50 protein-coding genes and 1 tRNA gene (1 of these 51 running past the window's edge) are annotated in these 57422 nt (G+C 74.7%); 24 read left to right on the top strand and 27 right to left on the bottom strand.

Going from position 1 to position 57422, the window contains the following annotated elements; translation table 11 throughout:
* Positions 1-89: 89 nt before the first annotated feature.
* Complete coding sequence (locus ACFQTY_RS11000) at positions 90-1523, top strand: cation:dicarboxylate symporter family transporter (RefSeq protein WP_378100303.1); 1434 nt, start codon at positions 90-92, stop codon at positions 1521-1523.
* 101 nt (positions 1524-1624) lie between these two features.
* Here ACFQTY_RS11000 and ACFQTY_RS10995 read toward each other — a convergent pair whose 3' ends face one another.
* The 9 genes from ACFQTY_RS10995 to ACFQTY_RS10955 form a co-directional block, all read right to left on the bottom strand.
* Positions 1625-2563 (bottom strand): 4-(cytidine 5'-diphospho)-2-C-methyl-D-erythritol kinase, encoded by a 939-nt coding sequence (locus ACFQTY_RS10995; protein WP_378100301.1) that lies wholly within the window; start codon positions 2561-2563, stop codon positions 1625-1627.
* Positions 2560-3525, bottom strand: coding sequence for a ribosomal RNA small subunit methyltransferase A (locus ACFQTY_RS10990; protein WP_378100299.1), 966 nt, complete (start codon positions 3523-3525; stop codon positions 2560-2562). The genes ACFQTY_RS10995 and ACFQTY_RS10990 overlap by 4 nt, the downstream gene beginning before the upstream one ends.
* Before the next feature lie 268 nt (positions 3526-3793).
* Complete coding sequence (locus tag ACFQTY_RS10985) at positions 3794-5038, bottom strand: transglycosylase family protein (protein ID WP_378100298.1); 1245 nt, start codon at positions 5036-5038, stop codon at positions 3794-3796.
* A gap of 336 nt (positions 5039-5374) precedes the next feature.
* On the bottom strand, positions 5375-6568 hold the full coding sequence (locus ACFQTY_RS10980; protein ID WP_378100296.1) for a ubiquitin-like domain-containing protein: 1194 nt from the start codon (positions 6566-6568) through the stop codon (positions 5375-5377).
* Between the two features lie 172 nt (positions 6569-6740).
* Positions 6741-7727 carry a TatD family hydrolase gene (locus ACFQTY_RS10975; RefSeq protein ID WP_378100294.1) on the bottom strand — a complete coding sequence of 329 codons (987 nt, stop codon included), beginning with the start codon at positions 7725-7727 and terminating at the stop codon, positions 6741-6743.
* Positions 7727-9523 carry a methionine--tRNA ligase gene (gene metG / locus ACFQTY_RS10970; protein ID WP_291763479.1) on the bottom strand — a complete coding sequence of 599 codons (1797 nt, stop codon included), beginning with the start codon at positions 9521-9523 and terminating at the stop codon, positions 7727-7729. Before metG ends, ACFQTY_RS10975 begins: the two co-directional genes overlap by 1 nt.
* Positions 9524-9637: 114 nt before the next feature.
* The gene (locus ACFQTY_RS10965; protein WP_378100291.1) at positions 9638-10324 is read right to left on the bottom strand and encodes an NINE protein; all 687 of its coding nucleotides are present in this window, start codon (positions 10322-10324) and stop codon (positions 9638-9640) included.
* 108 nt (positions 10325-10432) lie between these two features.
* Positions 10433-11611: an MFS transporter gene (locus tag ACFQTY_RS10960; protein WP_378100289.1), complete on the bottom strand. Its 1179-nt coding sequence runs from the start codon at positions 11609-11611 to the stop codon at positions 10433-10435.
* 30 nt (positions 11612-11641) lie between these two features.
* Positions 11642-13615: an alpha-amylase family protein gene (locus ACFQTY_RS10955; RefSeq protein WP_378100286.1), complete on the bottom strand. Its 1974-nt coding sequence runs from the start codon at positions 13613-13615 to the stop codon at positions 11642-11644.
* Positions 13616-13748: 133 nt separating this feature from the next.
* Here ACFQTY_RS10955 and ACFQTY_RS10950 point away from each other — a divergent pair, with 133 nt between their 5' ends.
* Positions 13749-14348 (top strand): isochorismatase family protein, encoded by a 600-nt coding sequence (locus ACFQTY_RS10950; RefSeq protein WP_378100284.1) that lies wholly within the window; start codon positions 13749-13751, stop codon positions 14346-14348.
* Positions 14349-14379: 31 nt separating this feature from the next.
* Here the strand turns inward: ACFQTY_RS10950 and rsmI are convergent, their stop codons facing one another.
* A complete protein-coding gene (gene rsmI / locus ACFQTY_RS10945; RefSeq protein ID WP_378100282.1) occupies positions 14380-15252 on the bottom strand; it encodes a 16S rRNA (cytidine(1402)-2'-O)-methyltransferase in 873 nt (290 codons plus the stop codon).
* Positions 15253-15296: 44 nt separating this feature from the next.
* Here rsmI and ACFQTY_RS10940 point away from each other — a divergent pair, with 44 nt between their 5' ends.
* Positions 15297-17087 carry a dolichyl-phosphate-mannose--protein mannosyltransferase gene (locus ACFQTY_RS10940; protein WP_378100280.1) on the top strand — a complete coding sequence of 597 codons (1791 nt, stop codon included), beginning with the start codon at positions 15297-15299 and terminating at the stop codon, positions 17085-17087.
* A 48-nt stretch (positions 17088-17135) separates the two neighbouring features.
* Here the strand turns inward: ACFQTY_RS10940 and ACFQTY_RS10935 are convergent, their stop codons facing one another.
* Positions 17136-18665 (bottom strand): family 20 glycosylhydrolase, encoded by a 1530-nt coding sequence (locus ACFQTY_RS10935; protein ID WP_378100278.1) that lies wholly within the window; start codon positions 18663-18665, stop codon positions 17136-17138.
* A gap of 58 nt (positions 18666-18723) precedes the next feature.
* Positions 18724-19479 carry a TetR/AcrR family transcriptional regulator gene (locus tag ACFQTY_RS10930; protein ID WP_378100276.1) on the bottom strand — a complete coding sequence of 252 codons (756 nt, stop codon included), beginning with the start codon at positions 19477-19479 and terminating at the stop codon, positions 18724-18726.
* Between the two features lie 118 nt (positions 19480-19597).
* Between ACFQTY_RS10930 and ACFQTY_RS10925 the strand changes: the two genes are divergently transcribed.
* The 3 genes from ACFQTY_RS10925 (at position 19598) to ACFQTY_RS10915 (ending at position 21837) form a co-directional block, all read left to right on the top strand.
* The gene (locus ACFQTY_RS10925; RefSeq protein ID WP_378100274.1) at positions 19598-19984 is read left to right on the top strand and encodes a DUF1304 domain-containing protein; all 387 of its coding nucleotides are present in this window, start codon (positions 19598-19600) and stop codon (positions 19982-19984) included.
* Between the two features lie 48 nt (positions 19985-20032).
* Positions 20033-21049 carry an NADP-dependent oxidoreductase gene (locus ACFQTY_RS10920; protein ID WP_378100272.1) on the top strand — a complete coding sequence of 339 codons (1017 nt, stop codon included), beginning with the start codon at positions 20033-20035 and terminating at the stop codon, positions 21047-21049.
* 131 nt (positions 21050-21180) lie between these two features.
* Positions 21181-21837 (top strand): DsbA family protein, encoded by a 657-nt coding sequence (locus ACFQTY_RS10915; protein ID WP_378100270.1) that lies wholly within the window; start codon positions 21181-21183, stop codon positions 21835-21837.
* A gap of 446 nt (positions 21838-22283) precedes the next feature.
* Here ACFQTY_RS10915 and ACFQTY_RS10910 read toward each other — a convergent pair whose 3' ends face one another.
* Complete coding sequence (locus tag ACFQTY_RS10910; protein ID WP_378100268.1) at positions 22284-23852, bottom strand: DUF222 domain-containing protein; 1569 nt, start codon at positions 23850-23852, stop codon at positions 22284-22286.
* A 408-nt stretch (positions 23853-24260) separates the two neighbouring features.
* Here ACFQTY_RS10910 and ACFQTY_RS10905 point away from each other — a divergent pair, with 408 nt between their 5' ends.
* The 3 genes from ACFQTY_RS10905 (at position 24261) to ACFQTY_RS10895 (ending at position 25581) form a co-directional block, all read left to right on the top strand.
* Complete coding sequence (locus tag ACFQTY_RS10905) at positions 24261-24530, top strand: GlsB/YeaQ/YmgE family stress response membrane protein (protein ID WP_263731830.1); 270 nt, start codon at positions 24261-24263, stop codon at positions 24528-24530.
* A 225-nt stretch (positions 24531-24755) separates the two neighbouring features.
* Positions 24756-24950 carry a hypothetical protein gene (locus ACFQTY_RS10900; RefSeq protein WP_291763503.1) on the top strand — a complete coding sequence of 65 codons (195 nt, stop codon included), beginning with the start codon at positions 24756-24758 and terminating at the stop codon, positions 24948-24950.
* Between the two features lie 136 nt (positions 24951-25086).
* Positions 25087-25581 carry a hypothetical protein gene (locus ACFQTY_RS10895; protein ID WP_378100265.1) on the top strand — a complete coding sequence of 165 codons (495 nt, stop codon included), beginning with the start codon at positions 25087-25089 and terminating at the stop codon, positions 25579-25581.
* 184 nt (positions 25582-25765) lie between these two features.
* On the opposite strand, the gene ACFQTY_RS10890 is transcribed toward ACFQTY_RS10895, so the two are convergent.
* The gene (locus ACFQTY_RS10890; protein WP_378100263.1) at positions 25766-25972 is read right to left on the bottom strand and encodes a PLDc N-terminal domain-containing protein; all 207 of its coding nucleotides are present in this window, start codon (positions 25970-25972) and stop codon (positions 25766-25768) included.
* A gap of 139 nt (positions 25973-26111) precedes the next feature.
* Between ACFQTY_RS10890 and ACFQTY_RS10885 the strand changes: the two genes are divergently transcribed.
* Positions 26112-26993: an oxidoreductase gene (locus ACFQTY_RS10885; RefSeq protein WP_378100260.1), complete on the top strand. Its 882-nt coding sequence runs from the start codon at positions 26112-26114 to the stop codon at positions 26991-26993.
* A 46-nt stretch (positions 26994-27039) separates the two neighbouring features.
* Positions 27040-27414 (top strand): cupin domain-containing protein, encoded by a 375-nt coding sequence (locus tag ACFQTY_RS10880; protein WP_378100258.1) that lies wholly within the window; start codon positions 27040-27042, stop codon positions 27412-27414.
* A gap of 29 nt (positions 27415-27443) precedes the next feature.
* Here the strand turns inward: ACFQTY_RS10880 and ACFQTY_RS10875 are convergent, their stop codons facing one another.
* Positions 27444-28112, bottom strand: coding sequence for a trimeric intracellular cation channel family protein (locus ACFQTY_RS10875; protein ID WP_378100256.1), 669 nt, complete (start codon positions 28110-28112; stop codon positions 27444-27446).
* A gap of 43 nt (positions 28113-28155) precedes the next feature.
* Between ACFQTY_RS10875 and ACFQTY_RS10870 the strand changes: the two genes are divergently transcribed.
* The 3 genes from ACFQTY_RS10870 (at position 28156) to ACFQTY_RS10860 (ending at position 30083) form a co-directional block, all read left to right on the top strand.
* Positions 28156-28389 (top strand): hypothetical protein, encoded by a 234-nt coding sequence (locus tag ACFQTY_RS10870; protein WP_378100254.1) that lies wholly within the window; start codon positions 28156-28158, stop codon positions 28387-28389.
* Positions 28390-28487: 98 nt separating this feature from the next.
* Positions 28488-29426, top strand: a complete 939-nt coding sequence (locus tag ACFQTY_RS10865; RefSeq protein ID WP_378100252.1) for a MerR family transcriptional regulator — start codon at positions 28488-28490, stop codon at positions 29424-29426.
* Positions 29427-29519: 93 nt separating this feature from the next.
* A complete protein-coding gene (locus ACFQTY_RS10860) occupies positions 29520-30083 on the top strand; it encodes a GNAT family N-acetyltransferase (protein WP_378100250.1) in 564 nt (187 codons plus the stop codon).
* A 61-nt stretch (positions 30084-30144) separates the two neighbouring features.
* On the opposite strand, the gene ACFQTY_RS10855 is transcribed toward ACFQTY_RS10860, so the two are convergent.
* The 4 genes from ACFQTY_RS10855 to glp all read right to left on the bottom strand — a co-directional run bounded on the left by ACFQTY_RS10855 (position 30145) and on the right by glp (position 33430).
* Positions 30145-30217: transfer RNA gene (locus ACFQTY_RS10855), tRNA-Ala, on the bottom strand.
* A 91-nt stretch (positions 30218-30308) separates the two neighbouring features.
* The gene (locus ACFQTY_RS10850) at positions 30309-31499 is read right to left on the bottom strand and encodes a hypothetical protein (RefSeq protein ID WP_378100248.1); all 1191 of its coding nucleotides are present in this window, start codon (positions 31497-31499) and stop codon (positions 30309-30311) included.
* An 84-nt stretch (positions 31500-31583) separates the two neighbouring features.
* The gene (locus ACFQTY_RS10845; RefSeq protein WP_378100246.1) at positions 31584-32192 is read right to left on the bottom strand and encodes a GNAT family N-acetyltransferase; all 609 of its coding nucleotides are present in this window, start codon (positions 32190-32192) and stop codon (positions 31584-31586) included.
* Positions 32192-33430 (bottom strand): gephyrin-like molybdotransferase Glp, encoded by a 1239-nt coding sequence (gene glp / locus ACFQTY_RS10840; RefSeq protein WP_378100244.1) that lies wholly within the window; start codon positions 33428-33430, stop codon positions 32192-32194. Before glp ends, ACFQTY_RS10845 begins: the two co-directional genes overlap by 1 nt.
* Before the next feature lie 122 nt (positions 33431-33552).
* Between glp and ACFQTY_RS10835 the strand changes: the two genes are divergently transcribed.
* Positions 33553-34209 (top strand): 5-formyltetrahydrofolate cyclo-ligase, encoded by a 657-nt coding sequence (locus ACFQTY_RS10835; RefSeq protein WP_291763533.1) that lies wholly within the window; start codon positions 33553-33555, stop codon positions 34207-34209.
* On the opposite strand, the gene ACFQTY_RS10830 is transcribed toward ACFQTY_RS10835, so the two are convergent.
* Positions 34187-36754: a penicillin acylase family protein gene (locus ACFQTY_RS10830; RefSeq protein WP_378100241.1), complete on the bottom strand. Its 2568-nt coding sequence runs from the start codon at positions 36752-36754 to the stop codon at positions 34187-34189. The two genes, ACFQTY_RS10835 and ACFQTY_RS10830, sit on opposite strands and share 23 nt — an antisense overlap.
* 150 nt (positions 36755-36904) lie before the next feature.
* Here ACFQTY_RS10830 and ACFQTY_RS10825 point away from each other — a divergent pair, with 150 nt between their 5' ends.
* Together ACFQTY_RS10825 and ACFQTY_RS10820 are read left to right on the top strand one after the other, a co-directional pair.
* Entirely contained in the window at positions 36905-37303 is a 399-nt protein-coding gene (locus ACFQTY_RS10825; RefSeq protein WP_378100239.1) for an FmdB family zinc ribbon protein, read from the top strand.
* 158 nt (positions 37304-37461) lie between these two features.
* Entirely contained in the window at positions 37462-38145 is a 684-nt protein-coding gene (locus ACFQTY_RS10820; RefSeq protein WP_378100237.1) for an SAF domain-containing protein, read from the top strand.
* Between the two features lie 62 nt (positions 38146-38207).
* Here ACFQTY_RS10820 and ACFQTY_RS10815 read toward each other — a convergent pair whose 3' ends face one another.
* Both ACFQTY_RS10815 and ACFQTY_RS10810 read right to left on the bottom strand, forming a co-directional pair.
* On the bottom strand, positions 38208-38501 hold the full coding sequence (locus tag ACFQTY_RS10815) for a hypothetical protein (protein WP_378100235.1): 294 nt from the start codon (positions 38499-38501) through the stop codon (positions 38208-38210).
* Positions 38502-38541: 40 nt separating this feature from the next.
* Positions 38542-43125 carry a hypothetical protein gene (locus ACFQTY_RS10810; RefSeq protein WP_378100233.1) on the bottom strand — a complete coding sequence of 1528 codons (4584 nt, stop codon included), beginning with the start codon at positions 43123-43125 and terminating at the stop codon, positions 38542-38544.
* Between the two features lie 340 nt (positions 43126-43465).
* Here ACFQTY_RS10810 and ACFQTY_RS10805 point away from each other — a divergent pair, with 340 nt between their 5' ends.
* Positions 43466-44797: a nitrate/nitrite transporter gene (locus ACFQTY_RS10805; protein ID WP_378100231.1), complete on the top strand. Its 1332-nt coding sequence runs from the start codon at positions 43466-43468 to the stop codon at positions 44795-44797.
* A gap of 91 nt (positions 44798-44888) precedes the next feature.
* On the opposite strand, the gene ACFQTY_RS10800 is transcribed toward ACFQTY_RS10805, so the two are convergent.
* Positions 44889-47276 carry a hypothetical protein gene (locus ACFQTY_RS10800; RefSeq protein ID WP_378100228.1) on the bottom strand — a complete coding sequence of 796 codons (2388 nt, stop codon included), beginning with the start codon at positions 47274-47276 and terminating at the stop codon, positions 44889-44891.
* Position 47277: 1 nt separating this feature from the next.
* The gene (locus tag ACFQTY_RS10795; protein WP_378100226.1) at positions 47278-50223 is read right to left on the bottom strand and encodes an MMPL family transporter; all 2946 of its coding nucleotides are present in this window, start codon (positions 50221-50223) and stop codon (positions 47278-47280) included.
* Between the two features lie 101 nt (positions 50224-50324).
* Here ACFQTY_RS10795 and ACFQTY_RS10790 point away from each other — a divergent pair, with 101 nt between their 5' ends.
* Together ACFQTY_RS10790 and ACFQTY_RS10785 are read left to right on the top strand one after the other, a co-directional pair.
* Positions 50325-51065, top strand: a complete 741-nt coding sequence (locus tag ACFQTY_RS10790; RefSeq protein WP_378100224.1) for a TetR/AcrR family transcriptional regulator — start codon at positions 50325-50327, stop codon at positions 51063-51065.
* Positions 51059-51814, top strand: coding sequence for a rhomboid-like protein (locus ACFQTY_RS10785; protein WP_378100221.1), 756 nt, complete (start codon positions 51059-51061; stop codon positions 51812-51814). The genes ACFQTY_RS10790 and ACFQTY_RS10785 overlap by 7 nt, the downstream gene beginning before the upstream one ends.
* Positions 51815-51822: 8 nt before the next feature.
* Here ACFQTY_RS10785 and ACFQTY_RS10780 read toward each other — a convergent pair whose 3' ends face one another.
* Positions 51823-52665, bottom strand: coding sequence for an NAD-dependent epimerase/dehydratase family protein (locus ACFQTY_RS10780; protein WP_378100219.1), 843 nt, complete (start codon positions 52663-52665; stop codon positions 51823-51825).
* 240 nt (positions 52666-52905) lie between these two features.
* Between ACFQTY_RS10780 and ACFQTY_RS10775 the strand changes: the two genes are divergently transcribed.
* The 3 genes from ACFQTY_RS10775 (at position 52906) to ACFQTY_RS10765 (ending at position 55947) form a co-directional block, all read left to right on the top strand.
* Positions 52906-54054: a 12-oxophytodienoate reductase gene (locus ACFQTY_RS10775; RefSeq protein WP_378100217.1), complete on the top strand. Its 1149-nt coding sequence runs from the start codon at positions 52906-52908 to the stop codon at positions 54052-54054.
* A gap of 112 nt (positions 54055-54166) precedes the next feature.
* Positions 54167-54856 (top strand): response regulator, encoded by a 690-nt coding sequence (locus tag ACFQTY_RS10770; RefSeq protein ID WP_378100215.1) that lies wholly within the window; start codon positions 54167-54169, stop codon positions 54854-54856.
* Positions 54853-55947, top strand: a complete 1095-nt coding sequence (locus ACFQTY_RS10765; protein ID WP_378100213.1) for a sensor histidine kinase — start codon at positions 54853-54855, stop codon at positions 55945-55947. Before ACFQTY_RS10770 ends, ACFQTY_RS10765 begins: the two co-directional genes overlap by 4 nt.
* Before the next feature lie 25 nt (positions 55948-55972).
* On the opposite strand, the gene ACFQTY_RS10760 is transcribed toward ACFQTY_RS10765, so the two are convergent.
* Together ACFQTY_RS10760 and ACFQTY_RS10755 are read right to left on the bottom strand one after the other, a co-directional pair.
* Positions 55973-56572, bottom strand: a complete 600-nt coding sequence (locus tag ACFQTY_RS10760) for a hypothetical protein (protein ID WP_378100211.1) — start codon at positions 56570-56572, stop codon at positions 55973-55975.
* Entirely contained in the window at positions 56569-56877 is a 309-nt protein-coding gene (locus ACFQTY_RS10755; protein WP_378100209.1) for a hypothetical protein, read from the bottom strand. Before ACFQTY_RS10755 ends, ACFQTY_RS10760 begins: the two co-directional genes overlap by 4 nt.
* 184 nt (positions 56878-57061) lie before the next feature.
* On the opposite strand from ACFQTY_RS10755, the gene ACFQTY_RS10750 reads away from it, so the two are divergent.
* Positions 57062-57422, top strand: partial view of a universal stress protein gene (locus ACFQTY_RS10750; protein WP_291763580.1) — the 5' portion only. Its footprint extends 182 nt past the window's final position; 361 of the gene's 543 nt are visible here — the first part of the coding sequence; it begins with the start codon at positions 57062-57064; its stop codon lies off the right edge, out of view.

The raw sequence follows: 57422 nt of genomic DNA, 5'->3' as shown, positions 1-57422 counted from the left end.
GCGGCCGTAGACGCAATGAACGCAATCGTGACGCACATCACCATCCGTACGAACCTCGGGGCACCAGACCCCAGCCCCGGAGGTTCATGATGACCAGCTCAGTCGCAGCGTCGCGACCGACCCCAGACCCGACCAGCTCCGGCACCCGCCGGCCCCGCGACAAGACGCACGTCCTCTACCTCGCCGTGATCGTCGCGGTGGCGCTCGGCATCGCGGTCGGCTTCGCGTTCCCGGGGAAGGACGGGTTCGCGGTCAAGCTCCAGCCGCTCGGCACCGGCTTCGTCAGCCTGATCAAGATGATGATCACCCCGATCATCTTCGTCACGATCGTCACGGGGATCGGCTCGGTCCGGAAGGCCGCGAGCGTCGGCAAGGTCGGCGGCCTCGCGCTCGGCTACTTCCTGGTGATGTCGACGTTCGCCCTGGCGATCGGGCTCGTGGTGGGCAACCTGGTCAAGCCCGGTGCCGGACTGAACCTGACCCCGGCGGTGGCCAAGGCAGGGCAGGCCCAGGCGGGAGCCGGGGGTGAGAGCACCACCCAGTTCCTGCTCGGCCTGATCCCCAAGACGCTGATCTCGGCGCTGACCGAGGGCCAGGTGCTGCAGACGCTCGTCGTGGCGCTGCTGGTCGGCTTCGCCGTGCAGTCGATGGGCGTGCGGGGCGTGCCGGTGCTGCACGCCTTCAGCAGCATCCAGAAGGTCGTCTTCAAGGTCTTGGCGATGATCATGTGGGTCGCCCCGGTCGGCGCGTTCGGCGCGATCGCCGCCGTCGTCGGCGCCACCGGCGTCAACGCCCTGCTCAGCCTCGGCAAGGTCATGCTGGGCTTCTACGTGACCTGCGCGCTGTTCGTGCTCGTCGTGCTCGGCACGATCCTGCGCGTCGTCGCCGGCGTCTCGATCCTGCGGCTGCTGAAGTACCTCGGCCGGGAGTTCCTCATCATCGTCTCCACGTCCTCCTCCGAGAGCGCGCTGCCGCGGCTGATCGGCAAGATGGAGCACCTCGGCGTCTCCCGCCCCGTGGTCGGCGTCGTGGTGCCGACCGGCTACTCCTTCAACCTGGACGGCACGGCGATCTACCTGACGATGGCGTCGCTGTTCGTCGCCGAGGCGCTGCACAAGCCGTTCGCCCTCGGCGAGCAGATCTCGCTCCTGGTGTTCATGATCATCGCGTCCAAGGGGGCCGCGGGCGTCTCCGGTGCCGGTCTGGCCACGCTCGCCGGCGGCCTGCAGTCCTACCGGCCCGACCTGGTCGACGGCGTCGGCATGATCGTCGGCATCGACCGGTTCATGAGCGAGGCCCGTGCGGTGACCAACTTCGCCGGCAACGCCGTCGCGACGGTCGTGGTCGGCAGCTGGACGGGTGAGTTCGACAAGGTGCAGGCCGAGCGGGTGCTCAGCGGTCGCGACCCGTTCGACGAGGCCGCGTTCGCCACCGGCAGCGAGCTCGAGGGTGGCGCCTGGGCCGAGCCGGCGGCCGAGGCCCACGCCCCTGGGGCCCAGCCGGTGGCGGCCGCGAGCGTCTGACCGAGCGCATGGCATCGAAGGACCGGCGTCGACCCCCGGCGCCGGTCCTTCGAGTCCGCTCGGCGACCGGTCCCAGCGCGTCCCCGCCCGCTCGGAGCCGCCTACTCGGAGCCGACCACCCGGGCGCCCGGCACGGGCCCGAGCGCCGTCAGCACCCGGTCGGCCACCCCGGCGGCCGTGAACGCCGCCGCGATCACCAGCGCGTGCTGCCGGCTGCGGGCCAGGGCCGCCACCGTCGGGCCGGAGCCGGACACCACGACACCCAGCGCGCCGGCGTCCTGCGCCACCGCGAGCGGCTCCGCCAGGTCGGGCGCGAGCTCCAGCGCCGCCGGCTCGAGGTCGTTGTGCAGCGCGGCGCCCAGCGCCGCCGGGTCGCCGGCCCGCAGCGCCTGCATCAGGGGCACGTCAGCCGCGGCGTCGGCGGCGTGCGGCACGCCGCGGTTCAGCTCGTCGAACGCCGCGAACACCTCCGGCGTCGACAGCCCGCGGTCCCGGACGGCGAACGCCCAGTGGAACTCGCCGCGGCTCATCGCCGGGGTGAGCAGGTGGCCGCGACCGGAGCCCACGGCGGTGTGGCCGGTCAGCACGAACGGCACGTCCGACCCGAGCTGGGCCGCGAGGTCCAGCAGCTCGTCGCGGCCGAGGCCGGTGCCCCACAGGGCGTCGCACGCCATCAGCGCGGCGGCCGCATCCGCCGAGCCGCCCGCCATGCCCCCGGCCACCGGCACGCCCTTGACCAGGTGCAGGTGCACCCCGTCGGTCACGCCGACCCGCTCGGCCAGCAGCCGTGCCGCCTTCGCCGCGAGGTTCGAGGCGTCCGTCGGAACCGCCTCGGCCTGCAGCCCCGACGCGGTGATCACGATGCCGTCCGCCGGGACCGCGACGACCTCCTCGTACACGGAGACCGCCTGGAACACCGTGACGAGCGGGTGGTAGCCGGTCTGGTCCCGTGGTCCGACGCGGAGCGAGAGGTTGACCTTCCCCGGCGCCCGGACCCGGACCTCGCGCGAGGGCAGCGGGTCCACGGGGGTCAAGGTCACGTGCCCACTGTGCCAGGTCCGCCGGGTGCTGCCTCGACGAGCCGGGCGGCGATCCGGGAGAAGCCGGCGATGTCGACGTCCTCACCGCGGGCGGTCGGCGCCACGCCGGCGGCGGTCAGCACCACCTCGGCGGCGGACGACGAGCCCGCGAGGCCGGCCAGGGCGGACCGCAGCATCTTGCGTCGCTGGGCGAAGGCGGCATCGACCACGGTGAAGACGGCGGAGCGGTCGACGGCGGCCGGCGGGGCGCTGCGGCGGTCGAGGCGGACCAGCGCCGAGTCGACGTTCGGCACCGGCCAGAACACGGCGCGGCCGACCGTCGCGGTGCGCCGGGCGGTCGCGTACCAGGCGACCTTGGCCGACGGGACGCCGTACGTGCGACTCCCCGGCGGTGCCGCCAGCCGGTCGGCCACCTCGGCCTGCACCATCACCAGCGCCCGCTGCAGGCTGTCGAACCGCTCGAGGAACGTCAGCAGCACGGGCACCGAGACGTTGTACGGCAGGTTGGCGACCAGGGCGGTCGGTGCCGGGCCCGGCAGCTGCTCCACCCGCAGGGCGTCCGCAGTGACGACCGTGAGCCGGTCGCGGCCGGCGGCGTCGCGCAGGACGGTGACGGGCGCGCCCCGGTCCGCGGCCGGCTCCGTAGCCGGCTCCGGCTCCGCGAGGCTCAGGCCGGGCACGTGCCGCGCGACGGTGCTCGGCAGCAGCCGCGCCAGGACGGGGTCGATCTCGACGGCGATCACGTCGGCACCCGCCTCGAGCAGCCCGAGCGTCAGCGAGCCGAGGCCGGGGCCCACCTCGACCACCCGCTGACCGGCGACCACGTCGGCCTGGCGGACGATCTTGCGGACGGTGCCACCGTCGAGGACGAAGTTCTGCCCCAGCGTCTTGGTGGGCCGCACACCGGCCTGGTCCGCCAGCTCACGGATCTCCGCTGGTCCGAGCAGGGGGCCGGTGTGCACGGCTGCGAGCCTAACGGCGCGCCCGCCGACAGCCTGTCGGGAGCCCGTTCCCGCCCGTCGCAGCCCGTCGCCGCCGGTCGCCGGCCGTCGGCGGCGGCCCGCACGCGTCGCAAGCGGGCCACCGCCCGTCGCGCCCCGAGCACGCCACCGGCCACCGTCCGCGCTCGGGGCGCAGGACGGTGGCCGGTAGGTGATGCGCGGTGCCGGGTGGCTCCGGACGGTCAGCGACCGCTCGGCGCACCGGCCCCTGACGGGCTCGGCCGAAAGGTCAGCTGAACAGGTTCTTGCCGCACACGGGCCACTGACCGGCACCGGACCGGTCGTACAGCGCCTGGGCGCGCGCCGTCTGCTCGGCCGCGGACGCCTGCGACGGGAGGCCGGAGCCGCCCATCGCCCGCCACGTCGACACCGAGAACTGGTAGAGGCCGTAGTACATGCCGTTCGACGACACGGCGTCGACGCGACCGCCGGACTCGCACTGCGCGAGCGCGGCCCAGTTCAGCGAGCCGGACGTGGCGCTCGCCGCGGCCGGTGCCGACGCCGGGGCGGCGGGCTTCGGGGCGGCGACGGGCTTGGCCTTGGTGCCGACCGCCACGACCTCGTTCACCGGGGCCTGGGTGACGTCGTTCGACACGTGCTCACGGGCCGTCTCCACGCCGTCCACGGTGGTCACGCGGTCGACGATCGTCCGCACGCCGACCACGCCGGCCGTGGTGACGGTCCGCTTGCCGGTGTACTGGGTCGGGTCGTTCACCGTGCTCGAGGTGAACGGCTCCTCGCTCGTCGTGGTCACGTCCTGCACCACCACCCGGTGCACCACCACCTGCACGCGACCGGCGTCGCTCCGCTTGACCTCCACCGTGTCGAGGGGGTTCAGCGTGACGCCGAGCTGCGTGAGGGCGTCACCGACGGAGATCGTCGCGTCCTGCACCGGCTTGGTCGCACCGTCCACGACCACGTCGGCGGGGCCGTGCAGCGTCAGGTCCAGCGGCAGCTCGGGACGGCCGCCCTCCTGCGAGCGCGACGCGACCAGGCTGATCACGGCACCGCGCGCGCTGAGGTCCGCCAGCGCCTCGTCGGCCGTCAGCGCGGTGGTCCACACCGTCTTCTGCGTGCCGTTCTCCGAGACGGTGACCTGGTGGGCGTGCCGGACGACCACCTGCTGGCCGTCGCCGAGCGCACCGGTCGCGGACACGAGGTCCCGGGCACCGACCGCGACATGACGCGCGGCGAGGAGACCCTGCACCGACCCCGCGAACGTGGACACCTTCTGGACGTTGCCGTCGACGTCGAGGGTCACGGACTTGTGCGCCGAGGCGTAGGCCGTGCCACCTCCGCCGAGGACCACCAGACCGATCGTCGCGGCGACCACCGGGACGGTGCGCGCACGACGCCACCACCTCCGGTCCTTCGGGTCTGCGGCGTGGGATGCAGCCAGCGGGGAGTCCGTGGACGGACCGGGGGTGAGGGTCGAGAACTGCACGTCGCTCCAGACGTCGAGGTGCCCGGGCACGGGTGCGGGGTGCGCCCGTGTGGGCGCCCGACGACGTGCAGGCAGGCTCGCCTCGCGGCGGGGCACTGCTGCGGGCCCCGCGGGGCCCTGTGTCGGTCCCGGACTCCGATCCGGCCGTCACGGCGGCCCCGGTCAGGAGCCTCCGATCGCGCCGCGAGACCCAGCACATCGGGTTCTGTCTCGCAAGCGCGACACGCGACCGTAACCGAAGCGTGACGGATCTGCCAAGCCCTGTGGGGTCGGATGTGCCTCAGGTCACGTTCTTGGACGCGCGCCCAAGAGGCTCGTCGCGGGCCGTCGGGACCGTCCGGTCGAGGTCCGCCCCGGTGCCGGGACTCAGTACCAGCCGGTCGACAGGCTGTGCGAGTAGGCCGCGCACGGCGTGCCGTACCGCCCCGCGATGTAGCCCAGGCCCCAGGTGATCTGGGTTGCCGGGTTGGTCTGCCAGTCGGCGCCTGCGCTCGCCATCTTGGAGCCGGGCAGGGCCTGCGGGATGCCGTAGGCGCCCGAGCCGCTGTTCTGCGCGGACACGTTCCAGTGGCTCTCGCGGTTCCAGAGCGGCAGCAGGCAGGCGAACTGGTCCGCGCCCCAGCCGCGGGCGGCCGCGAGCTGCTGGCCGATGGCCTGCGCGCTGCCCGGGTCGACGGCGACCGCCGAGCCGCTCGGCAGCTGCATGGTGCCGACCCGGACCACCTGGGTCACCGGCGCCCTCGTGACGACGGAGGCGAGCGGCGTGCGGGACACGACGACGCCGCCCACGACGTCCACCTGGTACGTCGTGGTGCGCACCCCGGCACGTCCGGCGGTCTGCACCTTGCGGGTGCCGGTCACCAGCGTCGGGTCGTCGACATCCTGCTCGTCGAACGGCACCGCCTCGACGACCGTCTGGCCGGCGCTCGCGGCGCGGTTCACCATCACCACGAGCCCGTCCACGGCGGCCGCGTCCAGCGGGACCGACAGCTGGTCGCCCTCGTTGAGCACCAGGCCGATGTCCTTGAGCGCGTCGCGGACGGTGCCAGCGGTGGTGACGCCGTCGATCACCTGACCGTCGACCGCCAGGTGGATGGTCTTCTGGGTGGACACCCGCAGCGGCTCGCGGCCGAGGGTCGACGACCGGGACGCGGACAGCCGCACGCCCTCGTGCAGGCCCATCGCGTCGACCGCCTCGCCGACCGTGAGCGCCGTGGTCCACACCTCCTGCTGCTGCCCGTCGATCTCGAGGTCGAGCGGGTGCCCGTGCCGCACCACGATCTGCGCACCCTGCGCCACCGGCTCGTCCAGCGCCGGGGCCACCAGGTCCTTGTCGCCGACGGTCACGTGCTGCGCACCGAGGATGTCGCCCACCGTGCGGCCGAACGCCTGCACCTGGGTCGAGGTCCCGTCCACGTCGACCGTCACCTGCTTGTGCAGCACGGCGAAGGCGGACGTCGCACCGGCGACGAGCGCGAGGACAAGGCCCTGCGCCGCGAGCCGTGGCAGCCGTCCGGCGGCCCCGCGCGTCGTCGCGCGGTCCTCGCCGGGGTGACTCACACGGTGTCCTTACGTCGGGCGGACCGGACGAGCGCGGTGCCGAAGCACCGCACCCTGGCTCGGTTTCGTCTGGATGTCATCGGCACCCGCGACGCCCACCTGGAGCGCCGACCGAGCCGGACACGCGTCCGACCGTAACCGATCCGTGACGTGATTCGAAACCCCGCGTGCGTCACCAGGGGCCGTAGACGGCCTCCGCCGTGGCGGTCAGTCCCGCGCACAACGGACCGAGGTCCCTGCCCGTGGCTGTGGCCAGCGCACGGACGGTGCCCGGCAGCAGGTACGGCGCGTTCGGGCGCCCGCGGTGCGGCTGCACCGTCAGGTACGGCGCATCCGTCTCGACCAGCATCAGGCTGGTCGGCACCTCGCGGGCCGCCGCCCGCAGCTCCTCGTTGGCGGGGAACGAGACCGGTCCGGCGAAGGAGCAGTACCAGCCGTGCTCGACGGCGAGCCGGGCCAGCGCGGCATCGCCCGAGAAGCAGTGGAAGACGGTGCGTTCCGGCGCGCCGTCCCGCAGCAGGACGTCCACCACCTCGTCGTGCGCGTCCCGGTCGTGGATCTGCAGGGCCAGACCGAGCTCCTTGGCCAGCGCGACGTGGGCGCGGAACGCCTGCAGCTGGACCTCCCGGCCGGCCGGTCCGGCGCGGAAGAAGTCGAGGCCCGTCTCGCCGATCGCCCGCACCCGGGGGTTGTCGCGGGCGACGCGCGCCACGGTCGCCAGGGCCTCGTCGAGCGGCACGTCGTGCCGCGCCTGCGGGTCCGGGTCGAGACCGTCCGGTGCGACCTCGCGGACGCCGGCGTGCAGCACGGCCTCGTTGGGGTGGATCGCGACCGCGCCGAGCAGCTGGGGATGCGTGCGCACCACCGCGTCGGTCCAGCCGACCGCGTCCAGGTCGCAGCCCACCTGCACGATGCGGGTCACCCCCACGCCGGCGGCCCGCGCCAGGTGGCCGGCGAGGTCGGGCACGACGGGTGCCGATCCGGCCGCCGGCGGGACGGACCGCCCGGAGCGGTCGTCGGCCGCCTCGCCGGGCCGGTCCCACCCGTCCGCCCGCACCTGCAGCACCGACTCCAGGTGGGTGTGGTTGTCCACCACCGGCACGGCCAGCGGCTCCGGGACCGGCGGCCAGCCGCGGTCCCGGCCCCGGTTGCGACCCATCAGGCGCCGCGCTGGGCGCGGGCGATCTCCTCCTCGACGATCGAGTCGTCGAGCTTGGTGAACACCGGGGTCGGCTTGCCGACGGGCGTGCCCGGCACCACCGGACGGGACGCCCAGGCGGCGAGCGTCTCCCCGAGCCGGTAGTCGCCCGTGATCACCGGGTACTGCCGCGACTCGTCGTCCAGGTCGGTCACCTCGTCGATCCGCGGCTGCGGCGCGACGGTGCCGGTCCCACCGAAGGTCTCGTGCACCGCCTGCGCCGAGAACGGCAGGAACGGCGACAGCAGCGTGTTCAGGTCGGTGACCGCCTGGGTGGTGGTGTGCAGCACGGTGGCCAGCCGCTCCGGGTCCGTCTTCAGCTTCCACGGCTCCGTCTCGGAGACGTACCGGTTGGCCTCCTGCACCACCCGCATCGTCTCGCCCAGCGCCGCGCGGTGCCGGTGCGTGGCGATCAGCTCGCCGATGCGGCCGAACGCCTCGCTCGTCTGCGCGAGCAGCGCCTGGTCGACCGGCTGCAGGGCTCCCGGCGTGGGGATCGCCCCGAAGCTCTTGTTCACCATGCTCGCCGTGCGGTTCACCAGGTTGCCCCAGCCCGCGACGAGCTCGTCGTTGGTGCGCCGCTTGAACTCGGCCCACGTGAAGTCGACGTCCTGCGTCTCCGGGCCGGCGATCGACAGGTAGTACCGCAGCGCGTCCGGCTGGTAGCGGGACAGCATGTCGCGCACGTAGATCACCACGCCGCGCGAGCTCGAGAACTGCTGGCCGTCGACGTTGAGGTACTCGCTGGACACCACCTCGGTGGGCAGGTCCAGGTCCCCGTACGGCCCGGGCGCTCCCCCGTGCGAGCCCTTCCCGGCGTAGCCGAGCAGCTCCGCCGGCCAGATCTGGGAGTGGAAGGTGATGTTGTCCTTGCCCATGAAGTAGGCCGACTGAGCGGCCGGGTCGGTCCACCAGCCGCGCCACGCCTCCGGGTCGCCGGTGCGGCGCGCCCACTCGATGGACGCCGACAGGTACCCGATCACCGCGTCGAACCACACGTACAGGCGCTTGTTCGGGTTGTCCTCCCACCCGGGCAGCGGAACCGGGATGCCCCAGTCGATGTCCCGCGTCATGGCGCGCGGGCGCACGTCGTCGAGCAGGTTGAGGGAGAACTTCAGCACGTTGGGCCGCCACTCGGTGCGGGTGCGCAGCCAGTCGCCCAGCGCGTCGACGAACGCCGGCAGGTCGAGGAAGAAGTGGCTGGACTCGACGAACTGCGGCTTCTCGCCGTTGATCCGGCTGTGCGGGTTGATCAGGTCGATCGCGTCGAGCTGGTTGCCGCAGTTGTCGCACTGGTCGCCGCGCGCACCGTCGTAGCCGCAGATGGGGCAGGTGCCCTCGATGTAGCGGTCCGGCAGCGTGCGGCCCGTGCTCGGGGAGACGGCGCCGAGCGTGGTGCGCTCCACCATGTAGCCGTTGCGGTGCACCGTGCGGAACATCTCCTGCACCACCGCGTAGTGGTTGCGGGTGGTGGTGCGGGTGAACAGGTCGTACGTCAGGCCGAGCGCGGTCAGGTCCTCGACGATCACCCGGTTGTAGCGGTCCGCGAGGGCCTGCGGCGTGACGCCCTCCTGCTCGGCCTGCACCAGGATCGGCGTCCCGTGCTCGTCCGTGCCGGAGACCATCAGCACGTCGTGGCCCGCCATGCGCATGTAGCGGCTGTAGACGTCCGAGGGGACGCCGAACCCGGCGACATGTCCGATGTGGCGGGGGCCGTTCGCGTAGGGCCACGCGACGGCCGAGAGGATGCGGGCCATGGCGACGATCCTAGGTGGCGACGTGCGACGCCCCGGCGTCCGACCGCAGGTGGGCCGGGCGCCGGGGCGTCGGTGACAGGTGCCGGACGAAGGTCCGCCCGGAGCCGTCGAGCGTCAGACGAGAGGCGTGCGGGCCTCGGTGACGACCACGACGGAGACCGGTGCGGCGTTGGGCGTGATGTCGTGCGGCGCGTTGCGCTGGAGCGCCGAGGACAGCGAGCCGAGCACGATGAGGACCGCCGTCACGATCCAGGCGACCTTCTTGTTCTGCTGGTAGCCGCGAAGCGGCAGGCCCTGCTTGTCCTTGGTGATGCCGGCCAGCACCAGGATCAGGTCGACGAGCCACCAGATGCCGATGCCGCCGAGCGTGATCAGCTTGAGGATGCCCGTGCCGACCTTGCCCAGGTAGAAGCGGTCGATGCCGAGCCAGCCGAGGAAGTACGCCAGCAGCCACGTGGCGACGAACGACTTGTTCGACTCCGCCGCGTACCCGTAGGGCTGCTGCGCGTAGGCGGGCTGTCCATAGGCGGGCTGGCCGTAGCCGGGCTGGCTGAACCGGGGGTCGCCGTAGGCCGGCGGCTGACCGTAGGCGGGCTGCTGACCGTAGGCCGGCTGCTCACCGTAGGCCGGGGGCTGGCCGTAGGCCGGCTGCTGGCCGTACGCGGGCTGCTGACCGTAGGCCGGCTGCTCGCCGTAGGCCGGGGGCTGGCCGTAGGCGGGCTGACCACCGGTCGGCGGCGTGTAGGGGGACGGGGACGCGGGAACCTGCTCGCCGTCGGGAGCGGTGTGGTCGTTGGACACGGCGCCACGCTAGTGGTGGGAAGGGCACCCTGATCAGGGTTTGCGCGGGCGATATCCGTCGTGTCCGCCGGCCGGGCGGCGCAGCTCGGCGCCGGTCGGTGCGGCGGGTCAGCCCCGGCGTCGCCCACCGGTGACGAGCGACTGCAGCGCCACGATCCCGGCGAGCGTGCTGAGCGCCACGGGCAGGCCCGCCGCCGTCGCCACCGCACCCACCAGCAGCGGTCCGCCGGCGTCCCCCAGCTCGCGCCCCACCTCCGCCGAGCCCAGCGTGCGGCCCAGCGACCCCTCGGGCGCGGACGCGGCAAGGCGGGCGAAGGCGAGCGGCGTCACCAGGCCGATGCCGATGCCGACCAGCGCCGCGGAGGTGAACAGCGCCACCGGGTGCCGCACCCAGGCCAGCAGCAGCACGCCGGCGGCGATCGTCAGCAGCCCGGTGACCGTGCCCGCCCGCTCCCCGAGCCGGCCGGCGTCGTGCCGCCGTCCGACCCACGGCTGGCTGACCGACGAGGCGACGGCGAGCACGGTGACCGCCACCATCGCGACGGCTGCCGACAGGCCGAGCTCCCGGCCCACCAGCGGGAGGAACCCGACCGCGACGCCGAGCGTGCCGGTGGTGACGGCGAGGGCCGCGGTGGGCTGGACGAAGCCCGGACGGGTCAGCTGGTGCACCAGGTCACGCAGAGTGGAACGCGGGCGCGGCGTCGGCGGCAGGGCCGGCAGCGCGACGGCCACCCACACCAGCACGGCCGCTGCCAGGGCGGTCAGCGCCAGGAAGAGAGCCGGCAGCCCGCCCACGGCGATCAGCCCGGCGCCGAGCACGGGTCCCAGCGCATAGCCGAGGCCCTTCCACGACCCGTAGGAGCCGAACGCGCGACCGAGCGACCGGGAGCCGCCGAGCCGCGCGACCCCGGCGGAGGACGCCGGGGAGAACGCCGACGCGGCCGCGCCCTGCAGCAGCCGCGCGACGGCGAGGCCGGTGGTGGTGTGCCAGACGAACCCGAGCGCCGAGGCGGCGGCGAACAGTGCCAGGCCGCCGACGATCACCGGCTTCACGCCGATCCGGTCGCTCCACGTGCCGAAGACGGGCTTGAGCACCACCTCGGCCACGTCGTACAGGGCCAGCAGCACGCCGAGGGAAACGAAGGAGAGGCCGAGGTGCTGCGCCTGTGCGCCGAAGCCGGCGGCGATGCCGTGGGCGCCGAACGCCGTCGTGAAACCGGCTGCCCACAGCGCCGGGACCGCCCCGCGGCGCACGCCGACCCCCGCAGCTGGTTCCTCGGCTGGCACGCGTCGGACGCTAGCAGCGCCGCACGTGCCTCACGGCCGCACCACCCAGCGCACCTGCAACGGCGCCAGCCACACGTTGTCGTCGCTCTGCGGGTGCACCACGTCGCCGGTCAGCGCGTCAGGAGCGCCGTCGAGCCCCAGCTCCTTGAGCCGCCGTCCGGGGAACGGGCGCCAGCTGGTCGTCACGTTCACCAGCTCCAGGAGCGGCCCGAGCGGGTGCTCGCGCAGCACCGCCAGGACCCCGGGGTCGTCCACCGAGAGCACCTGCGCCGGCACCGACGCGTGCAGGTGCGGCAGCGAGCCGCGGACGGAGGCGAGGTGCGCCAGCCCCTCGAACACACGCCGCTCCACGGCGCCCGCCTGGTGCCGCCGTGCCCGGGCGGCCGGGTCCAGACGAGGCCGCCCGGCCCACCGGTTGTCGTCGGCGTGCCCGGGTTCGAGGTCCCACGCGGGGTCGTTCGGCTGCCCCAGCTCGTCACCGGACCACAGCACCGGGATGCCGCCCCAGCCCATCACCACGGCGTGCGCGAGCAGCAGCCGCGCGACGGCCGCGTCGACGGCCTGCGCGTCCCCGCGCTCCACCGCGTCCTCCAGCCCGACCAGGCTCGCCGCCGTGCCGCTGATCCGGCGGTCGCCCGTGGCGAGGTTGGCCTGGAACACCAGCCCGCGGGCCGGCGACTGCCAGAACCGGCCCGAGTACCAGTCGGAGAGGAACGCGCGGTGGGCGAACCCGGAGAGCCCGACGGCGGCCGCGTCCGCGTCGTCGATCGCCCAGCCGATGTCGTCGTGGCAGCGCACGTAGGTGATCCACGCGGTGGTGGTCGGCACCGGCGGTAGGGCGCGCAGCGCGTGGGCGGCCAGGCGCACGTCCTGCGCCGCGAGCATGGACCAGACCTGCACCATCAGGCCGTTGTGGTACGCCAGGTCGCTCACCCGGCCGTGATGGGCGCCGCGGCCCAGGTAGTGCACCAGGTCGGCCGGACCGACGATCGCCTCGGCCTTGAACACCACCGCCGGGCAGGCGATGCGCGCCAGCGCGCGCAGCGCCTGGGTCAGGGCGTGCACCTCCGGCTGGTTCTGACAGGAGGTGCCCAGCCGCTTCCAGGTGAACGCGATGGCGTCGAGGCGCAGCACGTCGACACCCTCGTCCGCCAGCGACAGCACCAGGTCGGCGTACTCGGCGAACACCTCCGGGTTGGCCCAGTTCACGTCCCACTGGAACGTGTTGAACGTCGTCCACACCCACGCCGACAGCTCGTCGTCCCAGGTGAAGCTGCCGGGGGCGAAGTCGGGGAACACCTCGGGCAGCGTGCGCTCGTAGGCGTCCGGCATCGTCCGGTCCTCGAACAGGTAGAAGTAGTCGCGGTAGCGCTGCTCGCCGGCCCGGGCGCGCACCGCCCACTCGTGCTCGCGCGCGACGTGGTTGAGCACGAGGTCCAGCACCAGGCTGATGCCGCGCTCGTGGAGGGCCGCGGCGAGCTCCCGCAGGTCGGCCATGGTGCCCAGGTCGGGCCGCAGCGAGCGGTAGTCCGCAACCGCATACCCGCCGTCGTTGTCACCCTCCCTCGGGCGCAGCACGGGCATCAGGTGCAGGTAGGTCACGCCCAGCTCGGCGAGGTAGTCGATGTTCTCGCGCACGGCCGCCAGGTCGCCGGCGAAGCGGTCGGCGTAGCAGGCGTACCCGACCATGCCGGGGGCCTGGAACCAGTCGGGACGCAGCGTGCGCTCCTCGTCCATCCGGCGCAGGTCCGGGTCCCGGCGCGCGGCCGCCGTGGCGGCCATGCTGACCAGCCGGAGGAGCAGCTGCTCACCGGGCGTGCCCGAATACACCTCGGCGATCCCCGAGGCGAGGTCCGGCCACCACCGCTCCAGCCGCAGCTCGAACGTCTGCCGGAGGGCCGGGTCCGCGCCGGTCAGCGCCCGCCGGGCCGCGGCCCGGACCGCCTCGGGCACGGTCGGCCCGGTCGAGGCAGGGCGCCCCGTGACCTCGCTGCGGCTGTCCATCGCGACCTCCGACCCTGCGGCACGGCGGCCGGCGGCCGGGTGGCGGCGCCCGTGACGTGCCCGACGTGACGCATCCTGCCGCCCTTCCGCACCGGGTGTGTACTGGACCGGCCAGCATCCCGAGGAGGTCCCCATGTCGGAGCCTGCCGTCACCGGCACGCCACGCCGCGCGCTTCTCGTGGTGGACGTGCAGCCGACGTTCTGCGAGGGAGGCGCCCTGCCCGTCACGGGAGGGAACGCGACGGCTCAGGCCATCGCCGACTACGCCGCCAGCCACCGCGACCGGTACGCCCTGGTGGTCACCACGCAGGACTGGCACGCGAACCCCGGCCGCCACTTCTCGGAGACGCCCGACTTCGTCGACACCTGGCCGCCGCACGGCGTCGCGGGCACCGCCGAGGCGGAGCTGCACCCGGCGCTCGCCGGGCTGCACCCGGACGCCAGCGTGCGCAAGGGCGCCTACGCCGCCGCGTACTCGGGCTTCGAGGGGACCGACGAGGAGGGCCGGACGCTGGCGCGGATCCTGCGCGAGGGCCACATCACGGACGTGGACGTGGTGGGCATCGCGGAGTCGCACTGCGTGCGGGCCACCACCCTCGACGCCCTGGACCTGGGGCTGCGCGCGCGGCTGCTGACCGACCTGACCGTGCCCGTCACGCCCGAGCAGGGCGCGGCTGCGCGCGAGGAGATGGTCGCGGCCGGTGCGCAGCTGGTGACCAGCGCTCAGGCCTGAGCGACATCTCCACCGGTCGGAGGACCGTCCGTCACCGTGTGCGGGCCGCGAGGGCTGCGGCGTAGAGGTCCCGACGGCCCACGCCGGCCGTGGCCGCGACGTCGGACACGGCGTCCTTGAGCCGCTCGCCGGCGTCGGACCGGGCGAGCACCTCGGCCACCAGCTCCGCGGTGGTGGCGACCGCGCGCGCCGGCGCCCCGCCGACGACGACCACGACCTCGCCGCGCACCTGACCCTCCGCGGCCCAGACCGCGAGCGCGCCGAGGACGTCCCGGCGCACCTCCTCGTACGTCTTGGTCAGCTCGCGGCACACCGCGGCCGGCCGGTCCGCACCGAACGCCTCCGCCATCGCGGCGAGCACCTCGGCCACGCGGTGCGGCGCCTCGAAGAACACCATCGTGCGGCGCTCGTCGGCCAGCGCCGCCAGCGCCCGGGCACGCTCCCCCGGCTTGCGGGGCGGGAAGCCCTCGAACGTGAACCGGTCGGTCGGCAGCCCGGACAGCGCCAGCGCCGTCAGCACCGCGCTCGGCCCGGGCGCGACGGTGACCGGCAGACCGGCGGCGACGGCGGCGTTCACCAGGCGGAAGCCGGGGTCGGACACCGACGGCATGCCGGCGTCCGAGACCATCAGCACCGTCCCGCCGCCCGCCACCACCTCGAGCAGCTCGTCCGCGCGGCTCTGCTCGTTGTGCTCGTGGTGGCTGACCAGCCGGCCACCGATGTGCACGCCGAGCCGCGCGGCGAGGTCGCGGGTCCGCCGGGTGTCCTCCGCGGCCACCACGTCGGCCTCCGCCAGCAGCCGGCGCAGCCGGGGTGAGGCGTCCTCGCTGTTGCCGATCGGCGTGGCGGCGAGCACCAGAGCGCCGGTGCCGGCGTTCGGGCGGCGGCCGTCGGGATCGCTCACGCGCCCAGCCTCCCATGCTCAGCACCGGCCCCTACGATGACCGCGTGCCGACCACCGGACGTGACGAGGCGGGCACTCCCGCCCACGGGACCAGGGCGGTCACGCCCGACGATGCACCGGCGACGCCGCTGCCCGCGCACGAAGCGGGGGCGGCCGACGTCGCCGTGGTGGGTGCTGCCGCGCACCACGGACGGCACGCGTCCGACGCGACCGTCGACGAGGCGGACGCCCCCGACGATGACGAGCCGACGCTCCTGCGGCTGCAGCGCCGGCTGTTCTCCGACGCAGCCCTGGCGCTCGACGCCACGCGCCGGGCACGACTGCTCGGCTGGTTGCTGCCCCTCGCCGTCACGGCGTTCGGCGGCATCATCCGGTTCTGGCGTCTCGCCGTGCCGCACAACCTCGTGTTCGACGAGACGTACTACGTCAAAGAGGCGTACTCGATGCTGGTCCGCGGGTACGAGGCCTCGTGGGGCCAGGACCCGAACCCCCGCTTCGAGGCGGGCGACGTCTCGATGCTCCAGGTCGACCCCGAGTACGTGGTGCACCCCCCGGTCGGCAAGTGGATGATCGCGCTCGGCATCCAGCTGGGCGGCGGCGTGACCAGCTCGTTCGCCTGGCGGCTGTCGGTGGCGGTGTGCGGCACGCTGGCGATCCTGATGATCGCCCGGATCGGGCGGCGGCTGTTCGCGTCCACGGCCCTCGGCACGTTGGCCGGGCTGTTCCTCGCCGTCGACGGGCAGGCGATCGTGCACTCCCGGGTCAGCCTGCTGGACCCGTTCCTCATGTTCTTCTGCCTCGCGGCGTTCGGCTTCCTGCTGCTCGACCGGGACCAGGCCCGGCACAGGTTGGCCGCGCGGGCGGCGGCGGTGCTCGACTCGGGCGGCCAGCTCGGTGACGGGCCCGGGCTCGGCATCCGGTGGTGGCGGCTGGCCGCGGCGGTGTCCCTCGGCCTGGCGATCGGCACCAAGTGGTCCGGGATGTACTTCCTGGCGCTGTTCGGGTTGATGTCCGTCGCGTGGGACATGAGCGCGCGCCGGGCCGTGGGGGTGCGGCACTGGGTGCGGGCCGGGATCGTGCGCGACGGCGTGGTGGCCGGCGTCTCGATGGTGCTGATCTCGGCGGCGGTGTACCTGGCCAGCTGGACCGGGTGGTTCCTGTCCAAGGACGGCTGGGGCAGGCAGTGGGCCGCCGAGAACCCCGGTCAGGGGGTGCAGTGGCTGCCGCCGGCGCTGCGCAGCCTGTGGAAGTACCACCAGGACATGTGGCACTTCCACGTGACGCTCGAGACGCCGCACGCCTACCAGGCGAACCCGCTCGGCTGGATCGTGCAGTGGCGCGCCACGTCGTACTTCTACCCGACGGACGTCTCCGGGCTGCAGGGCAGCGCCGCCCTGCACGCGTGCGGCGCCAAGGCCTGCTCCCAGGCGATCACCGCGCTCGGCAACCCGCTGATCTGGTGGGGCGGGGCGGCCGCGGCGCTCGTCGCCGTCTTCTGGCTGATCCGGTTCCGGGACTGGCGGGCCGGGGCCGTGCTGTCCGGCATCGTCGCCGGCTGGTTCCCCTGGTTCATGTACATGCACCGCACGATCTTCACGTTCTACTCGGTGGCGTTCGTGCCGTGGGTGGTGCTGACGCTCGTCTACCTGCTCGGCCTGCTGATCGGACCGCAGACCCCCGGTGAGGAACGCAGCAGGTCGCTGGCCATCGTGTGGGTGTCCGCGTTCGCCACGCTGGTGGTGGCGGTCGGCGCGTTCTTCTACCCGGTGTGGACGGCCTGGGTGATCCCCTACGACCAGTGGCACCTGCGGATGTGGCTGCAGAGCTGGGTGTAGCCGTCGGGCCACCTGGGTCTGGCGGCCGGCGGCCCGGCTCGCCTCGCGTCAGCGCTGCCAGTCGACCTGCGGGGACGGGTACCAGCTGAGCCCCGCGGCGTCCCACCGGGCGCCGAGCGCGGCCACCCGGGTGCGGAAGTCCTCCCAGTCGCGCCGGTCCGGTGCCGACCACGCCACCTCGGCGACCGCCGCGAGCCGCGGCAGCAGCATGGTGGTCAGGTCGTCCAGCGTGCGCAGCGTCTCGGTCCACACCGCCGCCTCGACGCCCAGCACCGCCTCGGCGGGTAGCCCCGGCAGCAGCGTGGCGGGCTCCCAGTCGTAGGAGTCGCGCAGCTCCACGTGGCCGGCCCACTCGAGGCCCAGCGGGTAGCCGGGGTGGTACTTCATGTCGAGGTACGTCCGGTCGCCGGGCGACAGCAGCAGGCGGGCCCCGGCCGCGCCCGCGGCGACGAACGGTGCCGGATCGGCGTGCACGTCCCAGTACTGCACCACGGTGCCGGGCTCGAGCGGGGTGGTGGCGATCTCCTGCCAGCCGACCACCTGCTTGCCGGCCGCCCGGACGGCCGCGGCGGCGGTGCCGACCAGGGCGGCGTACTCGTCGGGCGCCATGCCCTGCACCTCGTCGCCGCCGATGTGCACGTACGAGCCGGGTGTCATGGCGGCGACGTCGCGGAACACGTCGTGCAGGAAGGCGTCGGTGGCGGGCAGGGCCGCCGTGAGGCGGCTGAAGCCGACGTCGATGCCGAGGTACTCGTCGGTCGGCCGGCCGGACGGGGAGAGCTCGCCGTAGGCGTGCAGCGCCGCGTTGACGTGCCCCGGGACGTCGAGCTCCGGGACGACGACGATGCCGCGGGCGGCGGCGTGCGCCACCAGGTGGGCGTAGTCCTCGCCGGTGTAGTGGCCGCCCGGGTCGCCGCCGACCGAGGCGCCCGACGACCGGCGGACCAGCTCGGGCCGCGACGGCAGGTCGATGCGCCACGCCTGGTCGTCCGTCAGGTGCAGGTGCAGCACGTTGAGCTTGTGGTCGGCCATCAGGTCGATGACGACGTCGAGGTCGGCGACACGGACGAAGTGCCGGGCCACGTCGATGGACAGGCCCCGCCAGGTGAACCGCGGGGCGTCGACGACCAGCACGGCCGGCAGGGTCCGGGCGCCCCCGGACGTGCCGGTCAGCAGCTGGGCCAGGGTGGTGACGGCGTGGCCGAGGCCGGCCGGGGTGCGGGCGTCCACGTCCACCCCGTCGCCGTGCACGTGCAGGCGGTACGCCTCCGCACCGGCAGGCAGCTCGCTGTCGGACTCACCCGCGGGGAGGGCGGGCAGCGCCTCCTCCCCACCGGCCGGATCCGTGCGCGGGTACCGCTCGTCGTCGGCCGGCCCGAGGAGACGAAGCCGGAACGCCGCCGCGTCGGGTGCGGCGGTGGCCTGCACCGACCCGCCGACCAGCGTGGCCAGGCGCTCCGCGGCCTGCCGGGCGGCGGAGTCAGGGGCCACCACGGCGATGCCGGCGACCAGCACGAACGGCTGGTCGGACAGCTGCTGCAGCCGGAGCGGACGGGGGACGACGGCGGGTCCGGTCACGTGCCGCACGCTACCGACGAGGCAGGGCTGGCGTGCCGCAGCCGCGCGGTGGTGGAGGTCAGCCGCGGTGGGATGCGACCGGGGCGCTCGGGGTGGGCCGGCTCGTGGCGTGCTGGTCGGGGGTGGCCGGCGTGGCGCCGAGCAGCTCGATCGCGGTGTCGACCAGCCGCAGCGCGGCGGGCTGGTCGACGCGGACCACGGCCAGGGCTGCGACGACCAGACCCGTGAGCGTCTCGGCGAGAACCTCCTGGTCGGCGGTGTGGGCGCGTCCGTCGTCCACGTCCACCGGTCCTGAGCCCGGAGCGGCGGCGACGTCTGGAGGCCCGCCGCGCTGCCCGCGCTGCCCGTCGGCGACCTGCGCCCGGACGTGAGCCGCGACGTGCGCGGCGACGCCACGGCCGAACGCCGACCGCAGCTCCGCGCGGTACCCCGCGATCACGTCGCGGACCGCGTCGTCGCGGCCGACCGGCGCGCCTGCGGCGTTGATCAGCAGGCACCCGCTGGTCGACGGCAGGGAACCGGGCTGGGCGAGCGCCGCCCGCAGGCCCGTCAGGTAGGTGGCCATCGCCCCTGGTCCGACCTGGGCGGCGGTCAACGGACGGAGCCGCGGGCGGACCACCTCGTCGAGATAGCTGCTGACGGCGGCGTCGAACAGCCCGCGCTTGGAGCCGAAGGCGTGGTAGATGCTCGACCGGCTCAGGCCGGTGGCGGCCTCGAGGTCCGGCAGCGAGGCGAGCTCGTAGCCGTCCCGCCAGAAGACGGCGCGGGCGGCGCGCACCGCGGCAGCCGTCTCGAACGTCCGGGGACGTCCCATCCCTACCTCCCCGCGCCGGTGACGGACCCCACGGGGCCTCACGCGATACCGAACCGATCGGTCCAGTATATTGTGTACCGATCGGTTCACAAACAACGGAAGCACGGAGGCGGTCGTCATGCTGGTCGTCGGGCTCGTCCTCTGCTCGCTCGCGGCGCTGGTGCACGTGTACGTCTTCGTGCTCGAGTCCCTCGTCTGGACGGGGCCGCGGGCCCGCGCCACGTTCGGCACCACGCCCGACGAGGCGGCCGCCACGCGAGCGCTCGCCTTCAACCAGGGCTTCTACAACCTGTTCCTCGTGGTGGAGATCGCACTCGGCGTGGTGCTGGTCGCGGCCGGTCACACCGCCGTGGGGACGACGCTGGTGCTGGTCGGAGCCGGGTCGATGGTCGCCGCCGGGCTGGTGCTGCTGGCGTCCGACCGTTCCAAGGCCCGCGCCGCGCTCGTCCAGCTGGTCCCGCCGCTGCTGGGGATCGTCGCGCTCGTCGTCGGCCTCGTCGCCTGACGCCTCTCCCTTCCCACGCCCTGCTCCCACCGACCTTCGGAGGTCCCCATGTCCACGATCGTGTCCACCCAGGTGCAGCTGGTCGCCCGGCCCGTCGGCTGGCCGACCCCGGACGACTTCCGCACCGTCCAGGTCACCTACGGCGACCTCCAGCCGGGCCAGGTGCGGGTGCTCAACGAGTTCGTCTCCGTCGACCCGTACATGCGAGGCCGGATGAACGACGTGAAGAGCTACGCCCCGCCGTACGCCCTGGGCGAGACGATGACCGGCGGCGCGATCGGCCGGGTGATCGAGTCCGCGGACGAGCGGGTGCCCGTCGGGGCCGTCGTGCTGCACCAGCTCGGGTGGCGCGACGTGGCCCAGGACGCCGCCGGCGCCTTCCAGGTGGTGCCCGAGGTGCCCGGCGTGCCGCTGTCCGCGCGGCTGGGCATCCTCGGCATGACCGGCCTGACGGCGTACGTCGGGCTCACCGCCATCGCCGGGCTGACGGCCGGTGACACCGTCTTCGTCTCCGGCGCGGCTGGGGCGGTCGGCACCGCGGCGGGGCAGATCGCCCGGCTGCTCGGCGCCGGCCGCGTCATCGGGTCCGCGGGGTCGGCCGAGAAGGTCGAGCTGCTGACCAGCCGGTACGGGTACGACGCCGCGCTCTGCTACCGGGACGTACCCGTGCGCGAGCAGCTGCCCCGCCTGGCGCCGGACGGGGTCGACGTCTTCTTCGACAACGTCGGCGGCGACCACCTCGAAGCGGCGCTCGACGTGATGAACCCGGGCGGCCGTGTCGCGCTGTGCGGGGCGATCGCCGGTTACAACGCCACCGAGCGGACGCCCGGGCCGGACAACATGGCCAACCTGATCACCCGGGGTCTGACCCTGCGCGGCTTCACCATCGGTGGGTACCTCGACCACGCGGCCGAGTTCTCGCGGCTGATGACCGGCTGGTTCGCCGAGGGCAAGATCGCGTACGACGAGACCGTCGTCGACGGCATCGAGCACGCGGTGGACGCGCTGCTGGCGATGATGCGCGGTGAGAACACCGGCAAGATGCTGGTCCGCATCGGCCGCTGAGCCGGCCGTCCTGCGGCTTCGGGCCGAGTGAGGCCTCGCTCCCGGCCGGCGAGGCCTCACTCCCCGCCGGGTGGCGGCTCGCTCCCGGCTCGGTGGGAATAGCCCCTGGTCGGCGGCGGGTTGGGCCTGGCGTGACCGAACCCCTGACGATCGACATCTGGTCCGACGTCGCCTGCCCGTGGTGCTACATCGGCAAGCGGCACCTCGAGCAGGGGCTGGCAGCCCTCGGCGCCGATGCGCCGGACGTGCGGATCGAGTACCACTCGTTCGAGCTCGCGCCCGACACCCCGGTGGACTTCGCCGGGTCGGAGGTCGACTTCCTCGTCGGCGCCAAGGGTCTGCCGCGCCAGCAGGTGCTCGCGATGCTGGACCGGGTGACCGGCGTGGCGGCGGAGGCCGGGCTTACCTACGACTTCGACCGGCTGCAGCACACCAAGACGCTCAAGGCGCACGAGCTGCTGCACTTCGCCAAGGCGCACGGCCGGCAGCTGGAGCTCGAGGAGCGACTGTTCCGGGCGTACTTCACCGAGGGCGTGCACGTGGGTCGGCTCGACGAGCTGGTGCGGCTGGCCGAGGAGGCCGGGCTGGACGGGTCCGCGGCCCGGGATGCGCTGGAGTCCGGTCGGTACGCCGATGACGTCCAGGAGGACATCGACCGCGCTCGGCAGCTCGGGATCACCGGCGTGCCCTTCTTCGTGCTCGACGGGAAGTACGGGGTGTCCGGCGCCCAGCCCGCCGAGGTGTTCGCGCAGGCGTTGAGCCAGGTCGCGGCGGAGCGCGCGGCGTGAGCGGCGGGACGGAGCTGCACGCCGCGGCCACCGAGACCTCGGCTTCCTCGCTGCTCGGCAGCGGTGCCGGACTCGTGATGATCGAGACGCACGGGCCGGCGTTGGTGTGTGCCGACGGTGTCTGCGCACCCGCCGATGCCGAAGACCCTCTCGCTGGGGCGGTTCAGGCCCCGGCCGACGACGCGCTGTCGGACTCGGCTCAGTAGCTGCTCCGGCGCCAGCGCTGGTCGGCCGACCGAAGGGCTGAAGGGCCGGGCCACAACGGCGACCGGCGGGCGCGCGGCCCCGCCATCGGCACGCGCCGTTCGTGGGCACGCGGCCCAGCCATCAGTACGCCCGTTCGCGGGCGCGCCGATGGGGACGACTCAGCGCCTCACGAGAACGGTGGCCCGGTGACCCGCTGCCGCGGCCAGGGCTGTGCCCGAAGCGTCGCGCGTGGGACCACGTCAGAACGGTGGTGTGTCGGGGTAGCCGGCGGTGCGGCCGCCGGGTGGTCCGCCCTTGCCGGGTGGTGAGTCGATGCTGGGTGGTTGGCCGATGCCGGGTGGTCGTGCCGCTCCGGGTGCGGGGGGTGGCCACAGGGTGGTGGCGGGGTGGGTGGCGTAGTGCCGCCCGGTGGGCGAGTGCCAGTCCAGGGTGCCGTCGGGATGGTGGGTGACCCGCCAGCCGGCCTGGTGCTTGAGGCGGTGGTGCTTGCGGCACAGGCACGCCAGGTTGGTCAGGTACGTGGTGCCGGCGTGCGCCCAGGCGGTGGAGTGGTCGATGTCGCAGCGTGCGGCGCGGCGGCGGCAGCCGGGGAACCGGCAGGTGGCGTCGCGCAGCTGCACGGCACGGCGCAGGTCGGCCGGGACGGTGTACTGCTGGCGGCCCACGGACAGCACGGCCCCGGTCTCGGGGTGGGTCAGCACCCGGGTGAACGTCGGGGCGTTGGCGCACAACGTCCGGGCGGTGTCGATGTCGACGGGTCCGAACCCGTCCAGCTCGGCCGGCTCGTCACCGTGGCCGAGCAAGGTGAGCACCGGCACCGTCAGCACCACCTGCGGCACGATCCCCCGCACCCACGACGGCACGCCCGTGCTGGTGGGCACCTCGCACGCGTGGTCGACCGCGCCTGACGCACCGGCAGCCTCCTCGGCCGCGCCTGCATCCACCACCTCACCGGCCGTGCCGGCGTCCGGGACCTCACTGGCCCCGGCGTGAGGAAGCCCCGCGTGCCCGACGTGGTCGCCGCCGTGCGCGACTGCCGCGAGGTCACCGTCGCTGGGCCGGTGGTCGGCGCTGTCGGGGGTCAGCAGCAGGTCGCACAGGACGTCGGCGCGGAGCTGGGGCAGCGTGCGGCTCTCGTCCGGGCCGGTCACGGCCGCCGCCAGGTCGTCGATGCGGTGCAGCACCCCCATCGCGGCGGCGGCCGGCAGCAGGGCGGTCAACCAGCACAGGTCCTCGTCAGCCGGGCTGACGTCGACGAACCGGTCACCGGCCACCCGGGCACGCTCCTCACGCGTGCGCGGTGCGTGCCGGGCCCGCCACCGGTGAGCCGCCGCCCGCAGCTGCGGGGCCGTCACCTCGATGGCCCGGCCGGCCAGCGCCGCATCCGCCGCAGCAAGCACCTCGCGGTCCTCGACCCCGTGGAACACGTCCAGCACGGCGCCGACGTGAGCGCCGGACAGCTGCCCGGTCAGGTGCGCGGCGTGCAACCGGGGAAATGCGGCCAGCATCGTGATCCGGGTCAGCCGGCGCGCCAACGTGCCCTCCGGGACGTGCAAGGAGGCGGCCAGCTCGGCCAGCATCCCCCGCGCACCCCACTCCCGCCGCGGGCCCGCGTCCCGCTCCCCGCAGCGGGCCGCCAGCTCGCCCGCCCCCCACAGGTACGTCGCCGCCAACCTGTCGTCGAACCGGGCCGCCGCCGTCGTCACGTCTCGCGCCTGATCCACCAGTTCTGCCAGCTCGAGACCCAGCGGGTCCGACCACTCGTCGACCAGGAGGTCACCGGACAGGAAGGCGACCGTCGCCGTCATCGACGGCCGGTCCGCGCCCACCGTCCGAGCACCGGCGCCGCCGCACGCCACCGCGTCCGTCGGCCCTGGCAGCGGCGATGGCAGCGGCAATGGCGCGACGTCGCGTCCGCGTCCCACCGCCAGCAGCTCCATGACCCCATCCCACCACCGAGCACTGACACGACCGGACGCCGAGAAGTAGGCCCTGACCTGCACGGACATCCACAAGCGAACTACCTGTGGACGGCTCAGCAGGCCATCGCAGCGCCCGTCACCCTGACCTCCGTCGTGCGGCCAGCCCTCGCCAGCGTGAGGTGCCCGCCCGACCAAAACCAACCCCGCGGGCCATCGCTCGACAGGCGGAGCGGGCCGCCCTGACCTACTTTCGAGGCCGAGGGGCACGCCCCTCACGACCCTGAGGAGACGACAGTGACTGCGACCGGCATCATCAGCGCGATCATCATCGGACTGATCATCGGAGCCCTCGGCCGCCTTCTTGTCCGCGGCCGTCAGCACATCTCGATCCTCGTGACGATCCTCGTCGGCATCGTCGCTGCCCTGATCGGCAGCTGGATCGCTTCCCTCCTGCACGTCAACAACACGCCGGGCATCGACTGGATCGAGCTGCTGATCCAGGTGGTGCTCGCCGCGATCGGCGTCTCGCTGGTCTCGGGTGGCGCCGGTCGCCGTCGCATCTGACGGCCCGCACCCACCGCACGGCACGCACACCCGGGCCGAGCCCGGACCACGACGGCGGCTGCCTCTCTCGGGCAGCCGCCGTCGTGCTGCGGCCGCCGACGCTGCAGCCGGCGACGCCGGCGCCCGCGCCTCGCGTCTCCGCTCGCGGACCCGCCGCCGTATCTGCCGAGGCACCCCTTGCTCCTGACCGATCGAGCACCACGGCGACGGACAGGGGATTCCGCGATGGACGAGCTCGACCTCGAGAACCTGCGGGTGGACGTGACCGACCAGGACATCTCCACGGCCCGCAACCTCTGGGTCGCCGCACGTGACGGCGACGCCGACGACGCACGCGTCGCCCTCCTGTTCCAGGACCTGTTCCGCCTGATCAGCGCCCAGGCGCAGCAGATCGCCGACGACTTCCGAGCCGCGCACTGACCACGGCCGCCGCCCGGCCCGCTGCACGCCGGACGGCCCGACACGGCGAGGCACGAGCCCGGCCAGCACTCCGCTCACAGCGGCACCACAGCCGTCCGACAGCGCGGCGTCGGCGTCCGCGCGCATCGTCGTCGTCGTGACCACAGCGACCCTCGCCCCGACCGCCGCCCTCGAGCGGACCGCCGTCGAGCGGACCGGGTCCCGCCGCGCGCTGCACGTCCCGGGCGTCACGGCCGTCACGCTCGCCAGCTCCGTCGCCCTGGTCCCGTGGATCGCCCACCTGGCCCGGTCCCTGCCCGCGAGCTACGTGCTGACCGGCTGGAGCAGCGCGTGGGTCGGCTTCGACGTCGTCCTCACCGTCGTGCTCGCCGCCACCGGCCTCCTCGCGCGCCGTCGCGACCCCTTGTGGCCGGCCGCGGCGTTCGCCTCCGCCGCCCTGCTGGTCGCGGACGCCTGGTTCGACGTGATGACGTCCGGCACCGGCGGCCTGCTGGTCCCCGTGCTGACGGCCGCGCTGCTCGAGCTGCCGCTCGCGGCGCTCCTGATCCACCACGCCGTCCGTGCCACACGGGCGGCCGCAGCCCGGCTGCCGGGCGCCACGTCCCAGGAGGGAGCCGCCACCGAGGGCTGACGAGAGCGCGAGCGGACCGGGGAGGGCCGGCACAGCCGCACGCACGGAGGGGCCCACCGGACCTGCGCCCGGCGGGCCCCTCGCCCTGCACACCCCTCAGCCGCGAGCGCCCTCCACGCCCGGCAGCACCGCGGTGTGCTCGGCCCGCACGGCACGCAGCCTCAGCGCGGGCGTCACCAGCGCCTCAGCGCGGGCGTCGCGGCGCAGGCCGGCCGACCGCGAACCAGGCCACGGCGCCGACCACGCTGCCGAGCACCAGCAGCACCAGCCAGAAGGACCGGGGGAACGTGGCGATGTCACGTTCGGGCGTGCGGCTGAAGTCCACCAGGGCGTAGACCCAGAACGCGAGCGCGGCGAGCACGACGAGCATCGCCAACCACGAACCGGTCACCCGTCCATGCTACGAGCGCGGCCCAGTCCCGTGACCGTGGGTCTGCCGGTCCCCGGATGGCCGAGGCCCTGGTGCGTCGGGCGCTGCCCACGGACCGTGGTGGTGCTCTCCGCAGGTGGCGGACGAGCAGGAAGGCACCATGTCCCTGACCGCACCCATCCCGCAGCAGCTTCCGGGCGGCACCTACCCCGTCGGCGACCTGCAGCTGACCCGCGTCGGCTACGGCGCCATGCAGCTGGCCGGCCCCGGCGTCTCCGGTCCGCCGCGAGACCACGACGAGGCCCTCGCCGTCCTGCGCACCGCCGTCGAGCTCGGCATCCGCCACGTCGACACCGCGGACTTCTACGGCCCGTTCGTCACCAACGAGCTGATCCGCGAGGCCCTCGCGCCCTACCCGGACGACCTGCACATCGTCACCAAGGTCGGCGCCGTGCGCGACGACGACGGTGGCTGGAACCTGGCCCGCACGCCGGACGACCTCCGCGCCCAGGTCCACGACAACCTGCGCCACCTCGGGCTCGACGTGCTGGACGTGGTGAACCTGCGGGTCGGCACCCCGGAGAGCCCCGAGCCGGGCTCGCTCGCGGAGCAGGTGGAGACGATGGCCGAGCTGGTGCAGGACGGGCTGGTCCGCCACGTCGGCCTGAGCAACGTCACCGCCGACCAGCTCGCGGAGGCCCAGGAGATCGTCCCGGTGGTGTGCGTCCAGAACCTCTACAACCTCGCGCAGCGGCAGGACGACGAGCTGGTCGACCTGACCGCACGCCAGGGCATCGCCTTCGTGCCGTTCTTCCCGCTCGGCGGCTTCACGCCACTGCAGTCGACCGCGCTTCGGGAGGTCGCCACGCGGTTGGAGGCGACGCCCATGGCCGTCGCGCTCGCCTGGCTGCTGCAGCGCTCGCCGAACATCCTGCTGATCCCCGGCACCTCGACGGTGGCGCACCTGCGGCAGAACGTGGCGGCCGCGGGCCTGCAGCTGCCGCCGGACGAGCTGGCGGTGCTCGACGGCATCGCGGGGTGAGGGCCCGCCCGCGCGCGTGTCGGCGCCCGCTGGCACGCTGGCGCTCATGAACCCCCTGAGCTCCGCCGTGGACCTGGAGCACAAGCTCTCCCTGATCAACGACCTGTGGTCGCCCAAGGTCGTCGCCCGCATGAACGACGACGAGGTCAAGCTGGTCAAGATGCACGGCGAGTTCGTGTGGCACCGGCACGACGAGACGGACGAGCTGTTCCTGGTGCTGCGGGGGCACCTGCGCATCCAGCTGCGCGACGGTGCCGTCGACCTCGACCCGGGTCAGCTCTACGTGGTGCCCCGGGGGGTCGAGCACTGCCCGGTGGCCGACGAGGAGACCCACGCCCTGCTGCTCGAGCCGCGCGGCGTGGTGAACACCGGCGACGCCGGAGGTGAGCTGACCGCTCCGTACGACGACTCGTTGCTGTGACAGCCGGGCGGCGCGACCGGGACGACCGGTCAGCGCCGCACCCGCCGGCGCAAGGGCCGGCCGCTGCGGTCGAACAGCACACCGTGCGGCAGCATCCAGCCGCGCCACCTCGAGATCAGCACGCCGACGGCAGCCACCACGGTCGCTGCCACGAGTCCCACCACCGGACGGCCCGACCCCTGGACGCCGACCATCACCGCGGACCCGACCAGCGCCCACGTCGCGTAGAGCGTGTTCCCGCCGAAGATCGCCGGCACGCGGGACACCGCGATGTCCCGGATCGCGCCACCGCCGACGGCCGTGACCGTGCCGAGCAGGATTGCCGGCAGCCAGCTCAGACCGCTCAGCAACGTCTTCTGCGCGCCCACCGCCGACCATGCGCCGAGGGCCAGCGCGTCGACCACCGGGAACACCCGGTCCCAGGTGCGTCCCTCGAACCGGACGGCGAAGGCCACCCCCGCCGCCAGCAGGGCCGTCACCAGGTACGAGTAGTCGGTCAGCGCGACCGGCGGGCCCTTCTGCAGCAGCACGTCGCGCAGCAGACCGCCGCCGAGCCCGGACAGGATGGCCAGCACGGCGAACCCGACCGGGTCCAGGTTGTGCCGCCGCGCGACGGCCCCGCCGAGCAGCGCGTTGGCCGCCACACCGAGCAGGTCGACAGCCCGCAGCACCTCTGCGATGGTCCCGGCGCCCGTCACGGACCACACGGTAGCCGCCGCTGCGGACGCTACCGTCGTGCGCATGGGCCCCGAACCGAAGCCGCCGCCGTGCTCCTGGTGCCACTGGCCGGTCCGCCTGGTCCCCGCGCCGCCGGGCACCCCGGAGGCGACGCCCGCGGCCCCGGAGGCCGAGGCGGGTCAGCCCGTGCCCTCGCCTGCCGACGACGACACCACCGCGCCCGAGCCGCCACGCGTCCGGCAGTGCACCAACCCCTGGTGCCCCACGCGCCGAGCCGGCTTCGGCGTCGCTCCCTGATCACTCCCGTTCGACGAGCGACGGTCCCGCAGGAACCCGACTGACAGCGAGCAAGGAGGGCTTGAGCCTCCCGCAGGGGGAGACCTCAAGGTAGGGGCATGGACGGCGACAGGCTCTACTCCATCGGCGAGCTCGCCCGGCGGACCGGTCTCACGGTCAAGACGGTTCGCTTCTACTCCGACCGCGGCATCGTGCCGCCGACGGACCGCAGCGCGGCCGGCTACCGCCGGTACGACGACGGCGCCGTCGCGCGCCTGGACCTCGTACGCACGCTGCGCGAGCTGGGCCTGGACCTGCCCACGATCCACAAGGTCGTCGACCGCGAGCTCTCCCTGGCCGACGTGGCCGCGACGCATGCCGAGGCGCTGGCGGTGCAGGTCCGTGTGCTGCGCCTGCGGCACGCGGTGCTGAGCGCGGTGGCGGAGCGGGGACTGGGCCCGGAGGACGCCGAGGCCCTGAATCAGCTGGTCCGCCTCTCCGAGGCGGAGCGCCGAGACCTGGTCGGCGCCTTCCTCGACGCAGTCTTCGACGGTCTGGGCGGCGACCCCGGCTTCGCGGGAGTCAGGCGCTCGATGACCCCCGGACTGCCGGACGATCCCGACGTCGGGCAGGTCCGCGCGTGGGTCGAGCTGGCCGAGCTGGCCCTCGACCCGGGCTTCCGCGCCGGCCTGCGACGCATGGCTGAGGACCTGGCGGCGGACCGGGCGTTCGCGGGTGCCACGGTCCCGCGCCGGGACGTGGCCGCAGCCGTGCGTGACCTGGTGGACCCGGCCGTCGCAGCAGGCATCGACCCGACCTCGGGACGCGCCGACCCGATCGTCGCGGCGCTCACCGCGCAGTACGCGCAGCTCTGCGGCCGCCCCGACGACGCGGAGCTCCGGGATCGGCTGCTCCGGCGGCTGGAGACCGTGAACGACCCGCGCCGGGACCGGTACGTCGAGCTCCTCGCCGTCGTGAACGGCTGGCCGGCTCCGGAGGCGCTGACCCCTGCGCTCGACTGGTCCGTCGCGGCGCTGCGGGCACGGGCGGAGCGGTAGGTGGTGACGCGCGGTTTCGGGACGCGGCCGAGCACCTCTGCAGACGGTCCACCGATGAACGACACCGTCGTGCACCGTGCCTACGATCCGCCGATGAACGACACCGTCGTGCTCCGCGCTGATGCGACGCCCTCCGCTCCGGCCCTGGTGCTGCGCCCCTGGTGCGTGCAGGACGTTCGCGCGCTGGTCGAGGCGTACCGGGATCCCGCACTGCGTCGCTGGACCCGCTCGTCGGTCGACGACGACGCCGGTGCGGCCCTGTGGGTCCGTGCCCAGCAGCGAGGCTGGGCCGAGGGTGACCGGTTCGCCTTCGCCGTCCTCGAGGCACGACCGGGGTCCGGCGCGCTGCCGATCGGCCACGTGGTGGTCAAGGAGGTCGCCCACGGCAGGCCCTCCGCCGAGGTGGGCTACTGGACCGCGGCGCACGCTCGTGGTCGAGGTGTGGCGTCACGCGCTCTCGAGGTGCTCACCGGCTGGGCCTTCGAGACCCTCGCGCCCGGCGGGCTGGAGCGACTGGAGCTGCTGCACCAGGCGGACAACGTCGCCTCGTGCCGGGTCGCTCGCACCTGCGGCTACGAGCTCACCGGCGCCCTCCCGGCGGCGCCGCCCTCCTTCCCGCTCGACGGTCACGTGCACGCACGGAGCAGGGCCGCCTGAACGCCAAGAACCCCGCCTGACCGTCAGCTTGTCGCTGGTCAGACGGGGTTCCGCGTCGGGGTGGAGCTGAGGGGATTCGAACCCCTGACCTTCTCATTGCGAACGAGACGCGCTACCAACTGCGCCACAGCCCCTTGAAGCGGGCTACAGATTAGCACCCACCGCGCGGCGGACGAACACCGCCGTCGGGTGCGCCGCAGAGCGCGGGAGCTCAGCGCCGCGGGCTCACTCCCCCGCTGCGCGCCGCTTCGCCAGCACCGCGTTGAGGTCGATGCTGCCGGTCGTCTGCACCGGCGCCACGGGGGTGCGGACCTCCCCGTCGTCCACCGTCGAACCGGCCGGAGCGACCGCCGGCGCAGGGGCTTCCGCCGGGCGGACGGCGGTCGACGCCTCGACGTCGCCGAGCGCCGCCGGCTCCCGGCGCGGGGCCGCGGGCTTCATCGTGTAGGTCGGTCGCGGCACCGGGATGGGCTGCCACCGGTCGTCGGACGCGTCCGCACTCTCCGACGCGGGCTCCGGCGCGACCGTGGGCACGGCACCGGTCGCGTGCCGCACCGACCGGCCCCGCTCCCCGCGGTCCTCCACGATCGTGGAGAACATCTGGGTCGAGGTGTCCGACGGGTGCACAGCACGTCCGGTGACCGCGGGCTGCTCGGCGGTGCTGCGAGCGGTCCGGGCCGGCGCGACAGCCGCAGCGGGCGCCGTCGCGGCCTGCGCACCGGTCGCCGCACCCCCTCGGCGCGCGGCGGCAACCGCCCTGGTCGCCCCGCTGTGGGGCGTGGACGCGCGCCGCTCCTGCTCGGCGATCTGCGCGGCGAGCTCGGCATCGGCACGGCGACCGGACACCACGGCACGCCGGCCCAGCCCCAGCACGCCGGCGAGCAGCACGGTCGGCACCGCGCCGGCCAGCAGGCCGACCGAGGGCAGGAGCGCGACGACGCCCCACCCCGCTGCGGTGGCGACGACGAGGACGCCGGCCAGCACGGCACGGCGCCGAGCTGCCGCGGCACGACGCGCGGCGGCGGCGGTCCTCGCGGCACGCGCCTGGGCGGCGCGGCGGGCGGCGTCGGCGGTGGTGCGCTCCGGCGTGGCGTGCGGTCGGTCCACGGTGCTGCCTCCAGTCCCTGCGCCGGCGACCAGCGCCGGGGTGCCCTTGCCCGGGGTCAGCAACCCCGTCGTGCCTGCGTGCCCGGTGCCTGGTGCAGACGCCCGCGCGGTGCGCAGCACCCGGGTCGACCTGCGGTCGTCGGCCCCTGCGTCCCCCGCGGTCACCGCGACCACGCGGAGCGCCTCGGAGTACCGGTCGTCCACCCGCGACTCGAGCAGCTGCTGACGGTGCCGCAGCTTGCCCGGCACCAGGTACGCCACCCACAGACCCACCAGCGCGAGCGCCACCGGGCCTGCAAGATCGTTCACGTCTAGACGGTAGGGGGCCCTCGCGTGACGGCCGGGCACGCGGGCGGCGTGTCGGCGCCAGGTCGGTCCCCGTGTCGGTACCGGTCAGCGGGGGTGCGCCACCTGGTAGCGGCGCCAGCGCCCCAGCAGCCCGTCGGGCACCTCCTCCACCGTCAGGGCGAACGTGCGGTGGTCGGCCCACGAGCCCCGGATGTGCAGGTACCGCTTGCGCAGGCCCTCGTCCCGCAGGCCCAGCTTCTCGACCACGCGCAGCGACGGCCCGTTCTCGGGCCGGATGTTCACCTCGACACGGTGCAGGCCCAGCTCGGTGAAGCAGTGGTCGGTGGCCAGCGCGACGGCGGTCGGCGTGATCCCCCGGCCGGCGACGTGCTCGGACACCCAGTAGCCGATGGCCGCCGAGCGCAGCGAGCCGTAGATGATCGACGAGACCGTCAGCTGCCCCACCAGCTCACCGGCGTACTCCACGGCGAACGGCAGCGCCGAGCCCTCGCGGGCCTGTGCGGACAGCGAGCGGACGAACTGCCCGAACGTCGGCCGCGGTCCCTGGACCGGCACGGGGCTGGTCGCGTCCCACGGCTCGAGCCAGCCGGCGTTCACCGCGCGCAGGTTCATCCAGGCCCGCTGGTCGGAACGCCGCATCGGCCGCAGCCGCACGTCGCCCTCGGTCAGCACGGCCGGCCACCCCGGTGCCATCAACCCTCCAGGACCATGCAGTGCACCACCTGTCCGCGGTGCACGACGACGTCCGCCTCCGGCACCACGGCCAGGGCGTTCGCCTGCGCCAGGCCGAGGATCGACGGAGCCGCCGGATCACCCAGCGGCGTGGCACGGTACCCCTCCTCCGGGGCGCCGAGCACGGTGGCCGGCACGAACTGGCGCAGCCCGGGGGGCGACGTCCACCCCGTGTCGACGGCGGCGGCGACCGACGGACGGAACACCTCGGTGTGCCCCGCCATCTGCCGCAGCGCCGGCCGGACGAACACCTCGAACGCCACCTGCGCCGCCACGGGGTGACCCGGCAGCGCGAACAGCGGGATCGACCGGTCACGCCCCAGCTCACCGCCCACCGACCCGAAGGCGTGCCGCGGGCCCGGCGTCATGGCCACGTGGTCCAGCCGGACCCCGCCGAGCGTGGCCAGCACGTCCTTGACCGGGTCGTGCACCAGCTCGGACAGCCCGCCGGCGATCAGCACCAGGTCGGCACGGACCAGCTGGTCCTCGAGCGCCTCGCGCAGCAGCGCGCGGTCGTCCGGCAGCACCCCGACGCGGACGGCGTGCGCGCCGGCGTCCCGCACCGCGGCCTCCAGCCCGTGCCCGTCGGCCTCGAACACCCGGCCGTCGCCCGCCGACGTCGGTGCCGGCCCCTTGGTCGGCGGCTCGACCAGCTCGTCCCCCACCGCCAGCAGCACCACGCGTGGCGTCGGGTGCACCCGCAGCCGGCCGCGTCCCATGGCCGCTGCGAGCGCCAGCTGCCGGGCGCCGAGCCGCGTGCCCGCCCGCAGCACCACCTGGCCGGCCGGCACGTCGGCCCCCGTCAGCCGCACGTGCTGCCCGGGCCGCACGCCACCCGCCAGCTGCACGGTCGCGGTGCCGCGGTCGGACGCCTCCACCGGCACCACCGCATCGGCTCCCCACGGCAGCGGCGCGCCGGACGCGACCCGTATCGCCTGCCCCTGGACGTGCCGCAGCCCCGGCACGGACGCCGCCCTCAGGTCCATCGCCACGGGCAGCGACGACCCGCCGGGGGCCACGTCGGCGGCCGCCACCGCGTACCCGTCGAGCGCCGCCACCGCCACGGGCGGCACGGACAGGGTCGCCGCGACGTCCTCCGCGAGGATGGCGCCCATCGCGTCGTGCAGCACCACGTCGAGCGGGGCGACCGGTCCCACCGCGGACATCACGGCAGCCAGCTGGTCCTGGACCGATCTCATGCGGGGCATTCTGCCCCGCGTCCGACCCCGGCCCGGTGCCTACCGCCGGTACCGCGGGTGATCGACGGCCGGGACGCCGCGCGGTGTCACTCGTCCGGCCGCAGGTTTGGGACACTGTCGTCATGAGCAACGCCGCCTCGCCCGGACTGCACGTGCCGGAGGACGAGGACGAGATCGAACAGCTCAAGGAGCGTTGGCGGCTGCGGATCCGCACCGCGCGCGCTCACCGGTCCGCCCGGCACCGCGAGGAGGACGCGCGCGCGCTGGCCGAGGTGGTGGTCGCCATCCCGGCGGTCGATGCGGCACGCTGCGTGTCGCTGTACGCCGCCCGGCCGGGCGAGCCCAGCACCGGCCCGCTGCTCGAGCTGCTGGAGCAGCGGGGCGTCCGGGTGCTGCTGCCCGTGCTGGGCACGGGTCTGCAGCGCGACTGGGCGGACTACGCCGGAGCCGACGACCTGCTGGAGCGGGCGCCCGGGCGACCGCCGGAGCCGAGCGGCCCCTCCCTCGGCGCGCAGGCGCTCGCCGAGGCCGACGTGGTGCTGGTGCCGGCGCTCGCGGTGGACACCGACGGCAACCGGCTGGGCCAGGGCGGCGGCTGGTACGACCGCGCGCTGGCGCACGCGCGCCCGGACGCCGCCGTCATCGCGCTCACCTACGCCGACGAGGTGCACGACGCGGACGTCGAGCCGATCCCCCGCGCAGCGCACGACCGCCGGGTGGACGGGGTCGCGACGCCGACCGGTACCCGCTGGTTCGTCAGGCCGACGGCTGCAGCGTGAGCCGCGACCTCGCGTCCGCCTGCGTGGCGGCCGCCGAGAACGGCCACGGGAACTGCCGGCCGGCGGCCCAGGTGGACAGCTGGTCGGAGTAGTGCGGGCTGGCCGGATGCCCTGACGTGCCGGTCAGGTCGACCCACGTCGAGGAGTCCAGGTCGGCAAGGTCCACCACCATGCGCATCGACGGGCCGGCGGTGACCGAGTACCCGCCGGTCGAGGGGTCCCAGCCGGTGGCGTCGACCGACGACGACCCGCCGCCGACCTGCTGCGCGGCCGGGTTCACCGCCCCGCGCAGCACACCAGGCTGACCCGCACCGCCGAGCAGCGGGTGCTCCAGCCGCACCTGGTGCAGCAGTCCCCACCGCCACTCGTTCGCCCGCACACCCAGCTGCGCGGTCAGCTGCTGCCGTGCGGCGATCATCGCGTTGCGCAGCACCCCGTCGCGCCCCTCGACGACGCCGAGGGTGGAGCGGTCGTCCCACCACGGAGAGCCGGGGGCGTCGACGACGTGCCGCATCACCTCGATCCAGCGCGAGTCGTTGGTCGGCGCGTCGTGGTCGGGCAGGTCGTCGGCGAAGGTCAGGCGCAGCACGTTGTTCCAGACGGCGGCGAAGTACGCGGCGGCGGCCGAGTCCGCGGACATCGAGCCGTCCCAGGTGCGCAGCAGGCGCTGGCCGTCGGCCTCGAAGCCCGAGCCGAGGTCGACCTTGAGCAGTGCCGGCAGCAGCACGTCCGCCATCGGGCTGTGCGTGTCGTCCTGCACGGCCTGCGTCGAGGCGACGTCGATCTTCTTGCCGGCGGCGATCTGCTGCGTCAGCAGGGTGCGGATGCGCTGCGAGCGGTAGCCCATGTCGTAGTCGGCGGTCAGGAACGGACCGGTGCCCTGCGGCAGCACCGCCTGGTTGGCCGCGACGACGAAGCCCTCGGGCGGGTCGAGCACGTGCGGCAGCTGCGCCGACGGCACCCAGCCCTGCCAGTCGTACGCGCTGTCCCAGCCCGGGCGCGGCCAGGAACCGTCGGACGGCACGTCACCGGGCACCGTCTCGCGGATGGGGATCCGACCCGGCGCCTGGTAGCCGATGTGCCCGTCGGTGGTGGCGAAGACGATGTTCTGCGCCGGCACGTCGAACAGCGCGGCGGCCGCCGCGACGTCGGCAGCCGTGGCGGCGGCGTCGAGCCGGAAGATCGCCTCCGCCGTCCGGCCGGGCGTGCTGGCCGTCCAGCCGAGCGACACCTGGAAGGCGGAGGTCGACCGGTCGGGCGTCGGCGCCGACGTGGCTCCGGACAGGTCGAGCACGTCGGAGATGATCGGGCCGTGCGTCGTCGTGCGGACGACGAGGTCCACGTCGTCGCCGCCGTTGACCCGGATCGTCTCGTGCCGCACCTGCAGCGGCACCTGCGCGCCGTTCACCAGCTGGGTCCCGGAGCGGTCGTCGACGCGATCGAGGAACAGGTCGGTCACGTCGGCGCCCATGTTGGTCAGGCCCCAGGCGAGCTTGGCGTCGTGGCCGATCACCACGCCCGGCATCCCGGCGAAGCCGAACCCGGAGACGTCGAACGGGCAGTCCGCGCTCACCTGCTGGCAGCGCAGGCCCACCTGGGACCAGATGCCCGGCGCAGTCAGCTCCAGGTGGGGGTCGTTGGCCAGGATCGGCTTGCCGGACGCGGTGTGCGCACCCGACACCGCCCACGAGTTGGATCCTGTGGCGGCGCCCGTGCCGAGCAGCACGGGGACCGCCGTCAGGGCCCGGTCCGCCGCGGCGAACGCGTCCTGCGCCTGACCGTCGCCGAGCGGCACCTGTGCGCGTGCCACGGTGGGGACCACTGTCGCGTCGCCACCCGAGGGCAGGATCGGGGCGTTCAGCTGCTGCGGGTACGGCGGGAAGAGCTCGTCGACCTTCCCGACGTCACCGATGGTGCGGTAGGCCCGGGCCCGTCCGAGCTCGTCCTCGTAGTTGCTGCGCAGGTCCCACGCCATCGCCTTCAGCCACGCGAGCGAGTCCACCGGCTGCCACGGCTCGGGCTGCGCGACCTGCACGCGCAGGCCCAGGACCGTGTACTCCACGGCGATCGAACCCGGGTCGCGGGTGGCGAGGTAGGAGTTCACCCCCTCCGCGTACGCCGTCAGGTACGACTGGGTCGTCGCGTCCAGCAGGCCCCACTCCTGCTCGGCGACGCGGTGCCAGCCGAGCGTCCGCACCACCTTGTCGGCCTCGAGCGCACGCGCGTCCGCGCCGACCAGCTCCGACAGCCGGCCCGCCGTGACGTGCCGGCGGTAGTCCATCTGGAAGAACCGGTCCTGCGCCGCGACGAAGCCCTGCGCCCGGAACAGGTCCGTCGCGCTGGTCGCGGTGATGGTCGGCACGCCGCGCGCGTCCCGCGTGACGGTGACCGGCCTGGTCAGCCCGGGCAGCGAGAGGGTGCCCGACGACGTCGGCAGCGGCCGGCGCAGCACCACGACACCGCCGACCACCACGGCCACGAGCACCAGCACGACGATCGCCGCGACGGTCACGAGTGCCGTGCGGACGACTCGGGGACGGGCCACGTGGGCAGGTTAGCCCGCGGGCGTGCTCGGCGACCCGGGGTAGAATCTGGCACTCGGGAATGCGGAGTGCCAGAACTGCGCTCTGCTGGGTGTCATCGAGACCGTCGGTGACGCATTCCCATCGGGACCTCGACCCCGGGAGACGAGCCAGTGCCCACCTACGCCTACACCTGCACCGCCTGCGGCCACGCCTTCGACATCCACCAGTCGTTCAGCGACGAGGCCCTCACCGTGTGCCCGGAGTGCTCCGGGAAGCTCCGCAAGGTGTTCTCGCCGGTCGGCGTGGTGTTCAAGGGCTCCGGCTTCTACCGCAACGACGCACGGGCGGGCGGCAAGGGCGGGCGCACGACGAAGGAGCCGGTGAGCGCCGGGGCGTCGGCCGGTGGCGGCGCCGCTTCGACCGGATCTGGCTCCGGGAGCAGCTCCTCCTCGACCGGCACGTCGACGACGACGCCACCGAGCGGTGGCTCGTCGGGCGGCGGCACCTCGACCGCCTCGACGTCCGGCTCGTCCAGCACGTCCAGCACGGCGAAGGCCGCCTCCGCCTGACCTATGGCCCCACGGCTGGACCGGCGGCACCACCGCCTGACCGGTCCAGCACGGAGTACCTGGGTCCGATCCACCCACAGCCCATCTGGCGGGCCGCCCCCGCCGCACGACGGCCACCTGAACACCGCATCGGGGCCGGCTCGACCTAGCGTCGCCGGGTGCCCCGCCGCGTCCTGCCACCGCCACCGCCGCTGTCCGTCCGCCGACCGCCGTGGCGGCGGCGCCTGCGCATCCTGCTCTGGCGGGCGCGCGTCCCGTTCGCCGCCGTGGCACTCGGCCTCGCGGCGGCGGTAGCGGTCGGCGAGCTGCGCCCCGCGCCGCCCGTCACCGTCGACGTGCTGGTCGCGGCGCACGACGTACCGGCCGGCACCGTCCTGACGGATGCCGACGTACGGACTGCGGCGGTCCCCCCGGACACCGCGGTGGCCGGAGCCCAGGCCACCGGGCACGCCTCGGTGGTCGGTCAGCGCACGGCCGTACCGGTGCCGGCCGGCCTGCCGCTGGTCCCCGGGGTGCTGGCCGGCGGCCGGCTCGCCGGCCCACCGGGCACCGTGGTCGCCGCCGTCCGACTTGCGGACGGTGCCGTCGCGACGCTGCTGCAGCCCGGCGACCGGGTCGACGTGCTGGCCGCCTCGGCGCAGGCCGGGCCGGGCAGCGCGGTGGCGAGGGGCGCGCTGGTCCTTCCTGCGCCGGCGACTCAGGGCCGCGGCTCAGGGTTGCTCGGCGGTTCCGGTGAGGCGTCGGCATCGGCGCCGCTGATGCTCGCCGTCCAGCCGGAGGAGGCGGCAGCACTGGCCGGCGCGGCCGGGACGGCCGACCTGTCCGCCGTCGTCGTGCCGTGACGCGGTGACGCGGTGACGCGGTGACGCGGTGACGCGGTGACGCGGTGACGCGGTGACGCGGTCTACCAGTGCGGAGGACGGTTCTGCTGCAGCCGCTCGTCGTTGGAGTCGTCCGCGCGGTCACCCCAACCGAGGTCGCTGTCGTCGAGCGACCTCCGCGGCAGGGCCGGTTCCGTGGCCGCCTCCGCCGTGGACGGGTCGGCCGTGGACGGGACCGCCGTGGACTGGTCCGGCGGGGCACCCGACGATGTCACCGCCGGCGCCGGGACGGTGGACCTCAGCCACCGCTCGTCGCCTCCGACGGTCCCGGCGGGTCGCACGGCACGGCGGCCGCCGGTCCGCCGTCGCTGCTCCACCCGTCGATGATCCCACCCGCCGTGACGGCGGCCGTGCCGGTCAGCTCAGAGCGCGGGTCACCGCGGCGCGCACCGCCGTGTCGATCCGGTGGTTTCGTCGGGTGATGCCCAGCTCGGCCCGCAGGGCGTCACCGAGCTCGTCACGGCTCCGCTCCTGGCCGTCGGAGCGCAGCCAGTCGACCAGCTCGTCCAGCTCGTCGTCGCTGTAGGCGCCGATCGGCAGCCCGCGCCGGATGTCCGGCCGAGGCCGGCTCGGTACGGCGAGCGCCAGCTGCACCGGGGTGGCTGCCGGCACGGCGTGCAGCACACCGGTCCTGAGCCGGACGGGCGCCGTGCGCGGTGCGGTGCCGTCCGGGCTGAACGGCTGGGGAAGCTCGATGGCCGGAGCCCGTTCGGGCGTGGCCGACGCAGCAGCCTCCTCCGGAGCCTCGTGCGCTGCCGGCGCCTGGTCCGCTGCATCGTCCCTGCCGGTCACGGGCGCTGCGGGCTCGCCCTGGTCCGCGTCGTCGACGCCCGTCGCGGGCGCCGGCACGGGCGCGGTCGGCGCAGGTGCCAGCTCCGCGGGCTCGTCGTCCTGGTCACGCACGGCCGGCACGACCCGCGGGGATGTGGGCAGCTGCTCCGGGACCGGCAGCGCGGCGTGGACGGCGCGACGGATCCGGTCCACCTCGGCCTGCGGGTCGAGGAAGGCGGCCGCGGACCACACCCGCAGCACCGACCAGCCGAGGCGTTCGAGCCGCTCGGGCACCACTCGGTCACGGACCCGCACGCTCGGCTCGTCGACGTAGGCCTCGTCGTCCGTCAGCACGGCGACCAGCAGTCGGTCCGGCACGGCCGGGTGGCCGACGGCCAGGGGCAGCCGGACGCCGCCGGGCAGGCCGTGGTCGACCTCCACCACCAGGCCGTGCCGCCACAGCCGCTCGGCCAGGTCCAGCACCAGCCGGTCGGCGTCGCCGGACGGGTCGTCTGCGGCACCGCCCTTGTCGGCACCGGCCGCTCCGGGCTCGGAGCCGGTCGGTCCACCGTCGTCGGAGCTGCCGTGCTCCTCGTCGGCGGCCACCACCTCCGCGCCCTCGTCGTCCCCGACCCGCGCGCCGCCGAACGGCACCAGCGGGTCCGCCTCCCGCCGGCCGCGCGCGTCCGCGAACGCCAGCAGGTCGGCGAGCAGGTGCGGTCCGGCACCCCGGACCCGCTCGGGGTCGAGGTCGGCGGCGGCGAAGCAGGACACGACGGTGAGCCGGTGCCGCCCCGAGCCGAGGGCGTCGAGCAGCAGCCCGTCGCCGCCCGGAGCGCTGACGGCGCCGAACGAGTGCAGCACCCGCCGGTGCGGGGTGCGGCCCAGCCCGACGGACAGGATCACGGCCTCACGGCGAAGGCCGGCGACGTTCACCAGGTCCACGACCACGAAGGGCTCCGGGCGGCCCGAGCCGAAGAACGCCGCCAGCGCCGGGTTGTCGCGCGCCTCGGACATCACCACCTCGCGGATGGCGTCCGCATGCCGCGGCGTGACGGTGACCACCGCGAGCGACTCCTCCGGCCGGCTCAGCGCGTGCTCGACCACCAGCTCGACGACGGCCTGCACCTCCTCCGGCGTGGAGTCGACGATGCCCGACTCGACGTCCGGCAGCGCCGTGCCGTCCACCAGGTGCAGGCCGACCAGGGGCGTCGCGTCCGGCAGCGGCGTCGGGCTCAGCACGCCGGCGTAGCCGTGGCCCGCCAGGAAGGCGGTGAGCCAGGGGTCGCGACGACTGGCGTCGGCCCGCAGGGCGACGGACGGCAGCACGCGCGACAGCTCGCGCAGGGCGCTCCCGGAGGCGCACCGCGCGTCGCCCACGACGACCACCTGACGCCCGCGCCCGATCGCGGCGAGGGTCGCCTCGACCGGCAGGTGCCCGACGGCGTCCAGCACCACCAGATCGACGGTGCGGGTGGGCGGCAGCACCTGCGGCACCAGCATGGGGCTCGCGGCCAGCACCGGCCGCAGCCGTCGGGCGACGTCGGGGAACCGCACCACGGCGTCGCGCAGCGAGGTCAGCCGGTCCTCGACCAGCTCGCCGAACAGCGCCTCGGCCTGGTCGCGGTAGCTGCGCAGCGCCGCACTCATCTGGCCGACGACGGCCGCCCGGACGGGTGCCGCGAGAGCCGCGACGTGGGCGCGGTCCAGCTCGGCGTACCGGGCGGACAGCGCACCGAGGGTGGCGCCGTCGTAGCCGGCCAGTGCCGGGTCTGCCGCGAGGATCTGCTCGAAGACGGTGCTCCACCACGCCAGGTCCAGCTCGGTCGGCGCGAGGTCCGCGCTGACGCGACGCGCGGAGAGGTCGTCCACCAGCTCGCCGAGGCCGGCACCGCGCAGGCCGGCGAGCAGCGAGGTCCGCTCGGGCAGGCTGTCGAGCGCGTCCGAGGTGGCTCGCAGCCGGCCGAGCCGCTCCACCAGGGCGGAGATGGGCAGGTCGAGCAGTCCCCCACCGGCCGGTGTCCCGGCCAGCACCCGCTCGAGCGCGTCCAGGTCGGCCCGGACCGCGGCGTACTCCTCCTCGACCAGCTCCAGACCGTCCGGCAGCCGCGGCCACCCACCGGCGGGGCAGTGCGTCTGCCACAGCTCACGGCGGCGCTGCACCGCGATCAGCTCGGCGTGCAGGTCCGCGACCGGCCGCCCGGGCCGCAGCATGTCCTTGGCCTGCTTGCGCAGGCGACGGCGCAGCCAGTAGCCCATCTCGATGCCGCGCTCCTCGCGCCACTGCTTGGTGGCGGTCGCGGCGACCAGGTCCGCGGCGGTGCGCTCGAAGACGAGCGGCTGGAACACGTCCAGCGCCGCGCGGACCTCGTCGAGCATCCGCAGCTGCTCCCCCCACGCGCCCAGCGTGGCCGGCGGGGTCAGCCCGGTCTCGGCCGCCACCTGCCCCGCGCGCTCCAGCACTCCCGGCAACGTGCCGTCCAGCAGCCGGTCCAGACGGTGCAGCACCACCTGCGCATCGGCGGGGGTGCGCACGTCGGCGCCGAACCAGGGGGTGTCGCCCGGCCGCAGCGTGAACGCTCCGAGCTCGGCGGCCCGCGCCAGCGCGCTGCCGCTCGCCGCCCGGGCGTCGGGGTCCAGGAGGCGGGCGACCTCGGGTGCCAGGCGGACGGTGGTGCGCGGAGCCGGACGGCTGGAGGTCAGCCGAGCGAGGTGCTGCAGCGCGTCGTACGCGGAGACGCCCCACGGCTGGCGGGGCGCGTGCAGACCGCGGACGTACCCGCGCAGCGCTTCCCGGTGCTCCACGAGGGCGTCGGACAGCTCCCGTGCCGCAGCACCGTCGACGGCCGGCGGCTCGAGCGTCATGGCGGCCAGCAGCCGGTGGGCGACGGAGGTGCGCCAGCCGGCCTCGGGAGCCACGTCGAGCAGCAGGTCGCCGGCACCGACCTCGGCCAGCCGCTGGCCCAGGGCAGCGGCCGCGCGGCGGTGGCCGGGCACGTACAGCACGCTTCGGCCGGTGGCAGCGGCGTCGGCGACGAGCGCCGCGACCGTGCCGGTGACGTCGGCCCCCGCGGGGGCGTCGACGAAGAGGTGGGCGCCGGTGGCCACGACGTCGAGCACGTGCTGCTGGTCGGGGTCGAGGTCGCCGACGCCGCGGTCCAGCTGCGGGTCCCGGTCCCCCGCCACCTGCGCCGGCAACGGCCGCTGCAGCCGAGCCGTGTCCTCGTCCACCCCCGCGAGCGCCGCCACCAGCTCGTGCCGGTCGAGGGTGCCGGCCAGCGCGTCGAGGTCGTCGACCAGCACCTGACCGGGGTGCACGAACGTTCCGACCACCACGCGCTCGGTCAGCGTGAACCCTTCGAGCACCGCCTCGCCGAGGGACGTCAGGCGGTGCAGGGCGCCACGGGGGTCGAAGCCGCCGTTGGCGAAGGTGCCGCGTGCGACGGCGCCCGGGTCGAGCAGGGCACCGCGGGCTCGCAGCGCCCGGGCCAGCACCGGGTTGACGTCGACCGTCGGCTCGAGGATCAGCTCGTAGTCCGCCTCCCCCGCGCCGCGGGCGGTCAGCGTCACCGGCCGGAGCAGCACGGGCGCGCGCACCACGCGGGGCCGCGGCGGTTCGGTGGTCGCCGCGTCGGTCGGCTCGGCCGTCGACGGCCGGGCGCCGCCGGTGCGCTCGGCGATCGGGATGCGGCGGGTGACGGCCGCCAGCGCGGCCACGTCGTCGTTCGCGACGTCACGCGCCGAACGCTCGGTCCAGGTCGCGATGCCGATGGCCAGCGACGTCGCGGCGATGCCGTAGTGCTGGCCGTAGACGGAGGCGCGGGCGCTGACGGCCCGGGCGCGACGGCGTGCGACGGTCAGGGCGGCACCCTCGCGCACCAGGTTGGACAGCCGGGTCGAACGTCCGGCGAACAGCTGAGCCATCCCGGAGGGGTGCGCGGCGGACAGGTCCAGCGCCGCGTCGCCCAGCTCCTCGACGTCCACCAGGGTCGAGCCGCCTGCGGAGTCCACCAGCGCCGCGCGCCACGTCGCGACGGCACCCTCGACCAGCTCGGTGGGCGACGGGGGTGCGACCAGTGCCACCGGGGGCTCCGCGGAGCCATCGGTTGCGTCGGGCCGCCCGGTGACGGGAACGGCGCCCGTGCCGGGGGTGCGCGCGGGAACGGTCACGCTGGCACGGTAGCCCGGCGCCTGTCACCCGCTGCGGTGGCACGCCGACCGCGTGCGGGCGCCGGAGCGGGTGAGACTGCGCGGGTCCAGGGCCCGGAGACGCGAAGAGCGGGACGGGCTGCCGGGCCCGTCCCGCTCTTCGGACGTGAGAGACGGTGCGCACCGCGCAGGGGGCAGGCGATGCGCACCGTCAGGGACGAGTGTGCGCCCCGGGGCGCCAGTTGGTCAAATGTCCAGTGCGGGTGAGATCCATGCGTCCGAATCGTTCGGCTGCACGTCCTTCCCGGGGGACCGCGCCGGCCGCTGGGTACCATGGCGCGTTCCGAGACGAGGGTGGGTCGTGGCCGGGTCCGTACCAGCTGCAGGTGCCAGGTCCTCCGTCAGAAGGGGCCGCGCGTGGCTCGTCTGGTCGGCCGGTCTGCTGGTCTACGTGGTGGCCGTGGCGCACCGCTCGTCGTTCGGTGTCGCGGGGCTGGCGGCGCAGAGCCGGTTCGGGGTGGCCGCCACGGTGCTGTCGCTGTTCGTGGTGATCCAGCTCAGCGTCTACGCGGCCGCACAGGTGCCCGTCGGCATCGCGCTCGACCGGTTCGGACCCCGCGCGCTGCTCACCACCGGTTCGGTGACCATGGCGGTGGGCCAGCTCGGCATGACGCTGAGCCACGGGGTGCCCACCGCGCTGGCGGCCCGGGTGCTGATCGGTGCGGGCGACGCGATGATCTTCGTCTCGGCCGTCCGGCTGGTCGCCGCGTGGTTCCCCCGGCGGCTCGTGCCGCTGCTCACCCAGCTGACCGGCATCGTCGGCCAGCTCGGTCAGATCGTCTCCGCCATCCCCTTCGCCTTCCTGCTGCACCGGTACGGGTGGGAGCCGGCGTTCGGGGTGCTCGCCGGCCTCGGCGGGGTCGGCGTCGTCGCAGCGGTGCTCGGCGTCCGGGACCGGCCGGCCGGCACCTCTGCGCCGGTGTCCCGGCCCGGGGCCGCGGCCGGGCTGGTGCCGACGCTGCGCGCCCACGGCACCTGGCTCGGCTTCTGGTCGCACATGCTCGGCGGCTTCAGCATCAACGTGTTCGGCCTGATGTGGGGGTACCCCTTCCTGGTGCAGGGACAGGGGCTGACCCCGACGCAGGCGAGCTCGATGCTGGCGCTGAACGTGCTGGTCGCCATCGTGTTCGGGCCGCTGATCGGCGAGTTCACCGCGCGGCACCCCCTGCGGCGGTCGTGGGCCGTGCTCGTGGTGGCGGGTGGTGTCGCCGCCGGCTGGCTCCTGGTGCTGGTGCCGACCACGCCGCGACCCTTCGCCGTGCTGGTGGCCTTCGTCGTCCTGATCTCCCTCGGCGGACCCGCCTCGGTGATCGGCCTGGACTTCGCCGCCACCTCCAACCCGCCGGAGCGGCTCGGCAGCGCGCAGGGCCTGGCCAACGCGGGCGGCTTCCTCGCCGGCGTGCTGGTGATGCTCGGCGTCGGCATCGTGCTCGACGCCCGCAACCCCGGCGGCCACTACACCCTCGGCGACTACCGCGCCGGCCTCGCGCTCGTCGCCGTGCCGTGGGCGGTCTCGCTGGTCGGCGTCCTGGTCACCCGCACGCGCACACGCGCCGAGATGGCGGCGCGGGGCGTGGTGGTGCCGCCGCTGCGCGAGGCGTGGGACCGCCGACGGCGCGGCCGGCGCGGCTGAGCCGGCCGCTCGAGGAGACGCCGCGCCTCCGCGCGGCTGAGCCGGCGGGCCGCCGGCTCACGAGCTGACGCGGGCGAGCCCGACGGTGTGCTCAGGCGGCGCGTGCCCAGCGCGCCAGCTGACCGGCGGGCACCACACGGTGCCGCGCGATCGCGGACACCGTCAGGCCGATGCCGACCACCGTCCACACGAGCAGCAGCGCGACGGGTCCGGCGATGCTGCCCGACCCGGTGGTCACGGCCTGCATCGCCGAGAGCGCCGGTGCCGGCGGCAGCAGCGCGAACAGCGACCCGAGCACGGCCGGCACGGTGGAGACCACGACGGTGGCCAGCGCGACCACCGCGATCACCACCGAGGCGAACCGGCCCACGCCGCGCAGCAGCGCCACCAGCCCCTGGTTCACCGCGGCGAACGCGACACCGGCCAGCGCGGCTAGACCGCCGAGCGCGACCCAGCGGCCGGGCGACAGGTGCAGCGCACCGGCCATCGCGACGGTCAGCAGGACGCCCTGCACCACGCCGATCAGCGCACCCGGCGCGAAGGCCCGCAGCGCCAGCGCCAGCGACGAGCGGGTGGAACCGAGCGCCCGCGCCGGCCAGGCGCCGAGCACCAGGAACGTGGCGAGCCCGCCGAGCCACAGGGCCACCGCCAGCAGGAACGGGACGATGCTCGAGCCGAACAGCTCGCTGCTCGCCCCCGTCGTCGACACCGGGTCGGCAACGATGTCGGCCAGCGCCTTGGCCTGGTCGCTGGTCTGGGTGGGCAGCTGCGACGCCGCCTGACCGAGGCCCGTGGCGAGGCTGCTGGCGCCGGTGCCGAGGCTCCCCGCACCCGAGCCGAGCTGTCCCGCACCCGAGGACACCTGCTGCGCCCCCGAGGCGAGCGCGCTCGCGCCCGACGACACCTGGCCGGCGGCCCCTGCGGCCTTGCCCGCGCCGGCGGAGAGCTGCGACGCGCCGCTGGCCAGGGACGACGCACCGGACGCGGCCTGCGCGGCGCCCGATGCGAGCTGGTGCGCGCCGGACGCGGACTGCTGGAGGTAGCCGGCGATCGTCTGGAGACCGCTGGCGGACGCCCCCGCACCGTCCGCGAGCTGCGTGCCGCCCGCGGCCAGCTGCTGGACGCTGGTCTTCAGGGCGGGTTGGCCGCCGACCCCGGTGTTGACGGCAGCGTCGAGTCCCGCCGCCCCTTGCGCGAGAGCACCGATCGAGTACGTCAAGGACGGCTGCTGGCCGGTCGCCGGCGGCGTCGTGCTCTGCTGGGCGGCGATCGCACCCTGAAGCGTCTGGCACGCCGTGGCCCGGGCGACCGGGTCGGTGCTGCTCGCGCACGTCGACGCCCAACCGCTGAGCTGGGTCAGGAACCCGGAGAAGCCCGACTGGAGGCCCGCTGCCCCGGTCGACAGCGACGCTGTCCCGGCCGCGAGCCCGGTCGGCGCGTTCACCCCGTCGGACAGCTGCTGCAGCCCCGACGCGAACGCCTGGGCACCCGGCACCGCCGCCTTGGCCGCGGCCGCCGCGGACGACGTCTGCGCCGCGAGCTGGTCCAGCCCGGACGCCAGCGACGACGCCCCGCTCGACACCTGCTTCACCCCGGACGCCAGCGAGGCGGCACCGCCGGACAGCGAGCCCGCACCGCTCTGGAGCGCGCCGATCCCCGTCGCCAGCTGCGCCGTCCCGGAGGCGAGCGACTGCGCCCCGGTGCCCACCTGGCCGGCGCCGGACGCCAGCTGCTGCGCGCCCGTGGACAGGCTCTGCGCACCCGTCGCCAGCTTGGTGGCACCGTCCGACGCCTCACCGAGCTTGTCGTGCAGCGTGCTGAACCCGACCAGCACGTTCTGCAGGTACGCCGTGGTCAGCTGCTGGCCGAGGACCCGCACCGCGGTGCTGGTCACCGCCTGCGCGACGGCCGAGTCGGCGATCTTCGACCGGTCGGAGACCCTGACGTCGATGGTGGCGCGCACGGCGTGGGCGGCGTCCGCGGTCGACGTGGCGGCCGCGGAGAAGTTCGACGGGATGGTGACCACGGTGGCGAACCGGCCGTCGGCGAGGCCGGCGGCGGCGTCGTCGGCGTTGGTGACCACCCACGTGAAGTTGCCCGACGAGTCGGAGCCGGAGACGTTCTTCACCACGGCGCCCGGCGTGGCCGAGGTGCTCGGCGCGGGGGTCGCTGCGGCAGCCGGGGACGGTGTCCCGGTGGCGCCCGGCGCGGGGCTCGCCGCCCCGTCGGACGTGACCAGCCCCGCGGCGAGCTGCCGGCCGAGCGGCACCGTCTGACCCTTGATCGTCACGGGCGTGTCGAGGTTGACCACCGCGGCCTGCACCCGGTTGAGCCGCTGGGTGGGCTGCCACAGCGCCCAGGTCAGCAGCCCGCCGATCGTCAGCGGCACCAGCACCAGGCCCAGCACGGTGAACCAGGTGGCGCGGCCGCTGGTCCGGGCACGCTCCGGCCGCAGCAGGGCGTCGAGGGGGTTCGACATCTCAGAGCACCTTCGCAAGCTCGGGGGCGGCGGCCAGCGTGACCGTGGCGGTGGGCGGCACCGGCAGCAGGCCGCCGACGGCGTCGGCCGTCTGCGCGCTGACGACCAGGGACAGCGGGCGGCCCTCCGCGGCGGCGGTGCGCAGCTCGAACGCGAGCTCGTCGTGCACCGCCCGGCGCAGCACCGGGTCGCCGACGGCGTCGAGGTCGTCGATCGCGACGATCGGCGTGCGGGCCGCGAACGCCTGGCGCAGCTCGTCGACCGGGTCGGTCGCTCGCGCCAGCCGGGCGAACGCGACGGCGCGACGGATGTCCCGGGCCCGCACCGGTGCGACCAGACCGGCCACCTTGAGCGTCCCCGCGTCGGCGTGCGCGCGGCCGGCGATGGTCAGCAACAGGGCGGTGCGGCCGCTGCGGTGCGGTCCGGCGACGACGAGCGCACCGCCGGTGGCGAGCCGGACGGAGACGCCGTCGTACAGCGGCCACCCGTCGGGCCGGTCCAGCCGCAGCCCGGCGGCCGCCACCGCGTCGTCGGCACCCGGCTCCGGCCACTGCGCCAGCGCGAGCTCCGAGGCGAGGCCCTCGCCCTCGACGTCGAAGCTCGGCAGCACCCGGTCGAGCCAGCGCGGCATGTGCCAGGCCCGGTCGCCGAGCAGCTGCAGCACCGCGGGAACGAGGGTCATGCGGACGACGAAGGCGTCCACGAACACCCCGGCCGCCAGGCCCAGCGCGATCGGCTTGATGTTGACGTCGCCCTCGGGGACGAAGGCGGCGAACACCGAGAACATGATGGTCGCGGCGGCGGTGACCACCACGGCGGAGGCGGTGAACCCGCTGCGCACCGCGGCGCGCGCATCCCCGCCGTGCACGTAGTCCTCCCGCATCCGCGAGACCAGGAACACCTCGTAGTCCATCGCCAGGCCGAACAGCACGCCCATCAGCACGATCGGCATGAAGCTGATCACCGGCATCGTCCGGTCGAGGCCCAGCAGGCTGGCGCCCCAGCCCTTCTCGAACACCATCGCGACCACGCCGAACGCGGCCACCACGGACAGCAGGTACCCCGCCGTCGCCTTCAGCGGCACCCACAGCGATCGGAACACCATGGTGAGCAGCACGAACGACAGGCCGACCACCAGGAGGCCGAACGGCAGCAGGGCCCGGCCCAGCCGGTCGGAGATGTCGATCTGCACCGCGGTGACGCCGGTGACCGACAGGTCCACGCCGTACGTGCTGCGGAAGTACCCGTGCTTGGCGCGGATCGCCGCGACCAGGTCCTTGGTGGCCTGCGAGTCCGGGCCGCCGGTGGGGATCACCTGGACGATGCCCGTGGTGGCGTCCTGGTTCGGGGTGGCGAGCGGGACGGACGCCACGCCGGGCAGTGCCTCGATCTCCTTCTTCAGGTTCGCCATCAGGCCCAGCGGGTCGGTGGACCCCACGATGGTGCCGGTGACGATCAGCGGGCCGTTGTAGCCCGGGCCGAAGTGCTCGGCCAGCTGGTCGTAGGTGATCCGGCCGCGGGAGTCCTTCGGCTGCGTGCCGGCGTCCGGCAGGGCCAGCCGCAGGTCCAGGGCGGGCAGCGCGACGGCGCCCAGGCCGATGACGACCAGCAGGATGGTGACCACCGGGAAGCGGGTGACGGCCCGCACCCAGCCGAGGAAGAAGCGGTTCTGGTGCACCTGCTCGCCGGCCAGGTGCGCGGTGGCGACGGGCTGCTCGCCGGCGACCGACTGCTCGGTGGCCGCGGCGTGGGCGGCCCGGCCGGGCACGGCCGCAGGGGCCACCGTGCTCCGGTCGGCGGCCGCGCCGTCCGGCGTCGTCCGGTCGGCCGCCGTCCCGTCGCTGATCGCCCCGTCCGGCGCTGCCGCGCCCGTCGTCGTGCCGGCCCTCGTCGCGCGCCGCGCGGCACGCCGGTCCCGTCGGTACCCGGGCCGCACCCGGTCGCCCGCGAAGCCGAGCAGGGCAGGGGTCAGCGTCAGCGCGATCAGCACCGCGAGCCCCACGGCGACCGCCGCCGCGACCCCCATCACGGTGAGGAACGGGATGCCGGCCACGGCGAGCCCCACCAGCGCGATCATCACCGTCAGGCCGGCGAACACGACGGCGGACCCGGCCGTGGCGAGCGCTCGCGCCACGGACTCGCGCGCCTCGATGCCGGCGCGCAGCTGCGACTGGTGCCGGGACACGATGAACAGCGCGTAGTCGATGCCGACGGCCAGGCCGAGCATCAGCGCCAGCATCGGGGTGGTCGAGGAGATGGTCGCGAACCGCGTCGCGATCGAGATGCCGAGCGTGGAGATGCCGACGCCCAGCAGCGCCGTCACCAGCGGCATGCCGGCGGCGAGGAACGAGCCGAAGGTCACCACCAGCACGCCGAGCGCGACCAGCACGCCGAGCGCCTCTGTCGAGCTGACGGTGGGCAGCCGCACCGAGAAGATGTCGCCGCCGAGCTCGGCCGTCGAGCCGGCCGGCAGTGCTGCGCGCAGCGCGCTCTCCTCGGCGATCAACGCCGAGCGGGTGGCGTCCGTGATCGTGATGCTCTGGCCGTCCATCTGCACGGTGACCACTGCGGCGGACCCGTCGTCGGACACCCCGCCGGTCACCTGGGTGCCGAACGGGTCGCTGACGGCGGAGACCTGGCTGATCGTCTTCAGCGTGGTCACCGCGTCCTCGACCGGCTTGCGCACGGCGTCGTCCCGCACCGTCATGCCGGGGGGTGCCGCCACCACGAGCCGGGCGGTGGAGCCGCTGACCTGCGGGAACGTGTGCTTCAGCGCGTCCATCGCGGTGCCGGACTCGGTGCCCGGGATGGAGAAGGTGTTGTCGGTGCCCTTCGACAGCAGCTTCGCGCCGCCCAGGGCCAGCAGGAGGATCGCGAGCCACGCCAGGACCACGCGCACGCGGGCGCCGAACGACCAGCGGCCGAGCCGGTAGAGCAACGAGGACACGACGGCTCCTGGGTGGCGGGTGAGGCAGGGATCGATACGCCGATGTATCCGATACATCAACGTATTCGATAGACTGGCTACACGCCAAACGCTCGCTGGAGGTGACCCTCATCTCGACCCCCGCCGACGTCCTGCTGACCCCCCGCCGGCAGCGCACGCGCGACCGGCTGCTCGACGCTGCCTACGAGGTGTTCGCCGAGCAGGGTGTGCACGCCAGCACGGTCGAGGAGGTCTGCGAGCGCGCAGGGTTCACGCGCGGCGCCTTCTACTCCAACTTCACGACGAAGGAGGAGCTGTTCGCCGCCCTGATGGAGCGCCAGCACAGCCTGCAGCTCGCTGCACTCGCCCTGAAGGTCGACCGGCTCCGGCCCCGGCTCGAGGCGGTGACGGGCCCGATCGACGAGGCCGGTCTGGGCGACCTGATGCTGGACTTCTTCACCGGTCCGCTGGACGACCGGACGTGGTGCCTGATCGACCACGAGTTCCGGCTGATGTCCCTGCGCGACCCTGAGGTCGCCGGGGTGTTCGCCGCGCACGAGGAGGCGTTCGAGACCTCGCTCCTGGCGATCGTCGGGCGCGCGCTCGACCTGGCCGGGCGGCGGTTCGTCCTGCCCGACGGGGTGGCCGTCCGGCTGCTGGGCGAGCTCTACCAGGACATGCTGCAGCGAGCGATCCGCGCAGGCCGCTCCCTGCACGAGGAGCCGGAGGCGCGCGACACGATGGTGCGCCTGGTGCTCGCGCTGACGCGGCCGGTGGCCGCTCCCGACGGCGGCCCGGGCCGCCGGACCGACCTGCACCCGGCTGCGACGGACGTCCCCGTGCGCGCCGACGCGACGTGCTGAGCTCCCTGCGGGCTCGGCTCGCCGCCCGGCCCCCGACCATCGGCACCGTGCTCGGTGGTCTGCTCCGCGTGCCCGGGACGCTGCTGTGGCTCACGGCCCTGGTGGTCACCGGCGTGCTCGGCGAGGAGCTGAGCGACCAGCAGCTCGGCGACCGGCTGCTGGCCGCCTCGACCAACCTGACCAACCTGTCGCACCAGCCCGTGCGCGTGCTGGTCGACTCCGCGCTGTGGGACGGCCATGCGGTGTGGTGGCTGCTGCTGGTGCTGGGCAGCGTCAGCTGGACGGTCGAGCGGTGGCTGGGCACCGTTCGCTGGTTCGCCGTGCTGTTCGGCGCCCACGTGGTCGGCACGATGATCAGCCAGGGCGTTGTCGCGATGCAGGTGGCGCACGGGCTGGCGCCGGCCAGCGCCGAGGTGGTGCTCGACTACGGCGTCAGCTACGCGATGGCCGGAGCCCTCGGGATCCTGGCGCACCGCTTCCCGCCGCGCTGGCAGGCGCTCTACGTCACCGTGGCGCTGGCCGACTTCACGTTCCCGTTCTGGGCGCCGGGGCACCCGCCCGTCACGTTCACCGACCTCGGTCACCTGGTGGCGCTGCTGACCGGGCTGGCCGCCTACCGGCTCGCCCCCGCGCCGGTGGACCCGACGGCCGAGGCGGAGCCGCCGCTCGACGAGCTGGTGGCCGACTCGCTGGTCGACGAGCGGCTGGTGCTCGAGGACGCCGTCCCGGCCGGCAGCCCGACCGACTGACCGCCCCGTCAGCCCACGTGGTCCCGCCACGAGTGGGCGGGGACGTAGCCGAGCAGGTCACGGGCCGCGTCGATCGCCAGGAGCGTCTCGAACCCCTCCAGCGGACGGGTCAGCGGCACCTCGGGGAACACGGCCGCCATCAGCTCCGCCGAGGGCGTGTTCATGATCGTGTCGGCCGCCGCGATGATCACGTTCTGCGATCCGGTGGTCGGCCCCTCGATCCCCAGCCGGCAGGCGGCGGCGACGTCCCGCACGTCCACGTAGCCCCACAGGTTCCAGCGGCGGGAGCCGAGGTCGCTCCAGTAACCCGGCACCCGCGCGTAGTCCTCCGGACGGTGGATGTTGGACAGCCGCAGCCCGACGAAGGGGATGCCGGACCACGCCGACACGTGCTCGGCGGTCTGCTCACCGAGCACCTTCGACAGCGCATACGTGCTGGTCGGCACGGGGAAGTGCGCCTCGTCGACCGGTGCGTACCGCGGCGGGACGTCGAACGGCAGGCCGAGCGTCGTCTCGCTCGAGGCCCACACCACCCTGCTCAGCCCGAGGCGGGCCGCCGCGAGGAACACGTTGGAGTTGGCCGCCGTGTTCCGGTTGAGCGTCTCCGGCCCGGTGGCGCGACCCGGTGCCGGGATGTTGCCCAGGTGGACGACGGCATCCGAGCCGGCGAGCACCTCGAGCGCCTGGCCGTAGTCGGTCAGGTCGGCGACCACCAGGTCGGTGCCCAGCTCCTCGTTCTCCCCCGCCACCCCCGTCAGGTCGGTGGCCACCACCTCGTAGCCGTGCTCCAGCAGGTCCGCCACCACCGCGCGACCCGCCTTGCCCCATGCGCCTGTCACCGTGATCCTCACGGCAGCGATCCAAGCACCGCCCACCGACGTCCGCCCGGGCAGCCGGCTGGGTCGCGACCCGTCCCCCGCCCCGGCCGGGGTGGTGGCTGAGACGCACCTCACACCCTGCGACGGCACCGTGCGGCAGATCCGCCCCGGACGTGGACTAGCGTCGCCCAGCCAGCACCACCCGCGGGCCGCGCCCGCGGCAGAACGACCCGCGCCGGCCCACCGGCGCCTCTCGAGTCCGAAGGACCTCTCGTGACCCAGCTGCAGTCCCACCCGTCCGCCCTGGTCAGCACCCTGCTGGACGGCGTCGACCCCGGGCCCCTGTTCACCCCGGTCGAGCCGGTCCCCGGGCTGACGCTGCGCAACCGCTTCGTCATGGCGCCGATGACCCGGGCGTTCTCCCCCGAGGGTGTGCCCGGCGCCGACGTCGCCGCGTACTACGCCCGCCGCGCGGCGTCGCTCGGCCTGATCGTCACCGAGGGCACCTACGTGGACGAGCCGTCGGCCGGCAGCTCGTCCCGCGTGCCGCACCTGTACGGCGAGCGTGCGCTGGCCGGGTGGCGTGCCGTGGTCGACGGCGTGCACGCGCAGGGCGCGCGCATCTTCCCCCAGCTGTGGCACCTCGGCGCGACGCGTCGGGCCGGCTGCGACCCCGTGCCGTCGGCCCCGGTGGTGAGCCCGTCGGGCATCGACGCCGCCGGACGCACCGTGGGTGAACCGGCCAGCGCCGCCACCATCGCGGCGGTGGTCGACGCGTTCGCCCGCGCAGCCGCGGACGCCAAGGCGGTCGGGTTCGACGGCGTCGAGGTGCACGGCGCCCACGGCTACCTGCTGGACCAGTTCCTGTGGGAGCGGACCAACCAGCGCACCGACTCCTACGGCGGCTCGGCCGCCAACCGGGTCCGCCTCGCGGCCGAGGTGGTGGCGGCCATCCGCGACGCCGTCGGCCCCGGGTACCCGATCAGCTTCCGGTTCTCGCAGTGGAAGGGCGGCCACTACGACGCGAGCATCGCGACGACGCCCGACGAGCTGGCGCAGGTGCTGGTCCCGCTGACGGAGGCCGGCGTCGACCTGTTCCACGTCTCCACCCGCCGCTACTGGCTGCCGGCCTTCGAGGGCTCGGACCGCACCCTCGCCGGCTGGACCAAGGAGCTGACCGGCCGGCCGGTGATCGCCCTCGGCTCGGTGGGCGTCTCCGCGCCGTTCATGGGAGCGGAGACCGAGGGCCAGGAGACCCTCAGCCTGGCGCCGCTGGTCGAGGAGCTGGAGCGGGGTGAGCTCGACCTGGTCGGCCTGGGCCGCGCGGTGCTGGCCGACGCGCACTGGGTGAAGAAGGTCGGTGCGGGCCGGGCCGCCGACATCCGCCCGTACGAGAAGGGCCTGGAGGGCGTGCTCGACTGACGTCGACGCCCGGCTCACAGCGGGGCTTCCTGGTCAGCCGGGGCCGCGCCCGGCATGCTCGGCAGCACGGCGCCCCTCCGCATCCGGCGGCCGGCGCCGTCCGGAGGATGACGTGGCCAGGCGTGTGCTGGTGGTGGACGACGAGGCGGGCATCCGCCGGGTGCTGCGCGCCTACCTCGAGGCGGACGGGTTCACCGTGGTCGAGGCCGGGACGGGGGCCGATGCGCTCGCCGAGCTGCGCCGGGACCGGCCCGACGTGGTGCTGCTCGACGTGATGCTGCCCGACGTCGACGGCCTCGAGGTGCTGCGGCGCATCCGTGCCACCTCGGGCGTCGGCGTGGTGCTGGTGACGGCCCGAGCCGAGGAGGCGGACACGCTCGTCGGCCTGGCCGTCGGCGCCGACGACTACGTCACCAAGCCCTTCAGCCCCCGCGAGGTGGTGGCCCGCGTCAAGGCCGTCCTGCGACGGGCACGGGACGACGAGCCGGACGCGGAGCGCCTGCGCTTCGACCGGTTGACCGTGGACCTGGCGGCCCGCGAGGTGACCGTGGACGACCGTCCGGTGACACCGTCGGCCCTCGAGTTCGACCTGCTCGGGGCGCTGGCCCGCTCCCCCGGTCGCGTCTTCTCCCGTCGGCAGCTGCTCGAACGGGTGTGGGGTGACGACTTCTACGGGGACGAGAGGGTGGTCGACGTGCACGTGCGCAGCCTGCGGCGGCTGCTGGCCGACGACGTCAGCGCGCCACGGTTCATCGCGACGGTGCGGGGCGTCGGGTACAAGTTCGTCGGGAGGCCGTCATGAGGCGCCTGTCCACCCGGCTGCTGCTGAGCCACACGCTCGTCGCGCTCACCGGAGCGGTGACGGCGTACCTGGTCACCCGCGTGCTGACGCCGCACCTGTACGACGCCCGCGTCGGCATGATGGCGGGCCACATGCCGCCGTGGGACTCGCACGTCTCGCGGGACTTCGCGGTCGGCGCGTCGAACCACGGCCTGGCCATCGGCGTCGTCGTGGCGCTCGCGGTGGCGATCGCCGCGGGTGCGTGGTCGTCGTGGCGGCTGCTGCGTCCGCTGGACGACCTGTCCGCGGCGGCGCACCGCATCGCCGCCGGCCGGTACGACGAGCCGGTGCCCCCGCCCCGCGAGGCCGAGCTGGCCCGGGTGGCCAACGACGTCAACGCGCTGGCGGCACGGCTGGCCGAGACGGAGGCCCGCCGGATGCGCCTGCTGGGCGAGGTCGCCCACGAGATGCGCACGCCGCTGACCGTGCTCGACGGCTACGTCGAGGGGCTGCAGGACGGGGTGTTCACCCCCGAGCCGGAGCTGTTCGCCGAGCTGTCCGGCGAGCTGCGCCGGCTCCGGCGCCTGTCGGAGGACCTCGGGGCGCTGTCGCGGGCCGAGGAGGGCCGCCTCGGCCTGCGCGTCACCCGCGTCGACGTCGCCGCCGTCGCCATCGGGGCCGCCGAGCGGCTGCGGCCGCAGCTGCACGACGCCGGCCTGGACCTGAAGACCGAGTCGGCCGGCTGGGCGCTGCTGGTGGACGGCGACGGCGACCGGGTCGCCCAGGTGGTGACCAACCTGGTCGGCAACGCCCTGGCCGCCACCCCGCCCGGTGGGCAGGTACGGGTGCTCGCACGACCGGAGGGCCACGAGGCGGTGATCGAGGTGAGCGACACCGGCGTCGGGCTGGCCGAGGGCGACCTCGAGCGGGTGTTCGAGCGGTTCTACCGAGCACCGGGTCCGGTGGGACCCGCGGTCGCGCGGCCCGGCACCGGCATCGGGCTGACCATCGCCCGCGGCATCGCGCACGCGCACGGTGGATCCCTGGTCGCGTCCTCACCCGGACCCGGCCAGGGATCCACCTTCACGCTGCGACTGCCGCTGGCGCGCTGACGGCTCGCGCCGACGGTCGGACGGCTCAGCTGGACGGTGACGCCGACGGGCTCGGCACGGGCCCCGGGCCGTACCCGCGGTGCATGCCGGGACCGTAGCCAGGTCCGTAGCCAGGTCCGTAGCCAGGTCCGTAGCCAGGTCCGTAGCCAGGCCCGTAGCCAGGCCCGTAGCCAGGTCCGAAGCCCGGCCCGACGCCCGGCCCGGTGCCCCGCCAGCCACCGCCCTGCCCGTTGCGCTGACCGGGCTGCACCCCCTGGTACGGCTGGCCGTCGCGGTCCCAGCCACGGTGCATGCCGGGCATCCCGTCCCACGGGCGAAGGACGCCCCGGTCGCTCACCGCGCTGACGGTCGCCCAGGCCACGGTCGCGCCGACCGAGCCGATCAGCAGGACGACGCAGACGACCAGGGCCACGATCAGCGGACCGCGCCGGCGTGCCGGCGGGAGCACGGGGCCGGGTCCGGCCGCGCCCAGGGCCGGAGCGGAACCCGCCGCGGCGGGCGCGGGACCGTTCGGCGTCGTCCCGGCGGCCGACGGTCCGGCTCCGGTCGGCGCGGCCCCTGCCTGCCGGGGCGTGCCGGGCTCCGGTGCGGTCGGCACCGGCTCGGTGGGAGGAACGGTGCTCATGGCTGCCCGCCCCGCGACTCGAGCAGCGCCGCGCGCAGCTGCCGGTACGTGTCCACGTCGATCTCACCGGTGGCCAGGCGCCGGTCAAGCACCTCGAACGGCGACTCCGGCCCCTGCGTCCACGGCCCCTGCGCTCCCGGCGCCTGCCCGTACGGCGTGCGGCCCCACGGACCCGGCCCCCACGGACGGTGCACGGGTGGCGCGCCGCGGCGGCCGGACGTCGCCAGCTGCACCACCAACCAGATGATCGCCGCGATCAGCAGCAGCCAGAACAGGCCCATCGCCACCCACAGCCCGGCGTGCATGCCGCCTCCGTACCGCATCATCTTCGGTCTCCGTCGTGCTCGCGGACGGCGCTCGTCGGCCGCCCTCCACGTCCAGCGTCCCCCCCGTGCGCGAAGGCCGCCCGGTCGCGATTGCGAAGATTCGATGAAGACGCCGGTCAGACGAGTGTCGCCCCCGGCCCGGCGCAGTGCCAGGCTGGTGCCGATGAACGCGCACGAGGTCCCGCAGCCGAGCCCGTCGAGGATGACGCCGTTCGCCGGCCACCCGATCGTGGTCGCGATCGTGCCCGGTCAGCCGGAGCTGGTGGCGCTGACCGCCATCTCCTGGTCGCAGGCGGCCGGCAACCCGCCTCTGTACTTCGCCTACGTCGACACCACCCGGTTCGTCCTCGAGGAGTTCCCGGACGGCACCGTGCGGCACGGCGAGGTGGACCCGGACACCGTCGACGACCGCTGGGAGGACCGGCGGATCCAGATCGTCGAGACGTTGACCCGCGTGATGGACGGCACCGGCGTGCCGTGGGAGTTCCGGTACCTGGCCGGGCGGCCCGACCGTTCCCTGACCC

Source organism: Cellulomonas sp. T2.31MG-18, from assembly GCF_964266755.1.
Lineage (GTDB): Bacteria > Actinomycetota > Actinomycetes > Actinomycetales > Cellulomonadaceae > Cellulomonas.
This window is presented reverse-complemented; position numbering and strand designations above follow the sequence as displayed.

Coding starts and splice junctions, on each gene's coding strand:
- ACFQTY_RS10870 (WP_378100254.1), top strand. CDS start 28,156: ATGGGCCCCGAACCGAAGCCGCCGCCGTGCTCCTGGTGCCACTGGCCG.
- ACFQTY_RS10910 (WP_378100268.1), bottom strand. CDS start 23,852: ATGACGGCGACGGTCGCCTTCCTGTCCGGTGACCTCCTGGTCGACGAG.
- ACFQTY_RS10800 (WP_378100228.1), bottom strand. CDS start 47,276: ATGTCGAACCCCCTCGACGCCCTGCTGCGGCCGGAGCGTGCCCGGACC.
- ACFQTY_RS10925 (WP_378100274.1), top strand. CDS start 19,598: ATGCTGGTCGTCGGGCTCGTCCTCTGCTCGCTCGCGGCGCTGGTGCAC.
- ACFQTY_RS10755 (WP_378100209.1), bottom strand. CDS start 56,877: ATGCACGCCGGGCTGTGGGTGGCGATGGGCCTGTTCTGGCTGCTGCTG.
- ACFQTY_RS10975 (WP_378100294.1), bottom strand. CDS start 7,727: ATGGGTCGCAACCGGGGCCGGGACCGCGGCTGGCCGCCGGTCCCGGAG.
- ACFQTY_RS10835 (WP_291763533.1), top strand. CDS start 33,553: ATGAGCAACGCCGCCTCGCCCGGACTGCACGTGCCGGAGGACGAGGAC.
- ACFQTY_RS10930 (WP_378100276.1), bottom strand. CDS start 19,479: ATGGGACGTCCCCGGACGTTCGAGACGGCTGCCGCGGTGCGCGCCGCC.
- ACFQTY_RS10950 (WP_378100284.1), top strand. CDS start 13,749: ATGTCGGAGCCTGCCGTCACCGGCACGCCACGCCGCGCGCTTCTCGTG.
- ACFQTY_RS10765 (WP_378100213.1), top strand. CDS start 54,853: ATGAGGCGCCTGTCCACCCGGCTGCTGCTGAGCCACACGCTCGTCGCG.
- metG (WP_291763479.1), bottom strand. CDS start 9,523: ATGGCCCGCATCCTCTCGGCCGTCGCGTGGCCCTACGCGAACGGCCCC.
- ACFQTY_RS10920 (WP_378100272.1), top strand. CDS start 20,033: ATGTCCACGATCGTGTCCACCCAGGTGCAGCTGGTCGCCCGGCCCGTC.
- ACFQTY_RS10955 (WP_378100286.1), bottom strand. CDS start 13,615: ATGGACAGCCGCAGCGAGGTCACGGGGCGCCCTGCCTCGACCGGGCCG.
- ACFQTY_RS10865 (WP_378100252.1), top strand. CDS start 28,488: ATGGACGGCGACAGGCTCTACTCCATCGGCGAGCTCGCCCGGCGGACC.
- ACFQTY_RS11000 (WP_378100303.1), top strand. CDS start 90: ATGACCAGCTCAGTCGCAGCGTCGCGACCGACCCCAGACCCGACCAGC.
- ACFQTY_RS10880 (WP_378100258.1), top strand. CDS start 27,040: ATGAACCCCCTGAGCTCCGCCGTGGACCTGGAGCACAAGCTCTCCCTG.
- ACFQTY_RS10760 (WP_378100211.1), bottom strand. CDS start 56,572: ATGAGCACCGTTCCTCCCACCGAGCCGGTGCCGACCGCACCGGAGCCC.
- ACFQTY_RS10860 (WP_378100250.1), top strand. CDS start 29,520: ATGAACGACACCGTCGTGCTCCGCGCTGATGCGACGCCCTCCGCTCCG.
- ACFQTY_RS10885 (WP_378100260.1), top strand. CDS start 26,112: ATGTCCCTGACCGCACCCATCCCGCAGCAGCTTCCGGGCGGCACCTAC.
- glp (WP_378100244.1), bottom strand. CDS start 33,430: ATGAGATCGGTCCAGGACCAGCTGGCTGCCGTGATGTCCGCGGTGGGA.
- ACFQTY_RS10845 (WP_378100246.1), bottom strand. CDS start 32,192: ATGGCACCGGGGTGGCCGGCCGTGCTGACCGAGGGCGACGTGCGGCTG.
- ACFQTY_RS10900 (WP_291763503.1), top strand. CDS start 24,756: ATGGACGAGCTCGACCTCGAGAACCTGCGGGTGGACGTGACCGACCAG.